Origin of the sequence: Pseudoalteromonas sp. Z1A2 (assembly GCF_011378755.1) — a bacterium.
In the GTDB taxonomy this organism is placed as follows: Bacteria; Pseudomonadota; Gammaproteobacteria; order Enterobacterales; family Alteromonadaceae; genus Pseudoalteromonas; species Pseudoalteromonas distincta.
The window spans coordinates 1-42,687 of sequence record NZ_WTKX01000034.1; the positions used below are offsets into that span (position 1 = coordinate 1).

Sequence of the window (42,687 nt, forward strand, 5' to 3'; positions counted from 1 at the left end):
TTTCATCACCTGCTCCGAATTTATCATTGAGCAGGTATTTTTAGATAATCAGAACATCGATGCTAGGTGTGGTTCGCTAGACGCTTACGCTGGGTTGACTTTATTGCCGTTATCAAACGACTTGGCCTTTCCTAAGTAAATTTTCTTAATAGTCTCTGCATCAAGTGCATTTGCATTACTAGGATTTACAATTACTGCAACTTCAGCCAAAGCACCGAAAGAACATAATGAAAGCGCACTAGCTAGGATTAATTTTTTCATATTCCGCTCCAATTAAAATACTAAATCAACACCAACGGCGACTATATCCGTTTCAGTGTCAGTGATGTCATCATCAAATCGACTGAAGTCAATTTTAAATGCAGCTGAAGGGTGGAAGTCATAACGTGCGCCAATTGTGTATACGTTACTCTCTGCACGCATGCTCTCGAGGGCAAAGTTCACAGTAGTATTTAATAAAGGAATTGATTCAAGAGTATTAAAACGTGACGAATCATGCTTATCATCATTTTTTTCATAGGTGAAGTGAACAATAACATCATCTATACGATAACCCGCAGAGGCATAGTATTGTGATTGTTCAGCCAAAATACTTCCCTCTACTTCAAACTGTGTATATTCAGCATCAAATAAGAAGTTATCATAGTCAATAGAGAAGCCAATACCAACAAAAGTTGTTTCATCTTCGTCAGTAATCAGATCATTTACTGTACTGGTTAAACCGTTAGTATTGAGTACATCAATAATTCCATTTAAGGCACTTAAGTTACTTGAGTCACTGCTATCAATAGAAATGCTAGTGTCGGCCACAATATATGCAGCTCGTGCACTGAACCAGTCGTATGATAGGCTCCAGTTTATACCGCCTAAATTATTTAACTCAGCAGGTAAGCTATCTCCAAATACATCTATATCGCCATCAAAAGCGCCGTAAAACCCTTGTAAAGTAGAGTCCCAATCTCCTAATTGATTGTTGTAAACAACACTCAAGCCTTCATAAGTCGAAAATGGGATACCGTACACTGAGCGAGGTGGGCGTACCCAGCGATAAGCATAGCCAACATCCAAAAAATCTGAGTATTTATAGAAAGGGACACGCATTTTACCAGCGCTAAATTGCAGTTCATCGCTGTATTCATAAGTAACATATGCCCATTCGAACGTGGCGTCAAAGTCGTCCTCTCCACGCGCAATAATTTGAGCCGTAGCCGTCAGTTTCTCTTGAAGATCAGCAGATAGTTGTAAAGCGAACTTACTCTCATTTTTAAATGAGATATCGTCGTCATATCCGTATAAGGTTTGATCACTGTCTAGGCTTTTACCACCTACGATAGATGCAAAACCATTAATACGTACTTCAGCGCTTGCATAGCTAGATGCAAGTACAGCACATACAGCTACTGCTACAGATAGCTTTTTCATATGTATTTCCTATTTGTTATTTAGATGTTGATTTCAATAGGATTATAGAAGTGATAGTGTTTTTTATCTAATAAATTTAGGAAGTTAATAAAAATAAATTTAGTAACGGCTTTTTAATTTTGTAACATATATATTTTATGTATGTATTAAAAGCAGAATAGTATGATTTTATTAGAATAAACTTTAAATCTAGTTAATAAGGCTTTTTAAAATGGCGGGAATATTATAACTAAATTTTCTTTTTACGTTCTTTTGTTAAGGAGTTAGAACGAATGTTGCTGGTAATTACAATAGCTATTATCAAGTTTGCTTAATCGGTTTTAACTATTGATCTTATTTAAGTTTTTTTGACACCAAAGCAATGCTTGTTGCTTGTTTTTTACAGCGATTTTTTGATACACCTTGTGTAAATGTACACGAACTGTAGCTTCACTGATAAATAAAGTGTCTGCAATTGCGCTTGAATGTAAGCCAGAAAATAACAAGTTTAATACTTTCATTTCTTTGCAGGTTAAGTTATTTGATTGCAGCGCAGTTTGTTGTTCACTCGCTAGCATTTGTCTCATCCAACCATCAGTTACCGCACGTGGAAACCAAAGTTTTCCTTGTTCTATTGCTTCTAATCCTTGCTGCAGTAGTACTTCGTCAGTGCCTTCATAAAACAAACCTTTCAAATTAGGCCACTCTTTTAATGCCAAAACATCACCGTCTTTGGGCACGTCAAAAATAACGAGTCCTTGGTGACCGTTTCTTAGCATAAACTGATTTATAAGTTCATGGTTTGTAATAACATTTAAAGCTTGATAATTGACAAGTAGGACGTTGAAGTCAGCTGCAACACAAAAAAGTGACGTGTAATTTGGGCTGGTGAAGCATGTGGGGCTTTTATTGGCTGTATTTTCAATATTCATAATATTCTATCCATAGACTACATTTTAGTACTATATTCTTATTTTTAGTTAATTTCAATGATACCTGAATGTGTTTTAGCTCTTTTTTTATACACTAAAGTACATGTATGAGTATGTTTTATGCGCTCTTTAAAGTAATATTTATGAGATTTTTTGTTTTAAAACAATTCATTAGTGAGGTAAATATTAGAGGGGGTTATTTATGATAATTCATCTAAAGCTAACAATGCTTAAATTACTGTCATTTTCTATGAATTTATTTAAATAATTTTATACATTTATTCACAATAATGTCATATAATACCTGTCCAGAGGAAAGATGCTATTTAGCGTCTTTTTTTATGCCTAAAGTTTATATTATTAATATAAAAGCATAACAAAAATCACACGGTATCCTTTGGAGAATATTTTGAAACTACGCACACTCTCACAGTTAAGCCTAGCAATTGTCGCTGCACTATCTACCTCAGTAAATGCTGAAGAAGCTAAAACAACAGCAAAACAAGACGCGTTTGAAAAAATCGAAGTCACAGCTCGTAAACGTACAGAGAGCTTATTTGAATCTCCAACCGCTATCACATCAATTGGGGCGAACCTAATTGATAAAGCCAATATGAGTAATCTTGAAGATATTGGTAAATATGTTCCAAACTTAAACATCACCCGTTACGGTGTTGGTAATGCAGCACATGCGTCTGTGTTCATTCGTGGTATTGGTCTGCAAGATCACATAATAACTACTGATCCAGGTGTAGGCGTATACTTAGATGGCGTTTATTTAGGTCGTCAAATGGGTTCTAATTTATCATTACCTAATGTTGAGCGTGTTGAAGTGCTTCGTGGTCCACAAGGTACTTTATATGGTCGTAATACATTAGGTGGCGCTGTAAATGTAATTACAAAGCAACCTGGGGATGAAGGTATTGTAACTACTTCAGCTAAGCTGGGAAGTCGTGGACGTATTGCTGGTGATGTTTATTTTAATAACTCACTAAACGATGAACTAAGCATGTCTGCGAGTGCATCTTACAAAACACGTGATGGTGTTGGTGAAGCTGTTAATTTAGCAAATCCAGAGAAAGAAATTGGTGAGGAAGAGGAATTCAGTGGTCGTGTAGCCCTTAAATGGCAAGCGAACAGCGATTTAGCATTCACTTTTGCTTTAGATGGAGTTGATAACGAGTCAGGTCAATCGCCTTACACAATTGAATTAACTGACCCGCTAGATGCAAACGATGTGTTTAATGGCGACTTCCCATTATTGACTCAAGATTTAATTCCATCAGACCCTGATGATTTAGGTACAACCGTTGCAGGTATTGAATCAACTTCTTACTCAGGTTGGGGCACATCGTTCTCGGCTGATTGGGCAATTAACGATACTTATACTACTAAATTTATCTCAAGCTACCGTACATCGGAGTATGAAGGTGGCCTAGATGACGATGCATCACCTTTAAACTTATCTGAGTTTCCAGAAGAGGGCGGAGCTGATCAGTACTCGTTTGAAATTCAACTAAATGCAACATTTGATAATATGGACTTTGTGTCAGGCCTTTACTTTTTTAATGAAGATGGCTTTACACGTTCAGGCCCATTTGTATTCAGCCCATTTAATACACCCAATGGCATATTGAATGACGGAGTAACAGAATCATTTGGTGGTTACGGCGATTTTGAAATTAACCAAGAAACTAATTCTTACGCAGCCTACTTTAATGCAAGCTACGATTTAACTGACGATTTAACGGTAGGTGGTGGTCTTCGTTATTCAAAAGATGAAAAAGATGCAAATGCTATATTCCCATCATTTCCTACTCGTAAGTATGTAAGTGCAGATTTTGATGCAGTTACGTGGGATGTAAATGCATCTTATCAGCTTAGCAATAATATGAATGTGTATGGCCAGATTCAAAAAGGCTACCAAACAGGTGGTTTTCCACCGCGCCCATTTGGTGGACCAGACCAGTTTGTATCATTTGACGAAACGAAAGCGGTTAACTACGAAATGGGTCTAAAAGGCCAAGTACACGAAAATGTATCTATGATGCTTGCGGTATTTGTGACTGATTACACTGATTTAGCATTGCCGTTTTCAGACCCAACAGCAGGTGGCGGTTTCGTAACAATTGTAGAAAATGCGGGTCAGTCTAAAGCACAAGGTATTGAGCTTGAAACAACCGTCGCTATTACTGATGACTTTACTATTCGCAGTGCAGTTGGTTATTTAGATTCTGAAATAACAGAAGTGGCTGAGGGTGTACAAGGTATAGGTAAAGGCGATTCACCTGCACTTACACCACGCTGGACTGTTATGGTTGCACCTTCTTACTTTATGGATTTAGAGAGCGGCGCAACACTTGCATTTAATGCTAACTATTCGTACCGAAGCGAAATGCAAGGGCAATCAGTTTATAACCAAAGTGAGACCATTGACTCTCGTGAACTAGTTGGTTTTAATATTTCCTACACTAATCCATATGGCGATATGGAAATTACACTGTATGGTGAAAACGTTCTAAACGAAGTTTACGATGTTGGTCGTCTACAACAATCAGGTTTTGTTGGCGTAATGCGTAGTAATGATCGAAGTGAATTTGGTTTGAAATTCAAAAAAGATTTTGAGCTATAAACTAAAATCAAGTAAATAAAATATAATGTAATTGAAGTTTATTTTGCATAATAAAGGCCGAATCATGCTGTGATTCGGCCTTTGTGTATTCAATAGTAAAGTTATTATTCGCATCGTTTAAATTCCTAATTTTAATTGCTGATTTAAAACAATCCACATCCCCATTTTTGAGTCTTTGTATTAACTAAAATGCGCCTTTTTAGTTTGTGTAAAGGCTAGGTTGTTCGCTACAATGGCGCCTCTTAATTGCCAAACGGACTCTGTAATGAAAATTCTTGCCGATCAAAATATGCCTTTAGTTGAGCAGTACTTTGCAGACTTTGGTGAGGTTGAGCGTTTTGATGGTCGTAAATTAACGCCTGAACAATTAATAGATGTAGATGTTCTTCTTACTCGTTCGGTGACAAATGTTAATCATGAACTTTTGGTACAAGCTAACAAGTTGAGCTTTTTAGGTACTGCCACAATCGGCATTGACCATATTGATACGCAATTACTGCATGATAGAAATATTGCTTTTACAAGTGCACCTGGTTGTAATGCTGTTGCTGTAGCTGAATATGTAATTAGTAGCTTATTTGCATTAAGCCAAGAAAATGCGCGTCCATTGTGTGGTCAAACAATTGGTATTGTAGGGATGGGCAACATTGGTACATGTTTGGCGCAAAAATTAAAAGCATTAAACGTAGTTGTACTGCTGTGCGATCCGATTAAGCACGAACAAGGCTTATTACAAGAGCATGTAGCGCTTGATGAGTTATTAGCGCAGTCAGATGTTGTTACTTTTCACGTTCCCCTTGTTAAAAGTGGCGAGCATAAAACACTGCACATGATGGGTAAAGAGCGTTTAAAGGCACTTAAGCCAGGAACCACGCTAATTAATGCAAGCCGTGGCGATGTAATTGATAACCAAGCATTACTTGAGGTAATGGAAGCTGGGGCTGATTTAGATTTAGTACTTGATGTATGGGAGAAAGAACCCAATATTTTAACTGAATTACTAGAGCATGTTCGTTACGCTAGTGTGCACATTGCAGGGCATACACTTGAGGGGAAAGCTCGTGGTACACAAATGTTGTATCAAAAACTGTGTCAGCTCAAAGGTGTTGAGGCGATTAAATCGTTGGATGATTTTTTACCAACACCAGCCGTTACAAATGCAACTGTTACGCAAAGAATTAATGAGCAAGATATTGCCCGTTTAGTGCATTTAATTTATGACGTTCGCCGCGATGACGGAATATTACTTCGTCGTCTAGAGAGCGACGGCTTCGATAGTTTACGTAAAAACTATCCTATAAGGCGAGAATTTAGCACCTTATTTCTACAAGGTGATAGCCCACAATTAGCAGCACTTAGCCAGCTTGGCTTTAGCATAGCTGAATAATTATTTAACTAACGATGTTGTTTTAATGTCGTTTATAGAGGAAGAAATATGTCGCAAAAATATAACGTTGCCGTACTTGGCGCTACTGGTTTAGTAGGCCGTCAAATCATTGAAACGCTAGCAGATCGTAAGTTTCCTGTTGATCAGCTTTTTTTACTTGCTAGCAGCCGCAGCGCAGGTGAAGATATAAAGTTTCGTGGTGAGACCATTGAAGTACTTGACGTTGAAGGCTTTGACTTTAGCCAAGCGCATATAGGTTTGTTTTCTGCTGGTGGCAGTGTATCTGAAAAATATGCTCCTATTGCTGCTGAAGCCGGCTGTATTGTAATCGATAATACATCGCACTTTAGAAATGATTTTGAAATACCACTCGTGGTGCCAGAAGTTAATGCTTCAAGCCTAGCTGATTTTAGAAATCGTAATATTATTGCTAACCCTAACTGTTCAACTATTCAGATGATGTTAGCACTTAAACCAATTTATGATGCTTACGGAATAGACCGTATTAATGTATCTACTTACCAAGCTGTATCGGGTGCAGGTAAAGACGCGGTTGATGAACTTGCAAAGCAAACAGCTAATTTGATGAATGCACGCCCTATGGATAATAAAGTATTTCCAAAGCAAATTGCATTTAACGTTATTCCTCAAATTGATAGCTTTGAAGATAATGGCTATACGCGCGAAGAAATGAAAATGGTAAACGAAACTCATAAAATTTTGGGTGATACCACTATTGCAGTGAACCCAACGTGTGTACGTGTTCCCGTATTTTTTGGGCACTCAGAATCAATTAATATTGAAACGCGCATGCCTTATGACTTTGAACACGTTAAACAACTTTTAAAAGACGCGCCTGGTGTCGAGCTAATTGATGATGAAGGTGACTACCCAACAGCAGTGTCTGACGCTAGTGGTAACGATACTGTGTATATAGGTCGATTACGTGCTGATATTTCTCATCCTCATGGATTAAACATGTGGGTTGTAAGTGACAACACTCGTAAAGGTGCTGCAACTAATAGCATTCAAATTGCAGAAGAGCTTATTGCCAATTACATGTAATAGTTAATCGCGCTAAACATGCTTTTGAAGCGGTAAACAGTAGTTGTTTGCCGCTTTTTGTTTATATGGCTTGTCAAATTTTTGCCGTTTAATTTTAAAAATACAAAAACTGATTGATAACACTCAATAAATTAATATTTATAAAGATGTTTTAAGGCATTTATTTTCAAGGTGTTGCGATGGATATTACGCTCTAACTGGTTTATAGTTTGTAATTGGAATAGAGCTTGCAATAAAAATAGATTGTAATAATAAATGCGAGTCAGTCATTTGGCTGATAATAGCAATAATAAACAATATTTATGCACTTAAGTTTTAGGTGTTTTATTAATATTTAAATATTAAAGGATCAGCATGCGCGGTTTAGCTACACTTATTATATTAGCGTCTGCATTGATAGTAACGCCAGTTTACTCTCAGGACAGTACCCAATTAAAGGGGCCTAAAGGCGTTGACTATGGTGCGCAAGGGCGATCAATTGGGCCAATTAAACCAACTGATACGCTTTGGCGTATAGCAGCTAAAGTGCGCCCAGACAATTCTGTCAGTATTTATCAAGTTATGCAGGCTTTGTATAACAAAAATCCCGATTCATTTTTAGAACAAAATCTTAACCACATTCAAAATGGTGCCTATTTAAAAATCCCTACCTTAGCCGAAATAAAAGCTGTAAATACGCAGCTCGCAAAGCAACGCTCTGAGCAAGATGATGCATTATGGGAAAAGAAAAAAAATGGCACGCTTACACAAAGCGAAATTAACTCAGCGCAAACAAAAGTAACTCAAGCGCGTAAAATTGATGTAGACGATGCTAAAAAAGAGATACAGAAAGAATTAAATGAAATAAAAACAGAGCAAGGTACTAAGCTTGTTGAGTTACAACAACAGTTTAAAAGCTCAGTTAGTAATGTAGAAGAGATTTTAGTTGAAAATAATAATCTTAAAAAACAGTTATCAGGAATATCTAAAGAGCTCGAAAACTTACGTTTGCAATTAGGACAAGACAGCGAAATTCAAAATCAGTTAAAAGAACTCATCGTTAAACAAAACGAGATTATTGCCCAACAAAAAAAACAAGAAGTAATACCAAAAGAGTCATTTGATTTTGGCTCATTATTTTCAAACCCCATAGTACTGGGCTTGTTAATGTTTATTCCTGGGTTACTGATTATTTTTGCAATCGTTATGTTTTTACGCAAACGAGCAAGTAATCAAGAAGAGCCGCAAAACGATGATGACTTTTTACCACAAACCCCAACTTATACTGGCGATGATGATTTAGGCCCAAGCTTAAATGACGATCCAATTGTACCTGACCCTTTAGATGACTTGAGTGTTCAATTAGATGATAGTCTCGAAAGTGATATGTTGCCTAATGATGATTTAGACGACGGCTTAGATGATTTTTCTGGCGACGAAAATTTACTTGATCAGGATGAGCTCGAAAGCTTGCTAAGCGATGACATTGTTTTTGATGATGAAAATACCGATGACGATGATGAGCTCGATATTTTTATGCAGCAAGGGTTTGATCAACCTTCAGATGAAAACGCTGAAGATATAGATTTAGACTTATCTGATGACTCAATTAACAATGATGAAATCCTAACTAATGACGATTTAGATAGCTTGTTTGATGAAGACGATAGTCTACCTGAATTTGATCCACCGCAAACAAGCGAAGCTTTAGAGGATGACAGCTTAGAATCTCATGATGAAATGGCGGCTTTAAGTGAAGAGCTTGCAGATGAAGATAATTTTGATATAGATGAATTATTAGATCAAACATCAACAGAATTAGATACCTCAAATAACACTTCAGCTGAACTTGATACAAGCGACGATTTTGATTTAGACGATATAGATAGCTTAATTGATGAGGCGAATGACCCAAAAAGTGATGTGGTAGATGACTCACTTGATGCAGAGTTACTCGACGAAGATGAACTTCTAGAAGAAAGCGACGACTTTGATTTAGACGACATAGATAGCTTAATTGATGAGGCTGCAGTCGATACTGCAGATGACTCATTAGTTGAGGAAAGCGAAGACTTTGATTTAGACGACATAGATAGCTTAATTGATGAAGCAGCAGTTGATACTGCAGATGACTCATTAGTTGAGGAAAGTGACGACTTTGATTTAGACGACATAGATAGCTTAATTGATGAAGCAGCAGTTGATACTGCAAATGATTCATTAGTTGAGGAAAGTGACGACTTTGATTTAGACGACATAGATAGCTTAATTGATGAGGCAGCAGTTGATACTGCAAATGATTCATTAGTTGAGGAAAGTGACGACTTTGATTTAGACGACATAGATAGCTTAATTGATGAGACTGCGGTTGATACTGCAAATGATTCATTAGTTGAACAAAGCGATGACTTTGATTTAGACGACATAGATAACCTAATTGATGATGAAGTAAAAAATTCAGATGTAAGAGATTCAGAAATTGATAATGCATTGGCAGACTCAGTTGAGGATTTAGCAGATGCTCAAGAAGAATTAAATGTTGATGATATTGAGTCGCTTGCTTCATCATTAAATGAAGAGCCCGAGCTTGACGATGAGCCTGAACTTGAAGAAGAGCCTGAACTTGAAGAAGAGCCTGAACTTGAAGAAGAGCCTGAACTTGAAGAAGAGCCTGAACTTGACGATGAGCCTGAACTCGCAGAAGAGCCTGAGCTTGAAGAAGAGCCTGAGCTTGAAGAAGAGCCTGAGCTTGAAGGAGAGCCTGCGCTTTACGATGAGCCTGAACTCGCAGAAGAGCCTGAACTCGCAGAAGAGCCTGAGCTTGAAGAAGAGCCCGAGCTTGACGATGAGCCTGAGCTTGAAGAAGAGCCTGAGCTTGAAGAAGAGCCTGAGCTTGAAGAAGAGCCTGAGCTTATAGAAGAACCTGAGCTTGAAGAAGAGCCCGAGCTTGACGATGAGCCTGAACTTGCAGAAGAACCTGAGCTTAAAGAAGAACCTGAACTTATAGATGTAACGGTTGATGATTTTTCAGATACATCAGAGTCGCTTCTTGATCCTGAAGATGCGCTTGAAGAATATACAGATGATACTTTAAAGAGCGTTGATGAGCTTTTAAATGAGCTACAACAAGCGACGGATGATGACTATATAGAAACACCAGATTGGTCTTTAGATGAGCTTGAAGACGATCTTGAAGAAATAGAAGTAGATCTTGGTGACGATCCGTTAGCGGGCGACGATGACTCAGATCTTACAAAAATTGAAGAGCAGCTTGATAGCGATCTTATAACGCCAAGTGAAGAGTTAGATGAATATCCTGAACTTGAATTAGACGATGATCATTCATTATTGGAGAATGAACCTTCGTTTGAGCCGCAAGAACCTAAAGAAAATGCACCGAGTGAAGAAAATGCAGTAGCACTTAGTCAAACAGAGAAAGATCTCGCAAATGCGCTTTCTGAAAATGCTAACTTAGATAGCTTAGAAGATGATTTTGATGATGAACTATTAATTGATAATGACTTCTCTGAATCAGAAGCTAAGGTTGAAGACGAGTCGTTTGATGATGATTTACTGCAAGAAATTAATGACGGAATTGATTCTGTTGAACCAGTTAGTATAGAAGAGGATACCAAACCTCTTAACCTTAATGAAGTTCAAGAAACACTAGAAAGTGAGTTGCCATTTACCCCCGAAGAATTACAAGGTGATGATTTAGACGGTGAGGCGCAGGGAGTCGCTTCCAGCCAAGCTGAGCAGGACTTATCAAATGCGCTTTCTGAAAATAATGATTTAGATAGTTTAGAAGACGATTTTGATGATGAAATTTTAATTGAAGACGATTTTTCTGACTTAGATGTTGAGTTTGACGAAGATATTTTAGAGCAAGCGCTAACTGATGAGTTATCAGACGAGCAGCAAGAGCAAACAAATGCAGAGCGCGAAGCACAGTTAACAAACTCAGATGAAGCAGGTAGCACTAATATTAGCTCTGACGATGAACTTGATGAAGAGTTTATGTCAAATTTGACGCAAACTGATTTTGATTCATTACTTAGTGAGTTAGCGGAGCCTGAAGAATTAAGTGCTGAGGATAGCAGTGAATTTGATGTCGACTTTGACAGCTTGCTAAAAGAAGACTTAGAGGAAGATGACTCATTAACTACAAAAGAGCCACTTGTTGAAAGTAGTGATATTGAGCAACTTGATAATGATGAATTTGTAGATATAGATTCATTATTAGAAGAAAGTGAAGAGGCTGAACTTGAACACGAACCTTACACCGACGTTAATATGGATGTCGGTTTGAGTGAGTTTGATGCATTACTTGCTGGTGATAACCCAACCGATGTTGATGCTGAAAGTGGTGGTTATTCAGCTAAACTAGATTTAGCGCGTGCTTATATTGAAATTGATGATTTTGATTCTGCGCTCAAGGTCATTGAGGATGTCATCAACAAAGGCCCAGAAGAAGTTCAAGAAGAGGCACTTAGTTTAAAAGCGAAACTAAAATAACAAATTGTTAAAAAAACCCTTAATTGGTTATTCTAATTAAGGGTTTTTTTATGGATGTTAGTTTAATTATAACAAGGGAAAGCAACGCATTAACGAAGTGAATTTTATAGTATGTAATTGTTATAAAAGAATAATTTACATCGTAATTATTAAGTTATTTGATTCATTGAAATGATCATGTTTTTAATAAAAAGGGTATTACCGCACACCTCCTTTTATTGCGTCGAGAGATAGCATAAAATGCCGTGTTCATTAGCACAGTAGGTAAAGCAGTAATTATGCGAGTAGCACTTGGAGTTGAATACAACGGCGTACGCTATAGTGGGTGGCAACGTCAATCACATGTAAATAGCGTACAACAAGAAGTAGAAAAGGCATTGTCGCGTATTTGTAATCACCCAGTTGAAGTAGTATGTGCGGGGCGAACTGATGCGGGTGTGCACGGTACAGGTCAAATAATACATTTTGAAACTGAAGCTTCGCGTGACATGGTCGCATTTACAATGGGTATGAATACCTTATTGCCTAAAGATATTGCTATTCGCTTTGCACAACCAGTTGCTGTCGATTTTCATGCTCGTTTTAGTGCAACCGCTCGCCGATACCGCTATATTATTTATAACTCTCCTTTTCGAGGAGCAGTGTTAAACGAAGGGGTTACGCATTTTCATCACCCATTAGATGAAGTTAAAATGCAGGAAGCCTGTCAGTATTTGATCGGGACACACGATTTTACATCTTTTCGAGCGATCCATTGTCAAGCAAATACACCGACTCGCACTATTCATCATTTATCGGTACAGCGCCAAGGGTGTTACGTTATTATTGATATTAAGGCGAATGCGTTCTTGCATCACATGGTACGTAATATAACGGGGAGCTTGATGGATATTGGCATACATAAGCAACAGCCCATTTGGTTGAAAGAATTACTTGATTGTAAAGAGCGTGCTAAAGCAAGTGCTACAGCTAAAGCTGCAGGTTTATACTTGGTTGATGTCGATTATCCTGAAGAGTTTAATATTCCTAAAATGCCTTTAGGTCCATTGTTTTTACCTGACGCTGAAATTTAGTTATGGTTGCCGTTAGTGTTTTTTATGAACACTTTTAACTACTAAGACCAGTTTTTTATACCGCGTTAGTGTAATTCATGTTTTAATTGAAAAAATTTGTCTGCTAATTGCTATTGGCAGGCTCGCGACACAGAACAGCATTAAGAGAGTTGCAAATGAGTTGGCTAGAAAAAATCTTACCTAAAACGACAAAATCATCAGGTCGTAAAGAAATCCCAGAAGGTGTTTGGGCTAAGTGCACATCGTGTGATTCAATTTTATATAAAGCTGAATTAGAAAAGTCATTAAACGTATGTCCTAAGTGTGACCACCACATGCGTGTTAGTGGCCGTAAGCGCCTGGAGCACTTTTTAGATGAAGGTGACCGTCAAGAGCTTGGCACACAACATGAGCCTAAAGACATTCTTAAGTTTAAAGATTCTAAAAAATACTCTGATCGTATCAGTGCAGCCCAAAAAGCAAGTGGTGAAAAAGATGCACTTGTAGCTATGAAAGGCCGATTAAAAGGCATTCCAGTTGCAGCAGTAGCATTTGAGTTCTCATTTATGGGTGGCTCAATGGCTTCTGTTGTTGGCGCTCGCTTTGTTGATGCTGTTGATCAATGTTTAGAGCATAACATGCCGCTTATTTGTTTTTCTGCATCAGGCGGTGCACGCATGCAAGAAGCGCTTATGTCGCTTATGCAAATGGCTAAAACAAGTGCTGCACTTGCAAAAATGACTGAAAAAGGTCTTCCGTTTATTTCAGTCATGACTGACCCAACTATGGGTGGTGTATCTGCATCGCTTGCTATGCTGGGCGATATTAACGTTGCAGAACCTAAAGCGTTAATTGGTTTTGCAGGTCCTCGTGTTATTGAGCAAACAGTTCGCGAAACATTACCTGAAGGCTTTCAGCGTAGTGAATTTTTGCTTGAACACGGTGCAATTGACATGATTATTGACCGCCGTGAAATGCGCGATACCCTTGCACGCATTTTAGCTAAATTTATGAACTTGCCTTCTACGGAACAAGAGCATAGAGTAGCGTAAATTTCAGCTTTACTGATTACACGCTATGACAAAAAAAATTCCTAGCCAATCATCAAGCCTTGATGATTGGCTTTTTTATTTAGAAAGTGTTCACCCAGCTAACATTGCTATGGGCTTAGAACGAGTTGCTAATGTTGCTAACAATATTGGCCTGTTAAACACTCCAAGTAAAATTATTCTTATTGCCGGTACAAACGGTAAGGGCACCACAGCACGGTGCTTAGAGTCGCTATTGCTAGCGCAAGGTTTCAGTGTGGGTACTTACGCATCTCCACATTTAATTCGTTATAACGAGCGTGTACGAGTTAATGGGGAAGAATTGGCAGACCAATTTCATATAGATGCTTTTCACCAGCTTGAGCAAGGCCGTAAAGACACTGCTCTGACTTATTTTGAATATGGTACTTTGGGGGCGTTGGCAATTTTTAAACGCTGTAACGTCGATTATGTATTACTAGAGGTTGGTTTAGGTGGACGCTTTGACGCCACAAATATAGTCACTCCCTTTGCAAGCGTGATCACCACTATAGACTTAGACCATAAAGAGTACTTAGGTGATACCCGTGAGTTAGTGGCTTATGATAAAGCCGGTATTTTTCGTGAAAATACGCCCGCTATTATAGGGGATTTAAATATTCCTCACACAATGACTGATTACGGCAAAGAAATTAATGCCAACATGACGCTGTCGGGCAGTGACTTTATTTTTAAAGAAAATGCTGAGAGCTTTAATTGGCAATATAAAGAACATAATCTTGAAATAGATAAGCCTGCAATACCGTGTCAAAATGCAGCTACCGCATTAACCACGCTCAGTGTTTTAAACTTATTACCAAGTGAATCAATTATACGAAGTTGTTTAGCTAATTTAGTTGTCGAAGGGCGCTTTCAACAGTTAAGTGTTGAGCCTTTAGTCTTTACCGACGTAGCACACAACCCTGAGTCGGCGCGTTATTTAGCCAATAAGTTATCAAGCTATAAAGATAAAGGCTTTAAAATTCATGCATTAGCCGCTATGCTTGCTGATAAAGATAAAGCGGGTGTATTTAAAGAAGTAAGTCACTTGGTCGATGAGTGGTCATTAGCGAGCTTAAGTGGCCCGCGAGGCGACACTGCAAGTAATTTACAAAATGCACTGCACGAATTGTCTCATCATAATACTATTAATAGCTATGATAGTGTGGCACAAGCACTGAATGTAATTTTACCAGAACAACAAAGTGATACTATGTTGATTATATTTGGTTCATTTTTTACAGTTGCTGGCGCTATTAATTACTTTAAAAAATAGAGAGGATGTCGGTGAACTCAAGTTTTATTAATCGCTTAGTCGGAACAAGTATAGTGGTGATCGCAGCAATTGTGTTTATCCCTAATATACTCGATGGCGAAAAAGTGCATTATAAAGAAGGCTTTAAAGCGATCCCAGACCGCCCTGAGTTCAAAACAATCGATCTTCAAGAGTCAATTGATGAAAATATGGCTAATGCTGAGCCACTAAAGCAAGATGAAATTGAAGACATTCAAGCTGACGATGAAGCTTTTGAGCAGCAAAGCGCGATGGATGAGAGTGATTACGCTGTGGAAGATAAAGTTGTTGAAGCAACTATAGAACCCAAAGCTACACCAATTACAAAAGCGCCTGTTCAAGCTAAGCCAGAGCCAATTGCACCACGTAAAAGTGATGAAAACCTAACGAGTATGGCCTATGTTATTCAATTAGGTAGTTTTTCACATGTTGCAAACGTTAAAGCATTACAGGCTAAATTAAAGGCTGAAGGGTTTAAAACATTTACTAAACCGATTAAAACCCCAAATGGGACATTAACCAAAGTATTTGTTGGTCCTTCGCTTGATAAAAGTGAATTACAAAAGCAGCTCCCCCAGCTCAAAGAGCTTACTAAATTAAATGGTAAAGTTACGCAGTACGAAGTAACAAAATAATTTAAAAAAGGCTTGTATAACAAGCCTTTTTTTATTTATTTATATTTTTTTTATCATTATCTTTATCTCACAATACCTAGACTAGAATGTTAATTTTTTGTATTAACTACAACCCAGTAATCTCCCGTTTAAACTTGCATACTAACGATGTTTGGGTATAGAATGCGCCCCAAATTAGCGACTAATTGGTTCTTATGATCTGGGTTGATTACGCCATTATTGGCATCATTGTATTGTCTACCATCATCGGTTTAATACGCGGCTTTGTAAAAGAAGCAATGTCATTAGCGGTATGGGCTGGCGCCTTTATCATCTCTAGCTTATTTTACCAATATTTAGCTTCCTTCCTAACAACCATTTCTGAACCCCTTTTAAGAAATGCGGCGGCCATAGCCATATTATTCTTTGCGACGCTACTGTTAGGCGGTTTACTAAACTACATTTTAGGTGAACTTGTACATCGTACTGGTTTATCGGGTACCGACCGTGTCTTTGGCATAGTGTTTGGTGCTCTACGAGGCGTGTTGGTCGTGAGCGCGTTACTCTTCTTTCTTGATGCTTTTACTGGTGCACCCAATACGCACTGGTGGGGCAATTCTATTTTGATTCCAGAATTTGGCTTTGTTGTTGAATGGTTCTTTTCGTACCTAGAAAACAACTCGAGCTTTTTAAATTCAGTAAACCGTTAATCGGCGAGGATAAATTACATGTGTGGTATCGTTGGAATAGTCGGAACATCCCCTGTCAATCAGGCGATTTATGATGGCTTAACTGTTTTGCAGCACCGTGGTCAAGATGCCGCGGGTATCATTACCATTGAGAATAATACGTTCAGCTTACGCAAAGCAAATGGCTTAGTGAAAGATGCCTTTCACACTCGTCATATGAAACGACTACAAGGTACGATTGGTCTTGGCCATGTGCGCTATCCTACAGCAGGGTCTTCAAGCTCATCTGAAGCACAGCCTTTTTATGTTAACTCACCGTTTGGTATAGCGCTTGCCCATAATGGTAACCTTACTAATGCAGAAGCTTTAAAAGAGCAGTTATTCTCAGAAGCACGTCGTCATGTAAATACAACATCTGATTCAGAAATCTTACTCAACATCATGGCACATGAACTAAGTAAATCTGATAAGTTGCATTTAGACCCTGAAGATATATTTACTGCGGTAACCGAGGTCAATAATAAAGTAAGCGGTGGTTATGCAACAATTGCTATGATTATTGGTCACGGTATTGTTGCTTTTCGCGACCCTAATGGTATCCGCCCACTTGTATTTGGCAAACGTGAGACTGCAAAAGGCACTGAGTACATGTTCGCCTCAGAAAGCGTTGCGTTAAAACCGGATGGTTTTGAGTTTGTACGTGACGTTGCCCCTGGTGAAGCTATATATGTTACAGAAGAAGGTGAATTTCATTCACTTAGTTGTGCAGATAAAGCATCTTACTCGCCGTGTATTTTTGAATTTGTTTATTTTGCTCGACCTGATTCAACAATAGACCGTATGTCTGTTTATGCAACACGCGTAAACATGGGGACAAAACTAGGCGAAAAAATTGCACGCGAATGGGCTGATAAAGACATTGATGTAGTTATCCCAATCCCAGAAACTTCATGCGATGTAGCACTGGAAATTGCACGTGTACTTGATTTACCGTATCGCCAAGGTTTTGTTAAAAACCGTTATATCGGTCGTACATTTATCATGCCTGGCCAAGAGATGCGTAAAAAATCAGTGCGTCAAAAGCTAAACGCAATTGATCGCGAGTTTAAAGGTAAAAACGTATTATTGGTTGATGACTCAATTGTTCGTGGTACAACATCAGCACAAATTGTTGAAATGGCTCGAGAGTCTGGTGCTAAAAATGTTTACTTTGCATCCGCAGCGCCTGAAATACGCTTCCCTAATGTGTACGGTATTGATATGCCTTCAGCAGCTGAGCTTATTGCTCACGGACGTGAAGTTGAAGATATTAATGCAAGTATTGGTTCTGACGGTTTAATCTTTCAATCGTTAAAAGATTTAATAGCTGCGGTTAGCCAAGAAAATCCTGAAATTACTAAGTTTGAAACCTCAGTATTTGATGGGCAATATATTACAGGCGACATTGATCAAAACTATTTAAATCGTATTGATGAGCTACGTAACGATTCAGCAAAAAGCACCCGCGAAAGTGCGATGTCTTCAAGTTTAGAAATACACAACCAAGACGAAAACGAAGCTGATTAATGGTTATTGATAAAACTATTAAATATAAAAAAAGGAGCTAATTAGCTCCTTTTTTGCGAAGGAAAGAAAGGGAATATTTCTATCAAACACGACTCTTTATTAAGTAAACATAGGGCTAACAATCCCATTTGTCCAAAGCATCGCTGTTACAGCTAAAATAATAACCAGTAATATTAACCCACACGTTACTACCGAGCTGGCGTAAATAAAGCCACGCTCTTCTGGAATATGCATAAGTATTGGTACGCCGGTATAAAGTAAGTAGACCGAGTAAGCTAGTGCAATAATTCCAATACACACTACAAACCAAAGAACAGGCCAAAAGGCGGCAAGCGCCGACATAAACACAGGTGTTGCAGTATAAGCTGCAAGTTCAAGTGTTTGTGTAAATGTAGGCTTAGAACCAAATGTAACCGCCATCCAATGGGCTAAATACGCAACCTATTAGATGAAGGCTGAACTTTACATTACTTTCTAGACACCTATTAAGTTATTTAATAACTTAATAGGTGTCTAGGGTATTTTCAGATTAAATAACAGGTTTTAGATGTCTATGATAGACACTTTTTAAGTGGCGTAATAACCTTAATTAAATCATGGAATTAAAAGTGGTAAAGTTATATGATTTAAATTGATAAATTTGAATCGAGTTTTTTCATGGAAGAAATTAAATCATGCCACTCCTTAGCTAAAGATTCAGGCAACAAACTACGCTCTTATATTATTCCTATGTCTACAGGCGCAGAGATGTTTTTATTCTTGGTCTAAAAACCTGATGTTAGTAAATTTATATAACATGAAAAATGGTAATTACTTTATGTATTAATTGTATCTGTTACTACAGTAGTTATTTATCTATACGCATAGATGCGAAGGGGTTTTTGATTTAGCTAAATAACTTGAAAAACAACAGAAGATCAACAATGCCACTTAAATTAAAGCTATAAAAGGTTGAGATATAAACTTATTCATTTTGGATATCAGACTCTCGGTACTGGAATGTTATGTATCAGCATCTATTTAGCTTTGAATATATTTAAAGCTTAATTTTGGAGGAAGTATGAAAATTCAATTCTTGAAAGCATTTAATGGTGATTCAATAGTTATTTCTTTTGTAGACGAAAAATGTATTAATAGAAACATTTTAGTTGATGGCGGTACACGAAAAACGTACCAATTTAAAAATAAAAAAGGTAAACCCGAAGCTGGTGCCTTACAAATAGCTATTCAAGAGATACATGAGAATAATGAGAGCATTGATTTATTAATATTAACCCATGTTGATGATGATCATATAGGTGGCATCTTAAACTGGTTTGAGAAAGACCCCTTAGCTAAAGACTTAGTTAAAAAAGTTTGGTTTAACTCTGGTCGCTTAATTTTTGAAGATAAAGCTGTTGCTGAAATTATATCCAATCTTCAAGCTCTCAAAGACAGTAGTAGTTTGGATACAAGCATTAAGCAAGGAATAGCATTTGAAGACTATATTGAAATGCATGGAATATGGGACAGAAAACTAATTAAAAAAATAGAAAATAAAACTATATTACATGAACTTGGATTGAGCTTTACTATACTTTCTCCGGATGAAATTAAGCTTAAATCATTATTAAAAAAGTGGACTGATGAGGATAAAGATTTAGATACTGCAAAGTCAGATGATTATGATAAAACGATAAAGCAATTACTGCTTCAGGATCAATTTTCAGAAGATAAATCTACTCATAATGGTAGCTCAATTGCCTTTATTCTAAGCTTTAATGATAAAAACATGTTGTTTCTCGGCGACTCTCATCCTTTACTCTTAATAAAAAGCTTGAACGAACTAGGTTACAGTAAAGATAATCCTATTAAGGCAGAATTTATGAAGGTATCTCATCATGGTAGTAAAAGAAATACCAACTATGAGTTATTAGATTTGGTCGACACCTCTAAGTATATAATTAGCTCAAGTGGAGATATACACAAGCTCCCGCATAAACAATGTTTGGCGAGAATTATTAACCATAACAATACTGCTGAACTGTTATTCAATTACCCTTTGAATATTTTTTCTGAACAGGATATTTCTGACTTTCCGAACTTTAAATATTCAGAAATACAAACATTGGAATTTTAATGAACACTATAGACCAATTTAGGATTTTTTCGGTAATAGTTGGTGATGGTAGTGGTTGTTTATTTCAACCTACATCGGAAAGTTATACATATGTTTTAACCGCAAGACATGTTGTAGAGGGATCTAATATAACTCAAGTGCAAAGAGAGTTAATGGGTGAAAATGGAGCAATACAAATTGAGACAATGGATGTTATTGGTGAGCCGTATTATCATGAGAATGTAGATATAGACGCAGCAATTTTAAAAGTCTCTTTCATTAGTGAACTCCCTAAGCATTTAAGAATAGATAATCTTTTCAATAAGACAGAAGATTATTATTTATGTGGGTTTCCTGATGTTAGACGTGAAAATCTCTCTTCATATAGACACAATAAATTAACTATTCAGCATCGAACAGGTCATGGCTATGTTGAGGCTGAAATAAACCGTTCTGTTGACCACCGTGAAATTGTAGGGCAATCAGGTGGTGGAGTTTTAAAATTACTAAATGGTAGTTTTGCCATAGCCGCTATTCAAAAAAGAATGTCGGTATCTGATGATGTTGAATCTTTAAGTCGAATAGATTTAGTTCCATTGAAAGCATTCGATGAAATAATAGGTCAAAATATTGAAGAGCTTTCACTGTTATTTCCTCCCTTCATAAAATCATTCTCAAATTTGGTTTGTAAAACATACCTTCTGGCTCAATTTCCATTACAAGATAGTCGAGGGTTTCATTTACTAAAAGCTGATTTACATAGTATAGCTAATACGCTTTGTGCTGAATTTAGTCCTGAGAAGATAATGGACGGATACCCAACAAATTATTTATTAAGCCGACATGAAGATGAATTTAAAAATCATCAAAATTTATGGACAGCTTTATTGGAAATATTGACTTTAAACCAAATTCATAGCCAAAGAAGTTTAGTTCTTGATGATTTTCCAGAGATAAATAAAAAAAACAAATTGTTTTTTGGCACTGTTAAAAAGAATTGGACTGAGTTAATTAAAGATCTATGCGAAGCTGATCTATCAGAACTAGAAAGAGGAGGGAATGTTTTTGTTGCAACTCTAGGTGATGATGAACCAACACTAACGGTAGCTCCTTCTAGTCTTGTCATGAGCATATCTGAAGTTCCTCAAAGTATGATGTCAATTCACAGCACAGTACAAAACCTTGCACAAGATATAAAGTTTAAACACATTTATGATATTCAAAAAACAATTATTGAGAACCTCGAACTATTCATTGATGCCAATATGGGCAATATTAGGGAAAATATAATAAATGGCACAAGAAATATCATATAAAAAATCTAAATCAGAATTTTCAAATAAATTAAATTTGGATTATCAAATTGACGATATTATTATTGTTGAAACCCCATATATAGATAACATTTTTCTTTGCATTTTAAGTGTTAGCTCTGAGGCCAAGTTAAATGAACTGTGGGATATATTAAATAGTGTGATCTCTTCAGAGTTGAGTAAATATTTTAAAAATGATTTTCAAATGTGGAACTTTTATTTATTTTACCTTTGTAAGGAAGAAATAGGTGTAGAACTTAAATATAAAATTATTAACGATAAATTTTCGAGTAGAAAGGTTGTTATAGATAAGTTTGATAAAAAAATAGATAAGCAAGTGGTAGAAGGTATTATTGCTGAATATATTGTAGGAAGTGATATTTTTCTTGATGAAAAAGTTAAAACGCGGCCAGAGGAATCTTCATATTATTCAAAATCAAAAGTATTTAAAAATATTGAATCCATTTACCTGCAAGGTAATGAAAATTTAAATGACAAAGAACTACTCGAAATGACACTTTCAAAAATAATTTTGGAGATCAAGGATGAAGATTAAGAAAGTAGAAATACAATCTTTTCGTGTATATGACAATGTAAATCGTAGTACATTTGATTTTTTGACAGAGTTAAATGAAGTAGCTGATTTTGTATCAATTCATGCGCCAAATGGTTTTGGGAAAACATCTTTTTATGATGCTGTGGAGTGGGCTTTTACAAACAAAATTACTCGCTACGATAGAAGAAGAGGATTTAATTCTGATTTAGCAAAATCAGAAAGAGCAAATTCTACTGGTGATGATGGTAAAAGAAAGCATCAACTTATACTTAGGAATAAATTCTCAGATCTAGAAGAAGGCTTTGTTAATTTACACACTACTCTTGGTGATGTTCCGTATTCTAGACATATCCCTAAAGTAAAAAAAGGAGTACCTGATTACAAATTTGAAGCCCAAAAAATTGAAGAGGGAACTGAACATTTTCATGAAGTAATGTTAAGCCAAGAGTGGATAGATGCGTTTCTTAAAGAGGATGATGCTGAAATACGATATGAAAAGTTTGTATCATCATTTGGCGATGTTTCTCTAAACAAAAAGTATAATGCTGTGATTAACCTTATTAGCTTAAATAAGGCTAAAGTGAAGTTACTGAAAGGTGAATTAAAAGATCTTAGTGAAGATACCGAAGTTGAATATGATTCCAATTTACTTGTATTAATAAATGAAGAAATAGAAAAAATTAATGCCATGAATTGTAATTTTCCATTAATAACTCCTTCATTTTCTGAAGAAGATGATTACTTGCTTATTAATCTAATAAAAGACAAATTAGGCGAGCTTAGTAGTGAGATAAATAAAAATGAGGAAATACTCCATAAAATAAACTTGGTCAAATCAGGTTCATCTCAAGAAAAAATAGGGTTGAAGTCTTATTTTACTTTGAAAGATAAATTAGTGGAAAATAAACTTGAGTTAAAAAAATCAAATAGCCTTAAAGATTCTTTTAATGAACGTCTTGATAAGCAAGAAAAAATTAAAGAAATAAAAAACCTTGCCTCATTGAATCAACAACACATTTCTGAGTATGAGTCTTTAATTAAAATTGTCCCACAATATGATGTTATAGAAAGTAAAATTAAAAATATTAACTCGGAGTTATCAACAATAGATTATTCTAGAGTTGAAGCAAAAAACTCATTAGAAGATAAAAAAGATGAGCATAAAGAATTAACATCAAAGCTGCAAATTGAAAATTCAGCTTTAAATAAGTTACTTTCTAAGAAAAACTCTTCTCCTCAAGTATTCAGAAATATAGACGAAAATAATGAAAAAATTATAGCGTTAGGTGTAGCAATAAATGCGGATAAAAATTTATTACAAGCTAAGATAACGGATATAGAAACAGCAAAAAGTACAATTTTAAACATTGAAAATGCTATTAAAACGATTGAAAAAAATATCTATAGTCTAGAAGGAAATATTAACTTTGAAATTTATGGAGAAAGTATTTTAGTTATCGAAAATCAGGAAAATTCGCTTAAAGATATAAAAAAAAATATTGACAGTGTTAATAGTAAAATAAAAAAAATAGATTCGTTAAATAATGAACTGAAAGAATTGCTCGATCTAGGAGTGAAAGTTATCAATGGTTCTGAAATGTCTGAATGTCCATTATGTCAGAATCCTTATGAATCATATGCAGAGCTATCCAAGAAAGTATCAAATAACCCTCTATTAAAAGATGAGCTTGGAAAACTTGTCGAAGAGCGTTCCGAGCTTCAAAATAAATATGATTACCTTGCTAGCTTACTAGAAATAAGCAAGATCAAATTATTCAGACAGCTTAATGATCTTCTTAAAAATGAAACAACAACTCTTAATCGCGACAAGGCAACTTTGGGGAATTTGAAAGCTTCCTTAATGTCGAATCAAGTAAGTATAGAGCGATTAGAGTTAGAAAATGAAAAGCTAAAATTGACTGTTGATAACCTTAGCATGGATAAATATCTCCTCTCAGTTTCTAATAGAATATCAAGTCAGACCAAAGAGTTCGAAGGAGTGAAAGCATCTTTAAAACTTATAAATTCAAAAATAGTCGAAGATGAAGAAAGCCTTAAGTTATTTGAAATACAGCTCAGTAATGCAAAAGAGCGAATTGAACTGTTAAAAAAAGAGCTTGATTTTCAAAAGATTAAATCATTCAGTAATAAAGAAGCCTTATCTGATGAGGGAAATTATTTTAATACTCTACAAAAATTAGTCGCAGAAAAGAATCAAGACATGACTAAGTACAAAATAGAGGCTGATCAACTTAGTACTGATATAGATACACTCAGCAAAATACTACCAAGCTCTGATTTAGCCTACTATGCGAATAAAATTATTGAAATAGAGGTGATTATAAAAAATATACTAACTGAACTGACTAGATTTGAAATCTTTATTGAATCTAATTTTAATTTAAATATTAGCAGTAATGAAGTTGAACGAGCCGATCTAGAAAAATTCCTTGAAGAAAATATTGAAGTTTGTGTTTCTAAAATTGAAAGCATGAAAAACTTAAAGGGTGAGATAGAAAAGCTAGAAAGATATAAAACCAACGTAATTCCATTCTTAAAATCAGAAGAAAATAAAAAAGATAGAAGGAGGTTAGAAGCAGAGATTACATTGCTAGATAATAACGTTAATAAAGAATTAAGAAAAGAGAAAACCAGACTATCTAATTTCATTAATAAACAAATTGAGTCATTTTTTTATCAAAGGTTAATCAATTCATTGTATAAAAAAATAGACCCACACCCAAGATATAACGAAATTTCGTTTCAATGTGATTTTTCACAAGATAAGCCCAAGCTTAATGTCTTTGTTTCAAATGATTGTGATGACGATTCAATTGTACCTACTTTATATTTTAGTACGGCTCAACTTAACATTCTAAGTTTAAGTATTTTTCTTGCTAAAGCTTTAAACACTACTGATAACGAAGGTAAACCGATTGATTGCATCTTTATAGATGATCCAATCCAATCGATGGATAGCATTAATATACTATCAACTATTGATTTGTTTAGAAGTATTGTTACAAATATGGGGAAGCAAATTATTCTATCAACCCATGATGAAAGCTTTCAGAATTTGCTAAAGAAAAAAATGCCTGAAAAGTTGTTCAAATCAAAATTTATTGAGTTTGAAACATTCGGGAAATTGAAAGCAAGATAAAACTTGTTAATCTTAGGAGGTATTAAAAGTGAAAAGTTTTCTATCAGACGAGTTCAATATAGACCATTTTCCTCAATGGTTTTGTCCTACCTGTAAAATAGGAATTTTAGAAATAGGTGAAAAACCTGCGGATATTGAGCAGACCGCTGAGTCAGTAGGTTGGAAATGGCATCCTGAGTACTGCCATGAGTTTGTTGAGTACACCATAAATGCTGTTCTAAAATGTAATAATAAAAAATGTTGTGAAACTGTAATGTCAGTAGGGATTGGCCGTGTAGATGAATACCAAGAATATCTAGAAGGAGGTGACTGTCATCATGAATATGTTACTTTATTTCGTCCTTCATATTTTCAGCCTTCACTGAATATATTTAACGCTCCTGAAAATGTTCCTAAAAATATCGCTAAGATGCTAAATAAATCATTTGCCTTATTTTTCTGTGATAGTGACTCCTGTGGTAATCGAATTAGAGCATGTATTGAATTTTTGCTTGATGAATTGAAAATACCTAGAGTCCATAGAAATAAAGATGATAAAGAAATTAGATCAAGTCTACATTACCGTATTGAGCATCTACCTGAAAAGCATGAAAAAATAAAAGGGTTATTATTGGCTATTAAATGGCTAGGTAATGTTGGTTCTCACGGTAACGAAGGGCTAACAAAAAAAGTAACAATAGATGCGTATGAAATATTAAAATTGGTATTAGACATTGTATACAAACCCTCAGATGAAAATATTTTTGATTTGGCTCATAAGATTAATGAAGCTAAAGGGCTTGCTTAATTCATTCTTTTAAGTCTGATTACTTTCTTGGTAGAACTTTGGAATTAGAAAATATTCTATTTGTATTCTATCTATAAAAAGAAAGTATAGTAATAGAAGAGTTAAAGTTTCAAAAATAATAACCCCCATTGGGAACCTAAAATTAACAACTGGTTCAGTGAGTTTGTATATTACTGGCGATATTGATCAAAACTATTTAAACCGTATTGATGAGCTACGTAACGATTCAGCAAAAAGCACCCGCGAAAGTGCGATGTCTTCAAGTTTAGAGATTCACAACCAAGACGAAAACGAAGCTGATTAATAATTAGTTAATAAAAAGTCGTTACATAAAAAAAGGAGCTAATTAGCTCCTTTTTTGCGAAGGAAAGAAAGGGAACATTTCTATCAAACACGACTCTTTTTTAGCTAAACTTTATTAAGTAAACATTGGACTAACAATCCCATTTGTCCAAAGCATAGCTGTTACAGCTAAAATAATAACTAATAATATTAATCCGCACGTTACAACCGAGCTGGCATAAATAAAACCACGCTCTTCTGGAATATGCATAAGTATTGGTACGCCGGTATAAAGTAAGTAGACCGAGTAAGCTAGTGCAATAATTCCAATACACACTACAAACCAAAGTACAGGCCAAAAGGCGGCAAGCGCCGACATAAACACAGGTGTTGCAGTATAAGCTGCAAGTTCAAGTGTTTGTGTAAATGTAGGCTTAGAGCCAAATGTAACGGCCATCCAATGAGCCAAATACGCCAATGCAAAAACACCCGCTATTAAAGCAAAATACATTGCAACTGCAATTAATAGCGCACTATCGTGCGTTAAAAATACAGGATCGCCTGCGCCTATACTCCATCCTAAATAAACAGATGAGTAATAACCCATTATTGAAGGAAACAAAGCAATCAGTAAAATATGCGACAAACTATAGGTTAAACTTTCATGGCGATTATCTATTGTTTGCCATTCTTCAAGTGGGTGAGCATAAATGCCCCAGAGGTGATTTAATATCATAGTACTTACTCCATAAAAGGAACGTATTACTGTTTTGGTTGGTTTATTTTTATACAGTCTATGTACAGTTATGGTTCACTTATTTTGCAAAGTCAAGTTAACTCACTATTAACATTTTGCACAGGTTAGGGCTTTGATTTATCCCAAACAAAATTTCGTGTTAAAATAATGGCATATCAAATTTATTTAGTAATGAGCAGTCAACGTGCCACATAGCCAACTTTTAGAGCCGATCAATAACTTTTTAGTGTGTACAACCCCACAGCAGTGGGTGGAGCAGGCAATTAAAAAAGAGAACTTATCAGTAATCTTAATCGATCACTTAATTTGTGAGTTAAAAGCGGCTCAAAGTGCGATGTTTTTAATACGTAAATACGCTGTTGATAAAGAGGGCAGTGATGCCTTACTCGAGTGGCTAAAGCCATTTGAAACGCTTATTTATAAGCGTGAAGGAAATTGGCGTGATCTCGCGGCTAAAAATAAGCTAACTAAATCAATAATTCCTAAATCTAATTCGCCATATGGACAAGATTTAATTGATAAAATGGTATTGTTGATAAAAGAAGAGTTGCATCATTTTTACCAAGTGCTCGAAATTATGGACGAGTACGGTGTAGAGTACCAAAGCATTACACCATGTCGTTATGCAAAAGGCATGCTTCGTCATGTTAAAACGTTTGAGCCAAACGCCCTTGTTGATAAATTAATTGTAGGCGCTTACATTGAGGCGCGTTCATGTGAGCGTTTCGCAAAGCTTGCGCCGCATGTTGACAAACGTTTAGGTGATTTTTATATTTCGCTGCTGCGCTCTGAAGCCCGTCATTACCAAGATTATCTAACTTTAGCGCAAGAAATTGCTGATTTTGATATTACCGAACGAGTTAAAGAATTTGGCGAGATTGAAGCCGAATTAATTTCATCACAGGATGAAGATTTTAAGTTTCATAGTGGCCTGCCAATAGCATAAAGCTAATTTTCTTTTAAAAAATTAATGTATTCAGCTGTTTTTTGATTGCTGAAATTGTGTTTTTTCATGATTTCAGCAATGCTTCCGTTTTCAATTATTATATCAATCCCTCTATTAAATTTTTGTAAGTACTCTTTTGCCCTGTAATTTGATTTAGAGACAACTAAATACAGTTTATGAGAAGCAAGATCTGGCAATAAGTACTCAATTTTATTCTTATCTAAATCAACTTCGTTATTGTGCTCAAGCCAATACTTCCCTACTTCTTTAGTGCCTGCGACCAAATCAATACGTCCTTGTTGTAGCAGGTATAAACTTGTAGGAAGGCTTTTAGTGGATGTTATTGCCAGCTCAGTATTTCTTGTAAACTCTTGGCTTACAAAGGCATTGTCTTCTGTACCAATACTATAAGGTGTTAATGATTTAACTGTACCATCGAAGTTAATAGCACTCTCTTTGCGTTTAAAAATTCCTGAATGAGCAACTACAAGTGGGCGAGAGTAGTAAAAAACTTCATTTCTTTTTAATGAATAAAAAGCGCCTAAAATAGCTGTTTTTCTCTTTTTTTCTAATAGCTTTAGGGCGCGGTCCCATGTCGTAAACTCGGCTTCGCTATTAATGCCTTGAGTTTTAAGGGCTGATTGAGTGATTTCATATAACCAACCGTTATCAGGAAGGTTTTCGCTAAAATAGGGAGGGTAGTTTTCAGTAACAATTTGCCATGTTTGCTCGCTAAATACTTTGGTAGGAATGGCAATTACTACGATGAAAATTAACAGCTTAATCATTAAACCTCTCACTATTATTCAAATATATAGTTAAATAATAGTCAGGATTTTAAATTATGCGAAAGGCGTGCTAATTAATTCTTGTGATTGAGGGGTAACGACTAAATAAGAGCCTTGGGTATACCAGTCACCTAGCACTGTACGAGTAAGCGTTTGTTCATTAACTTTATAGGTATGAACATTAGGGCGGTGAGTATGACCATGAATCATATTAGTAACGTTATGTTTGGCAAAGGTGGCAAGCACGGCTTCATCTACAACGTCTAAAATTTCGATAGGTTTATCAGCTTGGCTCAACTTACTTTTTTCACGGGCATTACGCGCTATTTTTTTACGATACCAAAGTGGCATTGCAAGCATTAATTTTGGCCACCACCAACCACGGCTTTTTTTACGAAATTTTTGATACTCAGTATCTTGAGTACACATTTCGTCGCCATGTAAAATAACGGTAGGCGTACCATATAAATCAATGACTGTTTGTTCATCGAGTAAAGTCATTGCGGCCATGTCTGCATATTGCTTGCGCATGATGAAATCACGGTTGCCATGTATAAAATAAACAGGTGTCCCACCATCATTAACGGCGCTTAAATGCTTTGCTACATCGGCACTCAGCGCTGTAATGTAGTCATCTCCAACCCATACTTCAAAAAAATCACCCAAAATATAAAGTGCATCTACATCTTTATTTAGTATATGCGTATTTAAAAAGTCAAAAAATGCAGCGCTAATGTCGGGGCGGTTTTCGCTTAGGTGTAAATCTGCAATAAAGTAAGTTTGGCGAGTCATAGGTCAGTCTTTTCGATATAAATAAAGCGGGCGTATACACATTGGTAAATGCCCGCTGATACTCCACATTACGCGGGTAAACTTACTATTAGCTAACAGTAACGCTTTCGATGATCACATCTTCAAGAGGCACGTCTTGGTGAAAACCAGTACTACCTGTTGCTACGCCTTTTATTTTATTTACTACGTCCATGCCTTCTACTACTTCAGCAAAAACACAGTAACCCCAGCCTTGCGATGTTTCGCTGCTGTGGTTTAAAAAGTCGTTGTTATTCACGTTAATGAAAAACTGCGCTGTAGCTGAATGAGGATCAGGTGTACGTGCCATTGCTAAAGTACCTATCTTGTTAGATAGGCCATTATTAGCTTCATTTTTAATTGGGTCGTTAACTTCTTTTTGTTCCATACCTGGTACAAAACCACCGCCTTGAACCATAAAACCATCGATTACACGATGAAAGATAGTGCCGTTGAAAAAATCAGCATTTGCATACTCTAAAAAGTTTTTAACAGTGTTTGGAGCTTCTTGCTCAAACATTTTAATGGTGATGTCACCAAAATTGGTGTGTAGAACAACCATGTGTTTTCCTATATCTGGTTTAAATATTGGCGCTATTTTATCGTAGTTGGCTAAGATTAACAAAGTAGATGTTTGGTTTGTTATAAAGCGCTAGAGCAGGGGCTTTTCAAGTGGTAACATAACTGTTCAAGTAAATAGTCAAGGACTCAAAGTAAATGGTAAATATATACAACACACTCACGCGACAAAAAGAGCAATTTAAACCTATGGTCGAAGGCAAAATCGACATGTATGTGTGTGGTATCACCATTTATGATTACTGCCATATTGGACACGCTCGTACTTTTGTTGGTTTTGACGTTATTGTGCGCTACTTACGTCATATTGGTTACGATTTAAAATATGTACGTAACATTACAGATATCGACGATAAAATAATTAAACGTGCAAATGAAAATGGTGAGTCAATAAACGACTTAACTGTGCGCATGACTAAAGCGATGCATGAAGATTTTGATAGCCTAAATATGCTACGCCCAGATGTTGAACCAACAGTTACAAGCCATATGGATGAAATTATCGTTATGGTTAAGCGCTTGATTGAAAAAGGCCATGCCTATGTTGCAGCTGATGGCGATGTTTTGTTTGATGTATCAACGTTTGAGCAATATGGTGCGCTTTCTCAGCAAGATTTAACTATGTTGCAATCGGGCTCTCGCGTAGAAGTGGCTCAAGATAAAGACGATCCGCTTGATTTTGTGTTATGGAAAAAAGCCAAAGCAGGTGAGCCATCATGGTCATCACCGTGGGGTGAAGGGCGTCCTGGTTGGCATATTGAATGTTCGGCAATGAGCTCAAAACACTTAGGTGAGCATTTTGATATTCACGGTGGGGGGTCTGATTTACAGTTTCCACATCATGAAAACGAAATTGCCCAGTCGTGCTGTGCAAACAACGGCAAGTATGTAAATACATGGATACATACTGGCATGGTGCAAGTAAATAAAGAAAAAATGTCTAAGTCGTTAGATAACTTTTTTACTGTGCGTGAAGTTTTAAAAGCATACGATGCCGAATCTGTTCGTTACTTTTTAATTTCAGGGCATTACCGCAGCCAATTAAATTACTCACAAGAAAATTTAGATCAAGCGCGTTCATCACTTGAACGCATTTATACAGCGCTTCGTGATGTCGTACCGGTAGAGTGCGACTTAGAAGGCAATGAGTTTGTTGCTAAGTTTAGAAAAGCAATGAATGATGACTTTAATACACCAGAAGCACTACCTGTGTTGTTCGAACTTGCTAAAGAATTAAACCGCGTAAAAGAAAGTGACACAGGTCAAGCTGGCAAGTTAGCGTTTATACTGCGTAGCCTCGGTGAAGTGTTAGGTGTTGCTCAACAAGCACCGGAAGCTTTTTTACAAGGTGGGCAAGATGACGACGAAGTTGCGACAATTGAAGCATTAATTGTAAAACGTAATGAAGCACGTGCTAGTAAGGACTGGGCTGCTGCTGATGAAGCACGTGATGCACTTAATGCATTAGGTGTAATACTTGAAGATTCAGCTGGTAAAACAACGTGGCGTAAAGCGTAAGCGTTTAAAGTTATTCAGGTCAAACTAAAAAAGGGTTGCCAAATGGCAACCCTTTTTTGATTTTTTAACAGCTTAGCTGTGATACTTTTCACACGCTTCAAGTGTGTTTTCAATTAAGCTTGCGACAGTCATCGGGCCAACGCCACCTGGTACAGGTGTAATAAAATGCGCTTTTTGTTCGGCCACACTGTATTGAACATCACCGACTAATTTACCCGTATCTAAGCGGTTAATGCCCACATCGATAACAATAGCGCCTTCTTTTATCCAATCTCCCGGTATAAATTCAGGTTTACCGACAGCCACAACTAATAAGTCAGCGCGGCGAACATGTGTTTCTAAGTCTTGAGTAAATTTATGGCACACAGTGGTAGTACAACCTGCTAATAAAAGCTCTAACGACATTGGACGACCAACAATATTTGACGCGCCAACGACAACTGCATGCATCCCTTTATAGCGTACACCCGTTGAATCAAGTAATGTAATAATGCCTTTAGGCGTACATGGGCGAAGAGCAGGCATACGCTGTGCTAATCGACCAATGTTATATGGATGAAATCCATCAACATCTTTATGTGGGGTAATACGTTCTAAAATCTTTTCAGCATCAAGACCTTTTGGCAGTGGTAACTGCACTAAAATTCCATCAACTTCGGCATCATTATTTAGCTCGTCAATTAAATCTAAAAGAGTTTGCTCTTGTGTGTCTGCTGGTAAATCAAATGATTTAGAGATAAAACCGACTTCTTCACAGGCCTTACGTTTTGAACCAACATAAACTTGGCTTGCTGGATCAAGTCCTACAAGTACTACTGCAAGTCCTGGTGCACGTAAACCATTTGCTACACGTTCACTTACGCGTTCTGCTACAGCGCTACGTACTTGTTTTGCGATTGCCTTACCATCAATGATGTTTGCCGTCATGGGTGACCTTTAATTGGGGTTAATTAACTAGATACCGATACTCTAAAAACGAATGCATAATAAAATAGGGGTAAAAATGCTAATAAAGAAAAATACGCTCTTTATTTAACTCGTTTTATAATGTGCCTACTATTTTCGCAGAAAAGCATAGCAGCGCCAAGTTGCTTTTAAGGTATATAACGTTTGAGCTGTTAAATAGTTTAAAATTCAGCCGACTATTGTAATATTTAACCATTGTGCACTAAAAATGAGCACTTGATTGGTTTTCTTAAAAAAACGTTTGACCTAACCCCGTCAAATCACTATTATGCACCCCGTTGTCAACGAGGTCACTCGCTAGCAATAATAAGTTTCGGCGATTAGCGCAGTTTGGTAGCGCACTTGGTTTGGGTCCAAGGGGTCGCAGGTTCAAATCCTGCATCGCCGACCATTTTTTTATAATTTTTTATAATCGAATAGCTTATTGGTAAACTATGAAGTTTTCGATGCGCCCATAGCTCAGCTGGATAGAGCAACGCCCTTCTAAGGCGTCGGTCGAAGGTTCGAATCCTTCTGGGTGCACCATTTGAAAACATGTAAATATAGCGGTGATTGTAGCTCAGTTGGTAGAGCCCCGGATTGTGATTCCGGTTGTCGTGGGTTCGAGCCCCATCAGTCACCCCATTTACAACGAATATCGGCGATTAGCGCAGTTTGGTAGCGCACTTGGTTTGGGTCCAAGGGGTCGCAGGTTCAAATCCTGCATCGCCGACCATTTTCTTAAAATGGTCTTAAACTCTCAGTTTAAGTGTTCAGTATGAAAAAAGAAGTTAACTCTTCAATGTCGGCGATTAGCGCAGTTTGGTAGCGCACTTGGTTTGGGTCCAAGGGGTCGCAGGTTCAAATCCTGCATCGCCGACCATTTTCTTATCCAATAAGAACAATAAGTAAACTCCTCTAAGTTATAAATCTAAATCTGTTAGCCTATAATTCTATTACATAATTTCTATTTTATTATATTTAGTCCGTAGTTAGCCTGTTTTTTATTCAGTTAGTCTTTATAGTCCCTTATCTAGTCCAAATAATTGCCCCCTATACTCGACTATCATAAATATTAGGTTATAATGCCGCGTCTATTGTTTAACATAGTGCCCGAAGGGCAAAGCAGCAATGGTGTCTCATGGTAGCGACGGATGCTTTTAAGTGTGGAAAACCGCTTAAACTTTATCAAGACTCATGCAGAACACTTTGTTTGTAAAGGAAGGCGAACAGTCGCCAAAATTGAATATTGAGGTAAATCATGCAAGTTTCTGTTGAGACGACCCAAGGCCTTGAGCGCCGTATAACTATCACCGTTCCTTCAGAGAACGTTGAGACCGAAGTAAAAAAACGCCTACAACAACTGTCAAAAACACAGCGTATAGATGGTTTCCGTGCTGGTAAAGTTCCAGTATCTGTAATTAACAAGCGTTTTGGCCCTGCAGTTCGTCAAGAAGTTGCTGGCGAAGTAATGCAACGTAATTACATTGAAGCAATCGTTTCTGAAAAAATCAACCCAGCTGGCGCGCCTACATTCGCTCCTAAATCACTTGAAGCAGGTAAAGATTTAGAATTCTCAGCAACGTTTGAAGTTTACCCTGAAGTTGAAGTTCAAGGTTTAGATAAAATTACTGTTGAAAAACCAGCAGTAACAGTAACTGACGAAGATTTAGCTAACATGCTAGAAACACTTCGTAAGCAACACGCAGCGTGGGCTGATGTTGATGCAGCTGCTGGCGAAAACGACCGTGTAACAGTTGATTTCGTAGGTACTATCGACGGTGAAGTATTTGAAGGCGGCAAAGCTGAAGACTTCCCATTAGAACTTGGCCAAGGTCGTATGATCCCAGGTTTTGAAGATAACATCGTAGGTAAAAAAGCAGGCGAAGAAGTAGTTGCTGATGTAACTTTCCCTGATGATTACCACGCTGAAAACTTAAAAGGTAAAGCGGCTCAATTCACTATCACAGTGAAAAAAGTTGAAGCGCAAGAATTACCAGAATTAAGCGAAGAGTTTGCAACTAAATTCGGTGTTACCGAAGGCGGCGTAGACGCGCTTAAAGAAGAAGTTAAAAAGAACATGACACGTGAGCTAGACCAAGCGGTTAAAGCAAGCGTTAAAGACCAAGCAATCAAAGGTCTTTTAGCTAACAACGAAATCGAAGTGCCTAAAGCACTTGTTGATCAAGAAGTTGATGCTCTACGTCAGCAAGCAGCTCAACGTTTTGGCGGCGACGCTCAAAACATGCCAGAGCTTCCAGCTGAATTGTTCCACGAGCAAGCTGTAACACGTGTAAAAACTGGCCTTTTATTAGGTGAAGTGATTAAAGCTAACGACATCAAAGTTGATGATGCTAAAGTTGAAGCATTAATCGCAACAGTAGCTTCTGCATACGAAGATCCAACTGAAGTAGTAGAATACTACAAAGGTAATGATCAACTTATGCAGCAAATGCGTAATGTAGCAATGGAAGAGCAAGCTGTTGAAGCTATTTTAGCTAAAGCAGTTGTTACTGATGTTGAAAAAGCATTTGATGACATCATGAATCCACAGCAAGGTGCTTAATAAGTCATTGACTTAAGCTCTCGCTAACGATTAAATGGCTCGTGTTACTCTGTTTATACAGCGTGCCCGGGCCATTTTAGTTTTTGGCTCTAAATTTGCGAAAAACGATAACTATGCTTCCTTATAATAAGGATAAGTATAAGCGCATAAGGAATTAAATAAGTATGAATACTGGTATTACAGATCCCCTAAATGCATTGGTCCCAATGGTTGTTGAACAAACACCAAAAGGCGAGCGCTCGTATGATATTTATTCGAGATTATTAAAAGAGCGTATTATCTTTTTAACAGGTCAAGTTGAAGACAACATGGCAAATCTGATCTTAGCGCAAATGCTATTTTTAGAATCAGAGAACCCTGATAAAGATATCTTTTTATACATTAACTCACCAGGTGGTTCAGTAACTGCGGGTATGGCTATTTACGACACAATGAACTTCATCAAACCAGATGTAAGTACAATATGTGTAGGTCAAGCTGCAAGCATGGGTGCTTTTTTACTTACTGCTGGTGCTAAAGGTAAGCGTTTTTGCCTACCAAACTCACGTGTGATGATTCACCAACCATTAGGTGGTTTCCAAGGTCAAGCATCTGACTTTGAAATACACGCTAAAGAAATTCTGTCTATTAAAGATAAGCTTAACCGCTTAATGGCTGAGCATACAGGCCAACCATTAGATATTATCTCTAAAGACACTGATCGTGATAACTTCATGAGTGCTTCGCAAGCTGTAGATTACGGCTTGGTAGACTCTGTGTTTACAAATCGCGACAAAAAGTAAGCGCTTGGTAAGCAGGACTGCCTGTTTGCCACTTTGAGTTACTATGCGAAAACCAATAAATTTTGGTATAGTTAAAGCGTATTGAAATAGCCGCCAATAGTTTTGGTGGCCAACGTAATAAAATGAGGTAGCTGAATGTCTGACACTCCTACAGACGGCGACAAAAGTAATAAATTGTTATACTGCTCTTTTTGTGGCAAAAGCCAACATGAAGTGCGTAAATTAATTGCAGGCCCTTCAGTATACGTTTGTGATGAATGTGTAGAGTTGTGTAACGATATTATCAGGGAAGAGATCAAAGACATTGCTCCTAAGCATGATACGTCTGACAAACTACCTGTACCAAAAGAAATTCGTAAACACTTAGACGATTATGTTATTGGTCAAGACCATGCTAAAAAAGTATTGTCTGTTGCCGTTTATAACCATTATAAACGCCTACGTAACCAATCGACTAAGCAAGACATTGAATTAAGTAAAAGTAATATTTTGCTTATCGGCCCAACAGGTAGTGGTAAAACATTACTTGCAGAAACATTAGCGCGCCTACTTGACGTGCCGTTTACTATGGCCGATGCCACTACATTAACCGAAGCAGGTTATGTAGGTGAAGATGTTGAAAACATCATTCAAAAGCTTTTACAAAAGTGCGATTACGATGTTGAAAAAGCACAGCGCGGTATTGTCTACATCGATGAAATTGACAAGATTTCTCGTAAATCAGATAACCCTTCAATTACGCGTGACGTATCAGGCGAGGGCGTTCAACAGGCGCTACTTAAACTGATTGAAGGCACCGTTGCTTCTGTTCCACCGCAAGGTGGTCGTAAACATCCACAGCAAGAGTTTTTACAAGTAGATACATCTAAAATCTTGTTTATTTGTGGTGGTGCATTTTCAGGCCTAGATAAAGTAATTGAGCAACGTAGCCATAAAAACACCGGTATCGGTTTTGGCGTTAGCGTAAAAGAGTCTGCGGCGAGTCGTTCTTTAAGTGAAACATTTAAAGATGTAGAGCCAGAAGATTTAGTTAAATATGGCTTAATTCCTGAGTTTATAGGCCGTTTGCCGGTAGTGGCTACGTTAACAGAACTTGATGAAGCAGCTCTTGTACAAATATTGAGTGAACCTAAAAACGCGATTACTAAACAGTTTTCAGTATTGTTTGGTATGGAAGACGTTGAACTTGAGTTTCGCGATGATGCCTTAGCTGCAATTGCCCACAAAGCAATGGAGCGTAAAACAGGCGCACGTGGTCTTCGTTCAATTGTTGAAGGTGTATTACTTGATACTATGTACGAGCTTCCTTCAATGGATGATGTAAGCAAAGTAGTTATTGATGAAACCGTTATTAAAGGTGAGTCAGATCCAATCTTGATTTATGAAAATAATAAACAAGATAAAGCTGCATCAGAATAGTTTTTAAGCTATTTGAATGGAAAAAGGAGCCTTAGGCTCCTTTTTTTATAATTAATTTAATCGAGTTAGGGAAAATTGTTGAACTTTAATTAGGTTATCCCCATATACTTGAGTAATCTTTAAAATAAATGAAGTGCGAAGAGAAACTATAATGACGCTTGAGAGAACCGACCGAGTCGAAATCCCAGTCCTTGCACTGCGCGATGTTGTGGTATACCCGCACATGGTGATCCCGCTTTTTGTTGGCCGTGAAAAATCAATAAAATGCCTAGAAGCGGCAATGGACAAAGACAAACAAATTTTCTTGGTTGCACAAAAAGATGCAACTGTAGATGAACCAGAGCAAGATGATATTTATCGTATCGGTACTATTGCCACTGTACTTCAGTTATTAAAATTACCAGACGGTACAGTTAAAGTTTTAGTCGAAGGTACACAGCGCGCACAAATTGAAGAATTTGTAGATAACGATGACTTTTTTGTCGCTAATGCTCAATTTATTGAATCTGATTCTGTAGATGAACAAGAGCAAGATATTTTTATCCGAAGCGCAATTAGCCAGTTTGAAGGCTATGTAAAGCTAAATAAAAAAATTCCACCTGAAGTACTAACTTCGGTTTCAGGTATTGATGAGCCAGCACGTCTTGCCGACACAATGGCAGCGCATATGCCGCTTAAAGTACCTGAAAAACAAAAAGTGCTCGAAATTTCAAGTGTCACAGAACGTCTTGAATATTTAATGGCACTAATGGAAGGCGAAATAGACTTATTGCAAGTTGAGAAGAAAATTCGTACCCGCGTTAAAAAGCAGATGGAAAAATCTCAGCGCGAGTATTACCTCAATGAGCAAATGAAAGCCATTCAAAAAGAACTTGGTGAGCTTGATGATGTGCCTGATGAATTTGAAGCGCTTAAAAAGCGTATTGAAGATTCTGGCATGCCTGATGAAGCTAAAGAAAAGGCAACTACAGAGCTCAATAAGCTTAAAATGATGTCGCCAATGTCTGCAGAAGCGACTGTAGTGCGTTCATACATAGATACATTAATTAATGTGCCATGGAAAAAACGCTCTAAAGTGAAAAAAGACTTAGCAGGCGCACAAAAAATTCTTGATAGCGATCACCACGGCTTAGATAAAGTAAAAGAACGCATTATTGAGTACCTCGCAGTACAACAGCGTACTAATAAGCTCAAAGGGCCAATTTTATGTTTAGTTGGACCACCAGGTGTTGGTAAAACATCACTTGGGCAATCTATTGCACGTTCGACTGGTCGTAAGTATGTTCGTATGGCGCTTGGCGGCGTACGTGATGAAGCTGAGATTCGCGGTCATCGTCGTACATACATAGGTTCAATGCCAGGTAAGCTAATTCAAAACATGACAAAAGTGGGCGTTAAAAACCCATTATTCTTATTAGATGAAATCGATAAAATGTCATCGGATATGCGCGGCGACCCAGCATCAGCATTGTTAGAGGTGCTTGATCCGGAACAAAACAGTCATTTTGCCGATCACTATCTTGAAGTCGATTACGATTTATCTGACGTTATGTTTGTAGCAACATCAAACAGCTTTAACATTCCTGGTCCATTATTAGATCGTATGGAAGTTATTCGCTTGTCGGGTTACACCGAAGATGAAAAGCTAAACATTGCAAAAGAGCACTTAATTACTAAACAAGTTAAACGTAACGGCTTAAAAGAGTCTGAAATAGTTATCGAAGACAGCGCAATTATTGGCATTATTCGTTATTACACACGTGAAGCGGGTGTACGTAACCTAGAGCGCGAAATTTCGAAACTATGCCGTAAAGCCGTTAAAAATATCTTACTTGAAAAAGACACTAAAATAGTGACCATCAATCAAGATAACCTAGAAGACTTTTTAGGTGTGCAGCGCTTTGACTATGGCAAAGCTGAAGATGGCGACCGTATTGGTCAAGTTACAGGCTTAGCATGGACAGAAGTTGGCGGTGATTTGCTAACAATTGAATGTGCGGCAGTGCCAGGTAAAGGCAAGTTAAGTTACACCGGTTCTCTTGGCGATGTAATGCAAGAGTCGATTCAAGCGGCAATGACGGTTGTGCGTAATCGAGCAGATACTTTCCGTATTAACAGCGACTTTTACGAAAAGCGTGATATTCACGTACACGTACCTGAGGGCGCAACACCAAAAGATGGTCCTAGTGCGGGCGCAGCAATGGTAACGGGTCTTGTATCTAGCTTAACGGGTAATCCTGTACGAGCAGATGTTGCAATGACAGGTGAAATTACACTACGCGGTGAAGTACTTCCTATTGGTGGTTTAAAAGAGAAGTTATTAGCGGCGCATCGTGGTGGAATTAAAACAGTGATCATTCCAAAAATTAACGAACGTGACTTAAAAGAGATACCAGACAACGTGCTGGCAGGTCTTGATATTCACCCAGTTACTTGGATTGACGAGGTGTTAAAGCTTGCTTTAGTGCATCCTGTTGAGAGTTTTTCGGTCGAAACACCTAAAAACCAAGAAAAAACATAAAAAAAGTGCTTTTTAGGGCTTTTCAAATCTAAACGGTATGATAAGTTAAGCACTGGTTTTCAAGCCTAGCCCTTACGGGGCCTAGGCTTAAGAAAAATATAATCATGTGGGCATTAAAAGTTTGCTCTAAAATTTTCAAAAAAGTGATGTTAGTTTAAAAAACCATCGCTCTTGATAATAACAATGAAAGAGGATGATATTGTGAATAAATCTCAATTAATCGATCAAATCGCAGCTGATGCTGACATTTCTAAAGCGGCTGCAGGTCGTGCACTAGATTCATTCATCGAATCTGTATCTGGCGCGCTAAAAGATGGCGACTCAGTTGCACTTGTAGGTTTTGGTACTTTCTCAGTACGTGAACGTGCTGCACGTTCAGGCCGTAACCCGCAAACTGGTGAAACTATCCAAATTGCTGCTGCAACTATTCCAGCTTTCAAAGCCGGTAAAGCGCTTAAAGACGCAGTAAACTAATCACTGTTTTAAACACATTAGTTATGGCGAGTGTAAAGTTACTGATTCACCACAACAGATGAGTTAAGTAACTTTTCCGCCAGTTACTTCAAGTGAAAAAGCGTATCTGGTAAGATACGCTTTTTTTACATGTGACAAGGTAAAATACCTTGATCAAAAAGAGATAAACAAATGCTTGAGAAAATCAGAGAAGGTTCGCAAGGACCTGTAGCCAAAATAATTTTAGGCGCGGTGATTTTATCTTTTGCCTTAGCAGGGATCGGTAGTTACTTAGGTCAAACCACAGAACAACCCGTTGCTGAAGTAAATGGAATTAAAATTAGTCAAACCGATTTTAACCGTGCTTACCAAAATGAACGTAGCCGTTTAGAGCAACAATTTGGTGAATACTTTACACAAATTGCAGCTGATCCAAATTACATGGCACAAATTCGTCAAGGTGTAGTTGACCGCTTAGTACAACAAGAATTGCAATCACAGCTAGCGGCTGATTTAGGTCTTCGCGTAAGCGACGAAAGTGTACGTAAAACAATTTTAGAATTACCGTACTTTCAAATTGGTGAAAAATTTAATAACGACCGTTACCTACAAGTAATTCGTCAAATGAATTTTCAACCAGATGCTTTTCGTGAATATTTACGTAAAGATATGACACGCAGCCAGGTAGTATCTGCTGTTGCAGGTACAGACTTTGCTCTAGAGAGCGAGCTGAAAAGCGCAATTGCTCTTCAGCAGCAAACTCGTAGTATTGATTACGTAGTTGTAAACAAAGAGGCACTTGCCGCGAATGTTGAAGTATCAGATCAAGAAGTATCTGATTACTACGACTTAAACGCATCTCAATTTTTATCTCCAGAGCTTATCTCAGTAAGTTACATTGAGCTTAAAGCAGCAGATATCAATGTTGAATCGGTAACCGAGGATGACGTTAAAGCGTATTATGAGCAAAACAAAGCACAATACGTTGAGCCAGAAAAGCGTCGCGTATCACATATCTTAATTGATAACAGTGAAGACGATGATGCAGCAAAAGAAAAAGCCAATGCTCTTCATGCACAGCTAGAGCAAGGTGCAGACTTTGCTGAGTTAGCACAATCATCGTCTGACGATATCGTTAGTGGCGAAATGGGCGGCGATCTTGAGTGGATTGAGCGTGATGTAATGGACCCTGCATTTGAAGACGCGGCTTTCGCGCTTGAAAATAAAGGTGATATTTCTGACGTTGTTACTTCTGAGTTTGGTTATCACATAATTAAACTTACTGACATTCAACCACAACAAGTTAAAGCGTATGACGATGTTAAAGCTGACTTACGTGCTGAATTAGAACAAGCTGAAAAAATTGATGCATTTTACGAAAAGCAAACTGAAATGGGTGCACTTGCATTTGAAATTTCAGATCGCTTAGATGATGCTGCAGAAGTTGCTGAAGTGGAAGTTAAATCTACACCTCTTTTAGCACTTAATGCTCTACCAGAGCCGTTAAACAGCCCTGCAGTTGTCACAGCACTAACATCAGTTGATTTACTTGAAGATAAAGTAAATTCTGAAGTTATTGAGCTTGGCGATGAGCATGCAATTATTGTTCGTATTAACGAGCATAAAGCTGCTGCTACTAAACCGCTGGATGAAGTAAGCGAGCAAATTAAAGCGCGTTTAGTTAATGAAAAATCATCAGAGCTTGCTAAAGAAAAAGCGCGTAGCTTATTTGCAGAAGTACAAGCAGGTAAGAGCTTAAATGATGTAGCGAGTGAGCAAAGCTTAACTGTTCGTCAAGAAGCGCAGTTAACACGTCAAAGCTATACTGTTTCACCTGCTATTGTGACTCAAGCATTCAAAATGGCTCACCCAGCAGACTCTGCGATAGTTGAGCTTGTTAATTTAAATAATGGTGATGCAGCAATTGTTGCGCTTAAGTCGGTAACAGATGCACAAGTTGCAGCTAATATTGACCCTCAAGCAAAACAAAGCATTACTATGGCGCAAGCTAATAAAAACTACATGGTATTTATTGAAGCGCTTAAAGCCAATGCTGAGCTTAACTTACCAACGGCTACACAAACTGTTGAGTAATTAATTTTAGCTCATAAAGAAAGGCGCTTTTAAAGCTGTCTCTTGATCACAAGTCTGACTCAAGAGATTTTGCTAAATCGTAGCCTTCCAGGATGGCTTGTAACTTAAGCCATCCTTTCC

At 37.2% G+C, this 42,687-nt stretch carries 31 protein-coding genes, 5 tRNA genes and 2 pseudogenes; 29 read left to right on the forward strand and 9 right to left on the reverse strand.

The window, feature by feature from the left end:
* Positions 1 to 90: 90 nt before the first annotated feature.
* From GQR47_RS18035 to GQR47_RS18045, 3 genes and pseudogenes are all read right to left on the reverse strand, one after another.
* A pseudogene (locus tag GQR47_RS18035) lies at positions 91 to 261 on the reverse strand (phosphate ABC transporter substrate-binding protein); the annotation flags it as partial.
* Between the two features lie 12 nt (positions 262 to 273).
* Positions 274 to 1,422 carry a porin gene (locus GQR47_RS18040; RefSeq protein ID WP_039484471.1) on the reverse strand — a complete coding sequence of 383 codons (1,149 nt, stop codon included), beginning with the start codon at positions 1,420 to 1,422 and terminating at the stop codon, positions 274 to 276.
* Positions 1,423 to 1,742: 320 nt separating this feature from the next.
* Positions 1,743 to 2,333 (reverse strand): LuxR C-terminal-related transcriptional regulator, encoded by a 591-nt coding sequence (locus GQR47_RS18045; RefSeq protein ID WP_165724232.1) that lies wholly within the window; start codon positions 2,331 to 2,333, stop codon positions 1,743 to 1,745.
* Positions 2,334 to 2,742: 409 nt separating this feature from the next.
* Between GQR47_RS18045 and GQR47_RS18050 the strand changes: the two genes are divergently transcribed.
* The 10 genes from GQR47_RS18050 (at position 2,743) to purF (ending at position 18,193) form a co-directional block, all read left to right on the forward strand.
* The gene (locus GQR47_RS18050; protein ID WP_165724233.1) at positions 2,743 to 4,965 is read left to right on the forward strand and encodes a TonB-dependent receptor; all 2,223 of its coding nucleotides are present in this window, start codon (positions 2,743 to 2,745) and stop codon (positions 4,963 to 4,965) included.
* A 265-nt stretch (positions 4,966 to 5,230) separates the two neighbouring features.
* The gene (locus tag GQR47_RS18055) at positions 5,231 to 6,352 is read left to right on the forward strand and encodes a 4-phosphoerythronate dehydrogenase (protein ID WP_165724234.1); all 1,122 of its coding nucleotides are present in this window, start codon (positions 5,231 to 5,233) and stop codon (positions 6,350 to 6,352) included.
* A 48-nt stretch (positions 6,353 to 6,400) separates the two neighbouring features.
* Entirely contained in the window at positions 6,401 to 7,417 is a 1,017-nt protein-coding gene (locus GQR47_RS18060) for an aspartate-semialdehyde dehydrogenase (protein ID WP_024594855.1), read from the forward strand.
* 354 nt (positions 7,418 to 7,771) lie between these two features.
* Positions 7,772 to 11,911: a FimV/HubP family polar landmark protein gene (locus tag GQR47_RS18065; protein WP_165724235.1), complete on the forward strand. Its 4,140-nt coding sequence runs from the start codon at positions 7,772 to 7,774 to the stop codon at positions 11,909 to 11,911.
* A 278-nt stretch (positions 11,912 to 12,189) separates the two neighbouring features.
* Positions 12,190 to 12,984 (forward strand): tRNA pseudouridine(38-40) synthase TruA, encoded by a 795-nt coding sequence (gene truA, locus GQR47_RS18070; protein WP_165724236.1) that lies wholly within the window; start codon positions 12,190 to 12,192, stop codon positions 12,982 to 12,984.
* Between the two features lie 155 nt (positions 12,985 to 13,139).
* Complete coding sequence (accD, locus tag GQR47_RS18075) at positions 13,140 to 14,015, forward strand: acetyl-CoA carboxylase, carboxyltransferase subunit beta (protein WP_007376856.1); 876 nt, start codon at positions 13,140 to 13,142, stop codon at positions 14,013 to 14,015.
* Between the two features lie 25 nt (positions 14,016 to 14,040).
* Positions 14,041 to 15,306 (forward strand): bifunctional tetrahydrofolate synthase/dihydrofolate synthase, encoded by a 1,266-nt coding sequence (gene folC / locus GQR47_RS18080; protein WP_002958358.1) that lies wholly within the window; start codon positions 14,041 to 14,043, stop codon positions 15,304 to 15,306.
* Positions 15,307 to 15,317: 11 nt separating this feature from the next.
* Complete coding sequence (locus tag GQR47_RS18085) at positions 15,318 to 15,959, forward strand: SPOR domain-containing protein (RefSeq protein WP_002958357.1); 642 nt, start codon at positions 15,318 to 15,320, stop codon at positions 15,957 to 15,959.
* A gap of 194 nt (positions 15,960 to 16,153) precedes the next feature.
* A complete protein-coding gene (locus GQR47_RS18090; protein ID WP_002958356.1) occupies positions 16,154 to 16,648 on the forward strand; it encodes a CvpA family protein in 495 nt (164 codons plus the stop codon).
* An 18-nt stretch (positions 16,649 to 16,666) separates the two neighbouring features.
* A complete protein-coding gene (gene purF, locus GQR47_RS18095; protein WP_024596369.1) occupies positions 16,667 to 18,193 on the forward strand; it encodes an amidophosphoribosyltransferase in 1,527 nt (508 codons plus the stop codon).
* Positions 18,194 to 18,292: 99 nt separating this feature from the next.
* Here the strand turns inward: purF and GQR47_RS18100 are convergent.
* Positions 18,293 to 18,634: pseudogene (locus GQR47_RS18100) on the reverse strand (Yip1 family protein); the annotation flags it as partial.
* A 619-nt stretch (positions 18,635 to 19,253) separates the two neighbouring features.
* On the opposite strand from GQR47_RS18100, the gene GQR47_RS18105 reads away from it, so the two are divergent.
* The 6 genes from GQR47_RS18105 to GQR47_RS18130 all read left to right on the forward strand — a co-directional run bounded on the left by GQR47_RS18105 (position 19,254) and on the right by GQR47_RS18130 (position 26,411).
* Positions 19,254 to 20,312 (forward strand): MBL fold metallo-hydrolase, encoded by a 1,059-nt coding sequence (locus tag GQR47_RS18105; RefSeq protein WP_165724237.1) that lies wholly within the window; start codon positions 19,254 to 19,256, stop codon positions 20,310 to 20,312.
* Entirely contained in the window at positions 20,312 to 21,607 is a 1,296-nt protein-coding gene (locus GQR47_RS18110; RefSeq protein ID WP_165724239.1) for an ABC-three component system protein, read from the forward strand. Before GQR47_RS18105 ends, GQR47_RS18110 begins: the two co-directional genes overlap by 1 nt.
* A complete protein-coding gene (locus tag GQR47_RS18115; RefSeq protein ID WP_165724241.1) occupies positions 21,585 to 22,160 on the forward strand; it encodes an ABC-three component system middle component 1 in 576 nt (191 codons plus the stop codon). Before GQR47_RS18110 ends, GQR47_RS18115 begins: the two co-directional genes overlap by 23 nt.
* Complete coding sequence (locus GQR47_RS18120) at positions 22,150 to 25,320, forward strand: AAA family ATPase (RefSeq protein ID WP_165724243.1); 3,171 nt, start codon at positions 22,150 to 22,152, stop codon at positions 25,318 to 25,320. Before GQR47_RS18115 ends, GQR47_RS18120 begins: the two co-directional genes overlap by 11 nt.
* Before the next feature lie 28 nt (positions 25,321 to 25,348).
* A complete protein-coding gene (locus GQR47_RS20660) occupies positions 25,349 to 26,107 on the forward strand; it encodes a DUF4145 domain-containing protein (RefSeq protein ID WP_165724245.1) in 759 nt (252 codons plus the stop codon).
* Positions 26,108 to 26,264: 157 nt separating this feature from the next.
* The gene (locus GQR47_RS18130) at positions 26,265 to 26,411 is read left to right on the forward strand and encodes a hypothetical protein (RefSeq protein ID WP_165724247.1); all 147 of its coding nucleotides are present in this window, start codon (positions 26,265 to 26,267) and stop codon (positions 26,409 to 26,411) included.
* Between the two features lie 114 nt (positions 26,412 to 26,525).
* Here the strand turns inward: GQR47_RS18130 and GQR47_RS18135 are convergent, their stop codons facing one another.
* Positions 26,526 to 27,125 carry a Yip1 family protein gene (locus tag GQR47_RS18135; RefSeq protein ID WP_024596370.1) on the reverse strand — a complete coding sequence of 200 codons (600 nt, stop codon included), beginning with the start codon at positions 27,123 to 27,125 and terminating at the stop codon, positions 26,526 to 26,528.
* 205 nt (positions 27,126 to 27,330) lie between these two features.
* On the opposite strand from GQR47_RS18135, the gene miaE reads away from it, so the two are divergent.
* Positions 27,331 to 28,092, forward strand: a complete 762-nt coding sequence (miaE, locus tag GQR47_RS18140) for a tRNA isopentenyl-2-thiomethyl-A-37 hydroxylase MiaE (protein WP_029752263.1) — start codon at positions 27,331 to 27,333, stop codon at positions 28,090 to 28,092.
* A 2-nt stretch (positions 28,093 to 28,094) separates the two neighbouring features.
* On the opposite strand, the gene GQR47_RS18145 is transcribed toward miaE, so the two are convergent.
* The 3 genes from GQR47_RS18145 to GQR47_RS18155 all read right to left on the reverse strand — a co-directional run bounded on the left by GQR47_RS18145 (position 28,095) and on the right by GQR47_RS18155 (position 30,252).
* Positions 28,095 to 28,880, reverse strand: coding sequence for a transporter substrate-binding domain-containing protein (locus GQR47_RS18145; RefSeq protein WP_165724249.1), 786 nt, complete (start codon positions 28,878 to 28,880; stop codon positions 28,095 to 28,097).
* A gap of 54 nt (positions 28,881 to 28,934) precedes the next feature.
* Positions 28,935 to 29,672: a UDP-2,3-diacylglucosamine diphosphatase gene (locus GQR47_RS18150; RefSeq protein ID WP_002958351.1), complete on the reverse strand. Its 738-nt coding sequence runs from the start codon at positions 29,670 to 29,672 to the stop codon at positions 28,935 to 28,937.
* 88 nt (positions 29,673 to 29,760) lie between these two features.
* On the reverse strand, positions 29,761 to 30,252 hold the full coding sequence (locus GQR47_RS18155; RefSeq protein ID WP_002958350.1) for a peptidylprolyl isomerase: 492 nt from the start codon (positions 30,250 to 30,252) through the stop codon (positions 29,761 to 29,763).
* 155 nt (positions 30,253 to 30,407) lie between these two features.
* On the opposite strand from GQR47_RS18155, the gene cysS reads away from it, so the two are divergent.
* Positions 30,408 to 31,787, forward strand: coding sequence for a cysteine--tRNA ligase (cysS, locus tag GQR47_RS18160; RefSeq protein WP_165724251.1), 1,380 nt, complete (start codon positions 30,408 to 30,410; stop codon positions 31,785 to 31,787).
* Between the two features lie 72 nt (positions 31,788 to 31,859).
* Here cysS and folD read toward each other — a convergent pair whose 3' ends face one another.
* Positions 31,860 to 32,714 (reverse strand): bifunctional methylenetetrahydrofolate dehydrogenase/methenyltetrahydrofolate cyclohydrolase FolD, encoded by an 855-nt coding sequence (folD, locus tag GQR47_RS18165; protein WP_002958348.1) that lies wholly within the window; start codon positions 32,712 to 32,714, stop codon positions 31,860 to 31,862.
* 353 nt (positions 32,715 to 33,067) lie between these two features.
* On the opposite strand from folD, the gene GQR47_RS18170 reads away from it, so the two are divergent.
* From GQR47_RS18170 to GQR47_RS18220, 11 genes are all read left to right on the forward strand, one after another.
* Positions 33,068 to 33,144 (forward strand) — tRNA-Pro (locus tag GQR47_RS18170).
* Positions 33,145 to 33,201: 57 nt separating this feature from the next.
* Positions 33,202 to 33,278, forward strand: a tRNA-Arg gene (locus GQR47_RS18175).
* A gap of 23 nt (positions 33,279 to 33,301) precedes the next feature.
* Positions 33,302 to 33,377, forward strand: a tRNA-His gene (locus GQR47_RS18180).
* Between the two features lie 14 nt (positions 33,378 to 33,391).
* Positions 33,392 to 33,468, forward strand: a tRNA-Pro gene (locus tag GQR47_RS18185).
* Positions 33,469 to 33,538: 70 nt separating this feature from the next.
* Positions 33,539 to 33,615 (forward strand) — tRNA-Pro (locus GQR47_RS18190).
* Positions 33,616 to 33,993: 378 nt separating this feature from the next.
* Positions 33,994 to 35,298: a trigger factor gene (gene tig, locus GQR47_RS18195; RefSeq protein ID WP_002958347.1), complete on the forward strand. Its 1,305-nt coding sequence runs from the start codon at positions 33,994 to 33,996 to the stop codon at positions 35,296 to 35,298.
* 164 nt (positions 35,299 to 35,462) lie between these two features.
* Entirely contained in the window at positions 35,463 to 36,080 is a 618-nt protein-coding gene (clpP, locus tag GQR47_RS18200; RefSeq protein ID WP_002958346.1) for an ATP-dependent Clp endopeptidase proteolytic subunit ClpP, read from the forward strand.
* A 135-nt stretch (positions 36,081 to 36,215) separates the two neighbouring features.
* Positions 36,216 to 37,499, forward strand: a complete 1,284-nt coding sequence (gene clpX, locus GQR47_RS18205; RefSeq protein WP_002958344.1) for an ATP-dependent protease ATP-binding subunit ClpX — start codon at positions 36,216 to 36,218, stop codon at positions 37,497 to 37,499.
* Positions 37,500 to 37,650: 151 nt separating this feature from the next.
* Positions 37,651 to 40,020 carry an endopeptidase La gene (gene lon, locus GQR47_RS18210; protein ID WP_024596372.1) on the forward strand — a complete coding sequence of 790 codons (2,370 nt, stop codon included), beginning with the start codon at positions 37,651 to 37,653 and terminating at the stop codon, positions 40,018 to 40,020.
* A 183-nt stretch (positions 40,021 to 40,203) separates the two neighbouring features.
* The gene (locus GQR47_RS18215) at positions 40,204 to 40,494 is read left to right on the forward strand and encodes an HU family DNA-binding protein (RefSeq protein ID WP_158000827.1); all 291 of its coding nucleotides are present in this window, start codon (positions 40,204 to 40,206) and stop codon (positions 40,492 to 40,494) included.
* A 171-nt stretch (positions 40,495 to 40,665) separates the two neighbouring features.
* Positions 40,666 to 42,567, forward strand: coding sequence for a SurA N-terminal domain-containing protein (locus tag GQR47_RS18220; RefSeq protein WP_154903578.1), 1,902 nt, complete (start codon positions 40,666 to 40,668; stop codon positions 42,565 to 42,567).
* Positions 42,568 to 42,687: the final 120 nt, after the last annotated feature.

Bases quoted from the DNA above. Each gene is read 5' to 3' on its own strand.
- GQR47_RS18065 (WP_165724235.1), top strand. From the start codon at position 7,772: ATGCGCGGTTTAGCTACACTTATTATATTAGCGTCTGCATTGATAGTA.
- GQR47_RS18040 (WP_039484471.1), bottom strand. From the start codon at position 1,422: ATGAAAAAGCTATCTGTAGCAGTAGCTGTATGTGCTGTACTTGCATCT.
- folD (WP_002958348.1), bottom strand. From the start codon at position 32,714: ATGACGGCAAACATCATTGATGGTAAGGCAATCGCAAAACAAGTACGT.
- tig (WP_002958347.1), top strand. From the start codon at position 33,994: ATGCAAGTTTCTGTTGAGACGACCCAAGGCCTTGAGCGCCGTATAACT.
- folC (WP_002958358.1), top strand. From the start codon at position 14,041: ATGACAAAAAAAATTCCTAGCCAATCATCAAGCCTTGATGATTGGCTT.
- accD (WP_007376856.1), top strand. From the start codon at position 13,140: ATGAGTTGGCTAGAAAAAATCTTACCTAAAACGACAAAATCATCAGGT.
- GQR47_RS18110 (WP_165724239.1), top strand. From the start codon at position 20,312: ATGAACACTATAGACCAATTTAGGATTTTTTCGGTAATAGTTGGTGAT.
- GQR47_RS18135 (WP_024596370.1), bottom strand. From the start codon at position 27,125: ATGATATTAAATCACCTCTGGGGCATTTATGCTCACCCACTTGAAGAA.
- GQR47_RS18045 (WP_165724232.1), bottom strand. From the start codon at position 2,333: ATGAATATTGAAAATACAGCCAATAAAAGCCCCACATGCTTCACCAGC.
- GQR47_RS18150 (WP_002958351.1), bottom strand. From the start codon at position 29,672: ATGACTCGCCAAACTTACTTTATTGCAGATTTACACCTAAGCGAAAAC.
- clpP (WP_002958346.1), top strand. From the start codon at position 35,463: ATGAATACTGGTATTACAGATCCCCTAAATGCATTGGTCCCAATGGTT.
- truA (WP_165724236.1), top strand. From the start codon at position 12,190: ATGCGAGTAGCACTTGGAGTTGAATACAACGGCGTACGCTATAGTGGG.
- purF (WP_024596369.1), top strand. From the start codon at position 16,667: ATGTGTGGTATCGTTGGAATAGTCGGAACATCCCCTGTCAATCAGGCG.
- GQR47_RS18055 (WP_165724234.1), top strand. From the start codon at position 5,231: ATGAAAATTCTTGCCGATCAAAATATGCCTTTAGTTGAGCAGTACTTT.
- GQR47_RS18220 (WP_154903578.1), top strand. From the start codon at position 40,666: ATGCTTGAGAAAATCAGAGAAGGTTCGCAAGGACCTGTAGCCAAAATA.
- cysS (WP_165724251.1), top strand. From the start codon at position 30,408: ATGGTAAATATATACAACACACTCACGCGACAAAAAGAGCAATTTAAA.
- clpX (WP_002958344.1), top strand. From the start codon at position 36,216: ATGTCTGACACTCCTACAGACGGCGACAAAAGTAATAAATTGTTATAC.
- lon (WP_024596372.1), top strand. From the start codon at position 37,651: ATGACGCTTGAGAGAACCGACCGAGTCGAAATCCCAGTCCTTGCACTG.
- GQR47_RS18145 (WP_165724249.1), bottom strand. From the start codon at position 28,880: ATGATTAAGCTGTTAATTTTCATCGTAGTAATTGCCATTCCTACCAAA.
- GQR47_RS18120 (WP_165724243.1), top strand. From the start codon at position 22,150: ATGAAGATTAAGAAAGTAGAAATACAATCTTTTCGTGTATATGACAAT.
- GQR47_RS18090 (WP_002958356.1), top strand. From the start codon at position 16,154: ATGATCTGGGTTGATTACGCCATTATTGGCATCATTGTATTGTCTACC.
- GQR47_RS18105 (WP_165724237.1), top strand. From the start codon at position 19,254: ATGAAAATTCAATTCTTGAAAGCATTTAATGGTGATTCAATAGTTATT.
- GQR47_RS18215 (WP_158000827.1), top strand. From the start codon at position 40,204: ATGAAAGAGGATGATATTGTGAATAAATCTCAATTAATCGATCAAATC.
- GQR47_RS18155 (WP_002958350.1), bottom strand. From the start codon at position 30,252: ATGGTTGTTCTACACACCAATTTTGGTGACATCACCATTAAAATGTTT.
- GQR47_RS18060 (WP_024594855.1), top strand. From the start codon at position 6,401: ATGTCGCAAAAATATAACGTTGCCGTACTTGGCGCTACTGGTTTAGTA.
- GQR47_RS18115 (WP_165724241.1), top strand. From the start codon at position 21,585: ATGGCACAAGAAATATCATATAAAAAATCTAAATCAGAATTTTCAAAT.